Genomic DNA, 57,671 nt, shown 5'->3' on the forward strand with positions numbered 1-57,671 from the left:
AATCGAAGACGCTCATCCATGACCGAAGTCTCTCTCCACGGCATCTACACCTCCCGATAAAGTCGGAAAGTGTAACCCATGTCTCCGGTACGATTTGTCACCTATCTCTCAGGTCGCACACAAACCATCCAAGTCCAATAACCCCCATCAGGGGTTAAAGCCGTTGGTACTGCGCGAATCAAGGCGTGCAGCAGCTGCAGCGGCCGCTCGAGCGGTCGCCGCTCGCCACGGAAACGATGCTCCTCATCCGACCATCACGAAGCCGCGCCCATCGCCGCCGAGCAACCCTCTCGATCACGAACAGCACCGCAAATGAGGGACGCAATGGCGGGATCAACAGGATTGTAGACGATCAGGCTGAGATCCGGTCGACCATCAATCAAGAAGCTCGAATATTCAAGGTCGATCTCTCCAAAGATCGGATGGGTAATTCGCTTCGTGCCGTCGCCTGAGGTCGCAATATCATTTTCTTCCCACAGAGCTTTAAACTCTGCGCTTTTCGCGCACATTTCCTGCACAAGATCCGCGATTTCGAAGGTTGCGCCAGCCCGCGCGGCGTCCGCGCGAAAGGCACCTACGACAAAGCGTGCCATGACCTCCCAATTGTGCTGGGCATGGCGTATGCCGGACTGTCCGAACAAGAGCCGGAGCACATTTCTTTGCTTGGGCTCCAATGCGCCATAATCCGTCATCACAATCGTCGCCGCGCGGTTCCATGCCACAATATCCCACGTGGCTGTCCGGATGAGGGCAGGGCTGGTTTCCAAGGTCTCTATGAAACGCTGCAGCCGGGGGCTGACACCTTCTGAACCTCTGTAGCGGACCTCAGGCGGCCGACCGAGCGCCAGCATGAAGAGGTGCTCTCTCTCGGGTTCGGTGAGCATGAGGCCTTTTGCGATCCGGTCGAGGACGTCTGCGGAGGGAGCGCCGCCGCGACCCTGCTCAAGCCATGTATACCATGTTGCGCTGATATTGGCACGCTGAGCGACTTCTTCCCGGCGTAAGCCGGGGGTGCGGCGCCGTCCCGAAAAGCCAAAAGTTAAGGGATCAAGCCGGCTGCGTCTGTCCCTCAGAAATTTCCCGAGATGATTTGTGCTTACGGTCATCCTGTTAAGCCTTATAATAGGATAAGATCACTACTTTAATAGCATAGTGGTAGCGTGATTATGCTCTCCAAATCAACAGGAGACAGATCATGCGTATCTTCCTTACCGGCGCCACGGGCTTCATTGGTTCAGCAATCATTCCAGAGCTTTTAAAAGCCGGCCATGAGGTTGTTGGGACAGCGCGCTCCTCAGAGGGAATGCAACGCCTTTCCGAGGGCGGGATCACTGCATACCGCGCGGATCTCGATGAGCCTGGAACGTTCCGTGCTGGCGCCGAGCATGCCGATGCCATTATTCATACGGCGTTCGACCATAACTTTACACGGTTCGTGGACAACTGTGAAAAAGACCGACGTGTGATCACAGTCCTTGGTGAGGCGCTTCTCGGCTCGAACCGGCCTTTGCTGATTACATCTGGAACCGGAATGGGAAACGCCCATTTTGGTGAACTCGCCCGAGAAGATGTCTTCAATCGAGACCACCCCAATCCCAGAATCGCCTCGGAACTCGCTGGGCAGGCTCTCCTGGAGCAGGGTGTGAATGTTTCAGTGGTTCGCCTGCCTCAGGTTCATAATCCCTTCAAGCAAGGCTTGATTAGCCCATTCATCGAGATAGCCCGCGATAAAGGGATGGTTGGTTATGTGGGCGAAGGCAAAAACCGATTTTCGGCAGCGCATCTGTCAGATGTTGCCCTTCTTTATCGTCTTGCCATCGAGCGAGGTGAGAAAGGAGCGCGATACCACGCCGTGGACGAGGAGGGCGTCGCTATGCGGCAGATTGCAGAGGTGCTCGGTGAGGTGCTCGATCTTCCTGTTGTTTCCGTTCCGGCCGAAGATGCCGGGGATCATTTCGGTTGGATGGCAATTTTCATGGGGATGGACTTTCCGGCATCGAGCGCCAAGACGCGTGAGGTCCTTGGATGGAATCCCGTTGGACCGAGCCTCGTTGAGGATCTTCGTGCGATGAAGGCACATATGCCGGCATAATCTGGATTGAGTGCGTGGCATTTTCTCAAGAGAAGCGGATATAGCTGCAAGATACTGAATGTGCCCGCACTTCATTCGCTGAGCGCGGGCGCATCCATGACTCAGAAAAGTCTTTGCAGGGACACTTGCTGTTTATCTTGCATAGGCTGAGGCGATGGCGAGGCTGACATGCCTTGCCTGGACCCGGATATCCGGGACAGCGGTGATTTCCCAGAACTGGCCGGCGGTCAATGCGCCGACGGCATAGATATTCTTCTGAACAATGCCATCAGATGCAAGGATGCGAGAATCGCGATCGACCGCGATACCAAGCCCGAGCGGGTCTGCTTCTATCATACCGAGGTTCCGCATTTCCTTCAAAAGAGGGGAATGATCGATGCCGGCCCGCTCCATACCTGTGCAATTAACGACGATATCGGTACTGAAGCTCTCCACGATTTGCGTGCGCCGCTTGCGATACGAGATTTCGAGGCGGTCGTCGTGTTGATCGACCCTCGTCAGGTAGCCGGCATGCATTTTAAGGACAGCCTGATCGCGCAGAGCCTGAAAGCGATCGAACACATCGGGGGCGACACGATGGCGGTGGATATTCCACCAAGGCAGCGCATGCCGCAGGAAGCGCGATTTTTCGACCGGGTCGAGTTGCTGCCATATCTTCTGCGTGATCGGCCTCAGCCCGTCCATCACACTGCGCCAATCCTCGCTGGCGCTCGCCTTGTCGCGCAGATGTCGGAGCAGCTTGCTGATCGTCCAAGGCAGGGGAGGCAGTCGAGGGTCAGTGGCAGGGCTGTGGTTGCGGTGATGACCGAGGGGGGCAAGGCCGCGCCGCGAAAGAACGTTGATGTTCCCCTTATGACCGCGCGCACGCAGCGCCAGAACCTGATCAATCATCGTCAGGCCCGATCCGAGGATCGTCACATCATCATGGGGAGCGACACGCCGAAGCCACGAAAGACGCCATGGGTTCTTGACGATCTTGCTCCTCATGGAGGTGGTCAGGCCGTCAAAGGCAAGCGGAAGGGGTGCATTGCCGAGACCAAGACAGAGGACGACGTAGCGGCCTGCGATCTGATCTCCATTATCCAGCGAAAATGCGGTGGAGGCTGCATAACGTTCTATGCATCCTGTCGCCTTGGCCTTGATGAAGTCAACGCGACATCGTGAAGCGCGAGGACGCAGAATTCCTGCCAGACTATCGCGAACATAGAGGCCGTAGTCAGCGCGTGATGCAAAGTCGCCTGCTTTCACGTGCCGCCCATGCCGCTCTAACCAAGCCACGAAATCATCCGGGCGATCCGGGAAAAGGCTCATACGCGCGGCAGGGACATTCAGCCTATGGAGGTAAAGCTCGGTTCGATAGGCCGTGCCGCGCCCAAAGCCGGGATCATCACCAACAATGCCGATGGCAGCATCGGGCGGTAGGGACTCGATGAGGTTGCAGGCGACAGCGATCGCCGAAAAACCGGAACCTACGACAAGCACATCGTAGAGCATTGGACCTCCTGCTGCTTTGCACATGGCCGGCGCAGTTGCGGTGCGCCACGTTCCATGCAAAGTCCTTTGCCTTGACGTCTGGCGTTGGGCTCCATCGCCTTCACGCCGCCCCTTGCTTTCATGTTACGGCATTGTAGTCGACAGAGCCCTATTCCCGATTTACTCAGGCGGACGGCTGCTTGGTCTTTCGAAGATAGGGCAGGACCGTTTCGTAACTACCGAATTTTTTCACAGCATCTTCATTTGAAACGGCTGCGGTGATGATGACGTCGTCCCCATGCTGCCAGTTGGCAGGCGTCGCGACCTGATGCTTGGAGGTAAGCTGGATCGAGTCGATAGCGCGCAGGATTTCAGCAAAGTTGCGGCCGGTGGTCATGGGGTAGGTGAGGATCAGCTTGATCTTCTTGTCGGGGCCGATCACGAACACCGAGCGTACGGTCGCATTGTCAGCCGGTGTGCGGCCTTCGGAGCTTTCGCCCGCGCCGGCAGGCAGCATGTCGTAAAGCTTTGCGACTTTCAGATCCTTGTCGCCAATCAAGGGATAGTCGACATCAAAGCCGGTCGCGACCTTGATGTCGCTTTTCCATTTGCCATGGCTTTCAACAGGGTCGACGGAAATACCGATAATCTTAACCCCCCGCTTGCGGAACTCACCTTCCAACCCCGCCATTGCCCCGAGTTCGGTGGTGCAGACAGGCGTAAAATTCTTTGGATGCGAAAAGAGAACCGCCCAACCATCACCGATCCAGTCATGAAAGCGGATAAGACCTTGGGTGGTTTCGGCTTCAAAATCCGGCCCGATATCATTGATGCGAAGGCTCATATGGCTCTTCCTTCCAGCTGTTGAATGTTCCAAGTCGGGTGCTCGTCCGCAGCGCTCCCGTAAGCCTCTTGATATGGAGAAGATAAACAGCGCTGACAACCACCTGACGTCGATCGATGAGCGCCGCAGCTTTGCGCTGCATGGTTCATCCTACAAGCGTGGGGGATTAGCGCCCCACAAGCGTGGCATGTCTGCACGATATGCCTCACAAAAAGACGGCTGGCGATGCAGCAAGGCGAGGCCTTGGGCGAGGGCGACATTTGAGCTTTTCCAAGAAAGAATAGCCGCTCGGCCACCGTCCAAAGCCGCTTGCCTTGTTGATATGGCCGGCAAGCCCGATGTTGCGCAGTTCCCCACCCCACAGGCGCGCGAAAAACGTCAAACGTTCCAGTGACATGTAGTGGTCGTTAAGGCTGCCGATGACCATGGTCGGGAAAGGCAGGCGCGCCGTCGGCATCGTGGAAAATCCGATATGACCCGGATGAAGCTTTTCGGTTGCCGGCAAATCACAGGGGGCCACCAGCAACGCGCCGCGTACCCGTCTGGCCGCCGGCCTCTCGGCAAGATGTGCGGTAATAAGGCACCCGAGACTATGGGCGACAATATAGGCGCTCCCAGCGCTTTCCAAAGCTTCTTCCAGCCGGAAGAGCCAGGGCTGCAGGCGCGGATGATTCCAATCCTCCTGCTCGACGATAAGGCTTTCCGGCCGTTCGGCAAGCCAATAGCGTTGCCAGTGACCATCATCCGAGCCGAACAGGCCTGGCAGGAGAAGCGTTGTCATATCGACGGTCCTTGTCTTCTCACAAGCGATCAATAACACGTTTCGGCCCTGCTATCTGCAGCGCGTTCGCGACTTTAATCCAAGGCTCCACTCGCCAAGATCGGAAGCCTCCAATCTCTGCCGCACGTTCGTCTGATTGATGGCACTACGACCATAGACCTGGAATACCGCCCCAATAAAAAGGCTCGCGCTCCCGTTTATCGGCGAGGCTGGCGTTGCTCTTGTAGGTTTGTTGGTTTTGCGTGAGCGGCAACGGCTCGGGTAGTCTCAGTCTGCTGATCGCACGTCCTATTGTAAGCAAGAAAGACGACATCTTTTTCCTCTGTTTCTTGTAGCCCGCCGGAGTGCTATTCAGCTGCGACCAACACTTCGTTCTGCTTCGGGAAAAAGGCTGATAGTTCGCCAACCGCGTCGTCGATGCGCTGTGAGAGCGCTTCAGATGAGATGCGGTAGTCTGTGAAATCACGATCCGACGCATAGATGGCGGTCGGCAAGGTCCGCGCGGTAAAGAAGCCAAAAAGCGGACGCAGTTGATGCTCGACTATCAATGCATGACGTTCACCGCCGCCCGTGGCCGTGATGATAATCGGTTTTCCCCTGAGCTCCAGCGGATCGATGAGGTCGATGAGATGCTTGAACAGCCCTGGATAGGAGCCTTTATAGGTCGGAGAGCCGATGATCAGCGCGTCCGCCGCAACAATATCGGCAAGGACACTCTGCGCCTGCACATCAAGCTGCCCGCGCCAAAGTGACGTGCCAAGCGAAGGGCCGACATCGGCAAGGTCATAGACCACCTGCGTGAAGCCATAGGCATTCGATGCAAGCTTGGCTGTATGGCTTACGAGCGAATATGTTTTCGAGGGCCGGTTGAAGCTTCCGGCGATACCAACCAATTTTAGGGCCATTGTGGGTTCCTCTGTTTGACGGACCCAATATTGTCTATAAAAATAGTCGATAAAAGAAAAACTGGTCTAATCTTTCCGCTTTGCGCGCAATGGCTGTTCTGACATGTGCCGATTGGCCGCGTGTCGAGCCCTAACGCTTTGCTGCAAGGAACCTTTGCCTTGCCCGAAAGTTGAAAGGCAGAAAATGTTTCGCGTTGGGAGAAGCCTTATATGGCGGCCAGAGCAAGCTGGAAGGGGCAGCTGAAATTCGACGATATCGCCTGCGCCATTGGTCTTTATACAGGTGTCTCGTCCTCCGATCATGTTTCTTTCAACATCGTCAACCGGCGCACCGGTCATCGCGTCGAACGGCAATATGTTGACAGCGACACCGGCAAGCCAGTGCCGCGCGAAGACCAGATTCGCGGCTATCAACTCGACAACGGCGATTACTTGCGTGTTGAGGCGGAAGAGATCGCCTCGATCGTGCCGAACAGCGACAAGGTATTGCATCTCGAGCGGTTTATCCCTCATGCGAAGATGGATACGCTTTATCTCGAAAAACCCTATTATATTGTCCCGACCGATGAGGAGAGCGCAGAGGATCTTGCGCTAATGGCGCGTGCTTTGAAAGACGCAAAGGTGGCGGGCCTTGCCGAAGCCGTCCTGTTCCGGCGCAACCGCAAGCTCCTTGTTTATCCGCAGGGAGAGGCGCTGATCGGCGTGATGCTGAAATTCGATTACGAAGTGCGCCAGCCGGCGCCGGTCTTCCGGAATATTCCGGACATCCATTTCGACAAGGAAATGCTGCAGCTTGCAGGCCATATCATCGAAACGAAGAAGGGAAGCTTCGATCCGGCTTCCTATGAGGATCGGTATGAGACGGCCTTGATCGAGCTTGTGAAGGCCAAGCTAGAGGGCAAAGCCGCGCCAAAGAAAAAGCGCAAGAGCCAGGAGAAGGTCGTCGATCTTATGGAGGCCCTCCGCGAAAGCGCGAAGATGGCTGGCAAGAGCAATGCATCCGGAAAGCGCAAGACAAAGGCTTCTGCCGGGCGCACCGGTTCTTCGACTAACCGGAAAGCGAGCTGACCATGGCGCTCGAGACCTACAACAGCAAACGCAATTTCGACCTCACGCCAGAGCCACGCGGCGGACGCCAAAAATCTGCCGGCAACAGCTTCGTCATTCAAAAGCATGATGCGCGACGGCTTCACTATGATTTCCGTTTGGAAATGGACGGCGTGCTGAAGAGCTGGGCAGTCACAAAAGGTCCGAGCCTTGATCCCAACGAGAAGCGGCTTGCCGTTCATGTCGAGGATCATCCCCTCTCCTATGGAGATTTCGAAGGGATCATTCCGAAGGGGCAATATGGCGGTGGTACTGTAATCGTCTGGGACCGCGGCACATGGAAGCCAGTCGGCGATGCCAAAAAAGGCTATTCAAAAGGACATCTCGAATTCGAACTCGACGGGGACAAGCTGCGCGGACGCTGGCATTTGGTGCGCATGCATCCGAGGCCCGGCGAAAAGCGTGAAAACTGGCTTTTGATCAAGGCGGATGATGAAGAGGCGCGTCCTGACAGCGCTGCCGAAATATTAGAAGAGCGTCCCGAGTCCGCCAAGACAGGCAGGACAGTCGAGGAGGTGGCGGAACATCCCAATGATGTCTGGAACTCCAAGGAGACGTCGAAGACGAAAAAGCCGGGCTCAAGAGCCGGTTTCAAGGCCGCGTCCGTAAAGTCAAGTCCATCCGACCTGCCAAAAGGCGCCAAGCAGTCGCCCCTTCCTAATTTTATCGAACCGGTCCTAGCAAAGCTGAAGCCTAAGCCGCCGACTGGCGATCGCTGGCTCCATGAGATCAAGTTCGATGGTTACAGGCTCCAGGTGCGGATTGAGCAGGGCAAGGTCACGATGCTGACCCGAAGCGGTCTTGATTGGACCGACCGGTTTGGCCCAGAGATGGCGTCGGCGTTCAACGCTCTTGATGTCAAGACCGCCCTCATCGATGGGGAATTGGTGGTAGAGCGCAGCAATGGCGCCTCAGATTTTTCAGCCCTTCAGCATGATCTTAGCGAGGGCCGCACTGACCGATTCGTGTTTTATGCGTTCGATCTGCTCTATCTTGATGGCTTCGATCTGACCAGCTGCCCACTGATCGAGCGGAAGCATCGCCTTCAGGCCGTCATTTCTGACGGCGGCAGGCTCCGCTATAGCGCTCATTTCAACGAGACCGGAGGTATGGTTCTTGATCATGCCTGTCGCCTCAGCCTGGAAGGCGTCATCTCCAAGCAGCGGGACAGCAAGTATGTCTCGGGAAGGGGCGGTGACTGGATTAAATCGAAATGTGCGGAACGCCAGGAATTTGTGATCGGCGGCTACGTGATCTCAAGCAGTGCGACGGGAGCGATCGGTTCTCTGGCGTTAGGCGTTCAGGAGAAAAACGGCCTGCGCCATGTTGGGCGCGTTGGAACCGGCTTTAGCGCGGAAGTCGCTCGTTCGCTTTTTGCGCGATTGTCGAAGCTGGAAGAAAAGAAAAGCCCATTTGCTGACAAACTTACGGCAGATGAGAGGCGTGGGCTTGTTTATGTGAAGCCAGAACTCGTTGCCGAAATCGAGTTTCGTGCTTGGTCTGCCGATGGTAATTTGCGGCATGCCTCGTTCCGTGGCTTGCGTGAGGATAAGGCGGCCAAAGACGTGGTTCAGGAAGCAAAGCCAACAAACTCCAGGCCCGCGCCGACTTCGTCTGTCCGTCTCACGCATCCCGACCGTCTCTACTGGCCGGATGACGGCGTGACGAAACAAGGGTTGGTCGACTATTATGCTCAGGTCTGGCGGTTCATGGCTCCCTATGTCGTTAACAGGCCTCTATCGCTCCTCAGGCTCCCCGACGGCATAACCGGGAAACAGCGCTTTTTCCAAAAGCACGGTTGGAAAGGCATGAATAAAAGCATCCAAGAGATCACCGATCCGAAGGATAGATCCGGCCCGAAACTTTTGCGTATCACCGATTTTGATGGACTTGTCGCGCTTGTTCAATCGGGTGTTTTGGAGGTTCATCCTTGGGGCGGCACGACCAGCCATTGGGAAAAACCCGATATGATCACCATGGACCTTGATCCTGGCGATGACGTTTCGTGGGCTGAAATCATTTCCGCCGCCGAAGAGATCAAGGCGCGTCTTGAGGAGGCAGGTTTGGCGGCCTTCGTCAAAACCTCGGGTGGCAAGGGTCTGCATGTCGTTACACCCCTGGCTCCAAAGGCAAGCTGGACGGACGTGAAGGCTTTTGCGAAGCAGTTGGCAGATGAGATGGCCTCAGACGATCCTGCGCATTTCATCGCCAAGGCAACGAAGGCCGGCCGAAAAGGAAAGATTTTTGTCGACTATCTGCGCAACGGCCGCGGTAGCACCGCGGTTGCGCCTTATTCGACGCGGGCACGTCCTGGTGCGCCGGTCTCCATGCCTTTAGCATGGGCTGAACTCAGCGATGACGTGGGACCGGCTTATTTCACCGTCGCAAATTCGCCAGCCCGGGTGAACGGCCTTGCCCACGACGCTTGGGAAGATTTTTTTGCTGCTGCGCGTCCTTTGGAAAAGAAGTCGAGAAAGTAAAAGAGCCGGTCTTAACGGCGGTTGGTTCCGCTCTTTTCGGACTGCAGACTTTTCTTCAACGCATCCATGATATTGATGACGTTGCCGGTTGATTTCACCGGCGCGCGTTTCGATTTCGCTGCGCGCTTTGGCAGTTCTTTTTCCTTTGCGCGAAGCAGACTTTTCAGCCTGCGTTGAACTGGATCCTGCGCAAGCTTAGGAGACCATTCTTCCGTCTTGTCTTTGATCTGCGCCTTCAGCGCTGCCAAAACCTTCCGGTCCGCCTTTGCTGTAGCGTCGATTTCGACTGGAGCATCCCTTACTTCGGCGCTGTAGCGCAGGGTCCACAAAATGATCCCCTTGCCCTGCGGCTGCAGAAGCACGGCATGTTCTCTCCTGTAAAGAACGAGGCGAGCGATGCCGACGACGCCACTAACGCGCATTGCCTCGCGGATCACGCAAAAAGCCTCTGTTCCGACTTTATCGGTAGGAGCAAGAAAATGCGGCCGGTCGTACCAGCGCCAGTCGATCGATCCCGCCGGCACGAAGTTGTCGATATCGATGGTCCGCGTGCTTTCGATGCCGGCCGCTTCAATCTCGTCGTCCTCAATCAGGACATAGTCATTTTCGCCGCGCGGATAGCCTTTGACCTCGTCTCGATCCGAAACCGGTTTGCCGGTCACGCTATCGACGTATCGGCTTTCGACACGGTGCCCTGTCTTGCGGTTGAGGACATGAAACCGGACTTTGCTGCTCTCTGTGGTCGCCGGCGTCAAAGAAACGGCCGCTGTCACCAGCGACAACTTCAGATAGCCTTTCCAGAAGATCTGTCCCGCCATGATTAGCCCCCACTCTTCTTTTCTTGCGTCGGGTCGAGTTCGGGGTAATGCCGAAATATACCCTCCTCGTTAAAGGCAAGGCGTCTTGGGGAGGCGAGATAGGCTGCTACCCGCGGCCGACTTGCTATTTTTTCCCACAGTTGTCTGAGATTGGGAATGATCGCGGCATGCCTCGCCATCGCGTTGGGAAACGCGTAGTCAAGCCCCTCGATCAATTGGAACAGCGACAAGTCGACGTAGGAAACCTCTTCGCCAAAAACGTAAGGAGCTGAGTGGCCGGGCTTTCCGAGAATGCTGTCGAAGTAACTCAGGAACTTTGGCAAGCGTTCATTACAGAACACAGAGCTCCGTTTCTTCGCCGCCTCTTTCTGATCCTCATAATAAAGTGAGGAAGCAATGGGATGATGCGTGTCGTGAATTTCAGTTACGAAATCCGCGACTGTCAACTGCAAGCCGTGAGCAAGGTGCTGGTTACCTTCGTCCGATGGCGCAAGATGGTGCCGCTTGCCAAGGTAAAGCAAGATGTTGGCGACGTGCGAGATCGTCAGTGGGCCATGCTTTAAAAACGGCGGTGCGAAAGGAGTGATGCCTGGCTGATCGTTTGCCATCTTTTCCATCATGGGATCGTGGCCACGCTCTCGCGTCACATCCACATACTCAGCGCCGGCGTCCTCCAAAGCGAGCCTTACAAACTCGCCGCGCCCCTGAATGCCGTCCCAATAATAGAGCTCATAGCTCATCGTAGACCTCGAAAAAGAAAATTGGCCTGTCGCTTGGCTGTCCAATGATTCGAAAAGCCTTCGCTGCCCTTATTAATGGGCGGCGTGGTGTTCGTTCTTTTTGCGGGTCGCGGCCGCCTTCTTGGCTGAGGCAGAGCGCGCTGCTGCTGGTCTTGCGGCAGAAGCCTCGCCACCCTTTTCGCCGCCCTTCTTTGAGGAGGCGTGATTGTCCGCCTGGCCGCGTCCCGAACCGGACTTGTTACCGCCGCCACTTTCCTTGTTGACCGTTGCCCAAGCTCGTTTCTCTGCTTCTTTTTCGGACACACCGCGGCTCTCATAGCTATCTTCGATATGTTGAGCTTTGCGCTTTTGCTTTTCGGTGTACGACGATTTGTCTCCCTGCGGCATGGCAAGCCTCCTCGTTGAGTGACAGTATGTGTCAGAAAAACAGGAGCGAGACGCAAAAGTTCCGTCAGTGGATATGACGTGCTAAATGCTGATCGTTAACGACTTCCACCGGCAATTAGCAAGCTTTTAACTAAAATTGTTAGTATTACTGGCGGCGCAGGAGCCCCCTTGATAGGGTGCCCGCGATTGGCCGCTAACAGCGAGGCGACTATTGCATTGATGGCGCAGCGGAAACTTTTTTGCTGCCCATCATGGAGAAGTGTCTTGTTGTAGCGCGCTGGCTGTGCTTTTCAGGCACCAGAAGTTTTTGGGGCAGCGGCTATCTGAGCTGTTGCCGTTCGACAGACAGGGAAATGCCGCTTGGTTCGTCGTATAGGTGTCGTAGCGCTTTGCCTCACGGTTGCTGGCTGTCAGGCAGTTCCTGGCCAGGGTCCTGTGGCAGGAAGAATCAATGAAGACGCCGGTCGTTCCGCTCAGGAGCTTGGTCGCCGGAACGCTGCCGTTTTCGATATCGTCGACGTCGATCGACGCTCTGCCGATCTCGTCTCCAGCTATGTTGCAACGGCGCTGAACCGCAAATTCGGCATTGGCGGCGGCGTCGGCCGCGTTACGATCGGTGTGGGCGACCACCTCAAGGTGTCGATCTTCGAAGCCGGTTCAGACGGGCTGTTCTCGACGTCCGAATCGAAGCAAACCGGTCTTGATGTTGTCGTTCAGCCAGATGGCAAGGTTGCGATTCCTTATGCTGGATCTGTTACCTTTGCAGGAAGGACGCTTGAGGAAGCCCGAAAGGCTGTTCTCGCTTCGCTTGCCAATAAAGCCGTCGAACCGGATGTTATCGTCACAAGCGTAGAGACCGCCTCGCGTAATGTCACTGTGTCGGGCGCAGTCCAGAAATCGGCGGTCGTACCGCTCAGTCTCGTCGGCGAAAAGATTACGGAAGTCATTGCCAAGGCTGGCGGTCCGGCCGCACAGCCTTACGAAACCTACGTGACGCTCGTACGCGGCAAGCGGACGGGAACAGCGCTTCTGAAATCAATTATCGAAAACCCGAGCGAGAATATCTACGTTCAGCCGGGCGACCAGATTTTCGTCCAGCAGACGCCTCGGACATTCACTCTGCTTGGCACGGCGCGCAACAATACCCGCAAAGAGTTCGGGTCTAACGACCTCAATCTTCTGGAGGCCGTTGCACTCGGTGGTGGCGGTGAGGATACGACGACGGATGCCAAGGGCTATTTCTTGTTCAGATATGAAGAGCCCGATGTAGTCATGAGCCTCCTCGGCACACAGCGTTTCCATCAAATGCTTGCCAAAGGCATGGCTGCCGACCGCGACGGACGTTACCCAATCGTCTATCGATTTGATATGACGCATCCGGACAGCCTTCTCGTTGGGCAGACATTCCCAGTCAAGAATCGTGACGTCATCTACGTCTCGCGTCATCCAGCGGTCGATCTGACGAAGTTCCTGGGAATCGTTGGCGCTCCACTTGGAATCGCAGCAGGCGGCGCAACGGTTGCGGCGACGGTAAAATAGAGAACAGGTCTCAACGTAGATCCTGGACTTCTGCTCGGATTTTGAGCAGCTTTACTTTTTGATATTAAGTAGTTGCATAGGTCGAGCGGCCGGAAAGGGCCGCTGAAAACGTGTTTGCGGCGCTGCAGTACGTCCCAGAGTTGACGCTTCCGTTGCACGACGAAACAACTTTTTCGATGACAACATGCCGCAACTGTGATGTTAAGCAGGATGGCCTTGTTGCAACGGCCTGCTTGACGTGAAGAACCGTAATGACATCGGGTGATCATGACGATTGAGATTATTGGCCGAGCAAGTGTGGCTCCAGGTGCAGCAAATGTCGAAGAGCTGAAGCAGGTTCTCGAAGACGGCCGCTGCACGGTGACCAGCATTCCATCCGAGCGGTGGGATCTGGCGCGATTCTGGCATCCGGTGCAGGGCACTCTTGGCAAGACCTATACCTATGCCGCCGGCGTCATCGATACGATTTATCATTTCGACCCTGCTGTTTTCGGATTGTCGCAGCGCGAGGCCATGCATATGGACCCGCAGCAGCGCATCCTGCTTGGTCTCGTCTGGCGGGCTCTGGAAGACGCCAACCTTCCGCCGTCCTCTCTCTCCGACGAACGCGTCGGTGTCTATGTCGGCGCGTCAAGCCTCGACAACGGCAATCTTTCGGTCGAAGACCCGTCCTCTGGCAGCCCCTATTTCATGACAGGCAACACGCTGTCGATCGTGTCCAACCGCATTTCCCACGTCTTTGGGTTGCGCGGACCGAGCATGACGATCGATACGGCCTGCTCTTCTTCTCTCGTCGCGCTCGACCAGGCAGCGCGCGCGCTTGAGCGCGGCGATATCGATACGGCGATTGTCGGCGGCGTCAATCTGCTTGCGCACCCGCTTTCCTTCGTTGGTTTCGCGCAGGCGCGCATGTTGTCGCCCGAGGGGCTCTGCCGCGCCTACGATACCAACGGGCATGGCTATGTCCGCGCCGAAGGCGGTGTGGCGATCGTTATGCGCCGGACAGACCGAGTCTTGCGCGAGCGTGATCGCAGCTATGCCCGTCTGCATGCCACCGGCGTCAACTCGGCTGGACGGACCAACGGCATTTCGCTTCCGTCTCGGGAATCGCAGGCTGCTCTGCTGAAGTCGATCTACGAGGGCCGCGATATCGATGTGAACCGCATCGCATTTATCGAAGGGCACGGCACTGGCACGCGTGTCGGCGATCCCGCCGAGGTATGGGCCATCGGCAATGTGATCGGGACGGCACGGCGCGCACCGGTGCCGATCGGCTCGATCAAGTCGAATATCGGCCATACCGAGCCGGCGTCCGGTCTCTTCGGGCTGCTGAAGGCGATGATCGCGCTGGAAAACAATTTCCTGCCGGCAACGCTTCATATTGAGCAGACGAATGAGGACATCGATTTCGAAACGCTCAATGTCCGCGTGAATACGTCTGCGATCGAACTCCTCCCGGCTCGCGCTGCTCGCTTTGCGGGCGTCAATTCCTTTGGGTTCGGCGGCACCAACGCGCACGTCGTGATCAGCGATCCAGATCCCATCGCGCCACCGGAGCCACAGATCAAGGGCGATATGCCGATCTTCATGGTCAGCGCCCATAGCGCGTCCGCCCTGGAAAATCTGCTGCAAGCCTACAAGGACAAGTTGGCGACGGCATCTGCGAAGGAAGCGCGTCAGATGGTTTCATCCGCCGCTGCCAATCGCGATGGCATGCGATATCGTTTTGCGGTGAAGGCGCGGGACGCCGATAGCGTTGCGTCGGCTATATCTGCTCATTTGGCCGGCGAGACCTCTGCCGGCGAGCGTGGAGAGACGACAGGTCATGCCACACGCATTGCCTTTGTTTTTTCCGGAAACGGTTCTCAGTGGGCAGGCATGGGCGCGGACGCCTATCGCGAAAACACGCATTTCCGGCAGTGCTTCCAGTCGTTCAGCGCGCTTTTTGAGTATTACCTCGGTGAGAAGCTGACAGACCTCATTTTTGCGGAGGATTTGGCAGTTAGACTGGCGGATACCAAGGTTGCCCAGCCGATGCTGTTTGCCGTCCAGGCAGCGCTTTCCGATAGCCTGGTGGCTCAAGGTGTGCGCCCAGAAGCGGTCTTTGGCCACTCGGTCGGTGAAATCGCAGCTGCCTATGCAGCCAAAGCCCTGACCGCAGCCGAGGCTGTCGCCATTGTTGCCAAGCGCTCGCAGCACCAGGATATGCTGGCTGGGACGGGCAAAATGGCTGCCGTCGTTCTCAACGAAGAGGCGGCTCTCGCCTTCGCGCGCACCAATGGTTTCGACAATATTGTCGTTGCCGCCATCAACGCGCCGAACTCGGTTACCATTTCCGGTCCGGCCGATGAGGTTCAGGCCTATCGTGATGCGGCCCGAAAAGCCAATATCGTCGCCCATGTTCTTGATATCAATTACCCGTTCCACCATCCGATAATCGATCGGGCAAAGGATGCGTTTCTCGGCGATCTGCCGGACATAGATCCTGAAAGCGGCAACGGCACCTTCATATCCACCGTGACCGGTGCTGCCTTGGACGGACGTCGCTTGGATGCCGGCTATTGGTGGCAGAATGTGCGCGAACCTGTCCTCTTCCGCCAGGCGGCAGAAGCGGCGATGGACATGGGATGCAATCTCTTTATCGAGATTTCGCCGCGTCCCATTCTGTCGAATTACGTCAGTGAAATCGCAAAGCATACTCAGCACCAGGCGAGCGTGATCCCGACGTTACTGCGCGAGCCTGCAAACGGCAGTGATCCGGTCGCCCGTTCGTTCGCGCGCGCCGTCGCGCACGGCGTTTCGCCCGCCAAGGCGCGCGGTGTTGCGCAGCGCAATGCTTACCTAGATCTGCCGCAATTGCCGTTCGAGAAGGTCGAGCTTCGCCCGCAGCACACGAGCGATGAAATCGATATCTTCGGTCGAGATGGGCGCAGCCTTTATACGCTTCTCGGTTGGCGGACCGACCCGAATGGCTCGAATTGGAAAAACCATATCGATGCGCATCTTTTCGCCGACCTTGCCGAGCACGTGGTCGATTCCAAGGCAATCATGCCCGGTGCTGGCTTCATCGAAATCGCGGTGACGGCCGCCCAGCAATTTTATCAGACAGAGCATGTCGAGATCACCAATCTCGAGATCGTTCGTCCGCTGGAATTGCGCAAAGATCGCATGTTCGAACTGTCGACGGTTCTTTCTCCCGAGACGGGCGATCTTGAGATCCGTTCGCGCGAGCGCCTCAGCCATGACGACTGGACGGTTCATGCGTTTGGGCGCGTTCGCAAGTTCATTGGCGATACCAAGCCTGTCTATGCCGAGCCCGTTGTGGGTGAAGTCAAGTCGGTCCTTCCCGCAGAAACGACTTACAACACCGCCGAGCGCTTCGGCCTGCACTACGGTCCGCATTTCCAGCTTCTGTCGAAGGCCGTTTCTTTTGCACATGGCGTTGTCGAGGTCGATTTGAAGTCGGCGCAACCGCCATCTCATCCCTACCTTGCTTACAATCTCAATCCCATGTCGGTTGACTCGGCCTTCCATGGACTTGTTGCTTTGTTTGGCGAGTTCTCGGGCGATCGTGCCGGTGCCCCGTATATTCCGGTACGTTTCGGTGCGATCCGTGTCGGGTCGCGGGCCATGCCGATTGCCAAAGCGCGTATTGAAGTCGAACGCTTCAGCCAGAATTCGCTGAAAGCGCGGTTCCGCTTGTTTGATGCGGCAGGTCAAGAGATTGCTGTTCTGGACGATTGCCGTTTCCGTAGAACCTATCTTCGTCGTCATCACTCCCTCGAAAGTGTCTCCTTCCATTATGAGACCATTCCGTCGGCGCTGACGGCAACCAAGCCCGTGTCGGTCGAGGCGATCGCGAAGACCGCGCCTGAGGCGCTGGCGCTTAGCAACGCGAGCCTTCTTCTTGATGCTGCGGTCTATCGGGCCTGTCATGAGATTGCGCTGCGGCTGGCTGACAGACGTGGACGCGTTGAGACGCAGGCAATTCCGGGCAACGCCGCGTTCCGCGCCTTCTTGACAAGCTGTCTCTTCAGCCTCGAAGACGCCGGCATTGCGGTGGCTCAGGGAGACGGCTGGACGGTGCCGTCCGATTACACTCTGCCGCCCGTTGCTGAAATTCTTCAGGAGCTCTACCACGAGGATGCGAGCCGCGTTGCCGAGGCTGTGTTAATCACGAACGCCTATCGGAGCGCGCTCGAGCGGCTGTCTCAAGACCTCCAAGTCGGTGAGGTGGACGATACACAACATGCCCGCGTGACGAGCGAAGCAACGATGGAACATGTCCTCGTTCACTCGCCGCTCAGCCTGCGACGCCTCGCTTTGGCAGTCGAAGAGGCTGAGGCAATCCTCAATGGAACTGCAAGCGAGATCCGCCATGTGCTGGAAGCCGGAGCGATTTCCACTGCCTTCAGCCGCCGGCTTGCGGTGCTCGCCGCTGAGAAAGGCGCAATGCTGATCATTGCAGAGCCGCGCGACAATTTGCGACGCTCTCTGGAGATCGCCTTCGAGCAGGAGGTTCACGTCACCGTGCTGCATCCTGATAAGCTCATGGATCATCCGGTTGCCGGTCTTATCGTTGCCGCCGGCGACGAAAGCCAAAGCTTGCTGGCAAACAACGAAGCGATCCGTGCCACCGCACAGCGTTCGGCTTATGCTGGTGGCGCGCTCATCCTGGCCGATCGGGCGCCCTCTGCATTTAACGATTTCGTCTTCGGATTGTCCGACGACTGGTTCGCGGCAAGTCAGTCAAGCGCTTTTCCAGTGGGCAAGCTGGCGACAGCGGGACAGATTGAAGAGCTGGCAGCCGACCTCGGCTTTACCGGTTCTGTTCACGACATGTCGACGTCATCGGGAACGCTGCTGTCGTTGGTCGCATCTGCCAAACCGGCTGCGCAGGAGATGGCGAAAACGGAACGAGACATCGAACCGATCGTCGTTCTTGCAGAGGCAGGCAAGCCCAGCCTTACCAGCTTCAAAACGATCTCGCTCGCGGCCCGCTCCGACCGAAAGGCTTTTATCTCGGCTTTAGAGAAAATGGCTGGCAGCCGCATCAAACTTCTTTACCTGGCTGAACGTGCAGACAAGGATCCGTCGCAATCCCTGCAGGCCCGTCTGCAGGCCTTCACGGACCTTGCAGAGACGCTCGCTGGCGACAGCGCAGCGGTTGCATCACGTCCGCAGTTGTTGATCGTGGCGCCCGGTGGTTCTCCTGTTTCTGCTCTGGTTGATGAAGCCAATGCAGGGCTGTGGACTTTTGGCCGCGTTCTGCAGAACGAGTATGAATTCCTTGATGTGCATCTGATCGATGCATCGCCGGCCGACAGTGCCTTGGACGGTCTTATCGATCGCCTTTTGGCTTCCCAGAGTGCCAATCGCGAATGGATGGTTGATTCGCAGACGGGCGAATTGCGTGAAGTGCGTGCGGCCGGAGGGCCGTTCCCGCTCGGTAAGCGTATCGGCAGCCACTTCGCTGCAGCCACGATCCGTCAGCTCTCCTCCGGACGTCTCGACAGCATCGTCTGGGAAGCCAGCACGCCGCCCGTTGCCGCTGCTGGTGAGGTGGTCGTCACGGTTGAGGCGACTGGCCTCAATTTCCGTGACGTCATGTGGGCCATGGGCCTTCTTCCGGAAGAGGCGCTGGAAGACGGTTTTGCCGGTGCGACGATCGGCATGGAGTTCGCTGGCCGTATTTCGGGTCTAGGCGACGGCGTCACCGACCTTCAGATCGGCGACAAGGTGATGGGTATTGGACCTGCTGCCTTTTCGACGCATGTTCGCGTTCGCCGCGACGGCGTCACGAAGGTACCTGAGCGCATCGATACCGTTGCCGCCGCGACTGTGCCGGTTGTCTTCCTCACGGCCTATTATGCAATGGTCGAGCTTGGTCGCATCCGTGCTGGTGAGACGATCCTGATCCACGGTGCTGCCGGCGGTGTCGGTCTTGCTGCCTTGCAAATTGCCAAGATGAAGGGTGCGCAGGTTATCGCCACGGCGGGAACGATTGAAAAGCGCAACTTCCTCCAGCTTCTCGGGGCAGACCACGTCTTCGATTCCCGCACGCTTGATTTTGTGAGCGATGTGCGTCGCGTCACGGGCGGCGAGGGGGTCGATCTTGTGCTTAACTCGCTCTTCGATGAGGCGATGGAAAGAAGTCTTGAACTGGTCAAGCCGTTCGGTCGGTTCCTCGAACTTGGCAAGCGTGACTATTACGCTGACCGGAAGATCGGTTTGCGGCCGTTCCGTCGTAACATCAGTTATTTTGGGATCGATGCGGACCAACTCCTCGTCAATGTGCCGGATCTGACGCGGCGTATCTTCACCGAAATGTCGGATCTGTTCGCCGAAGGGCGCCTTACGCCGATCCCGTACCGGGCCTTCGCCCACGACGAAATTGCGACCGCTTTCCGGTTGATGCAAAATGCCGGTCACATTGGAAAGATCGTCGTGCGTCCGCCTGTGGCTGGACGCGACACCGTCCTCCTGCAGCAGGGCAAGCCGCTCTCCTTCGATGACAAGGGTATCTACCTCATTGCCGGTGGCATTGGTGGCTTTGGTCTTGAGGCAGCAGAGTGGCTGGTGGCGAAGGGCGCGCGCAATATCGCGCTTTGCAGCCGCCGCGGCGCGGCCGATGGCGAAACGAAAAAGGCGATGGCTGCCTGGCAGAAAACTGGCGTCAAGGCGCATGTTTACGCCTGTGACATCACTGATGAAACCGCTGCGGCTGCCATGCTCACGGATATGCGCAACAAGGCGCCGATCAAGGGCATCATTCACGCCGCCATGGTGCTTGATGACGCCTTGATGTCCAATCTCACGAGCGAACGTAACAAGCCAGTCGTTGATGTGAAAGTCAAAGGCGCGGACGTTCTGCATCGTCTGACGATCAGCGACAGTCTTGATCTTTTCCTGATGTTCTCGTCGGCAACGACGATGCTTGGCAATCCAGGTCAGTCGAACTATGTGGCTGCGAACGGCTATCTGGAGGGTCTTGCCCGCAAGCGTCGCGCTGCAGGCTTGCCCGGTCTTGCCGTCGGATTCGGCGCCATTGCTGACAAGGGATATCTGGCGCGGAACGCCGAGGTGAACGAGCTGTTGTCGAAGCGTATCGGCAAGACGGCGCTGCGTGCCCAGGATGCGCTCGATCAGGTCGAGCGTTACATGGTTGCAGATAACGGATCTATCGATGCTGCTACTGTGATGATCGCCGAAATCGATTGGAATTCGGTGCGGATGTTGCCGATTGCGACGAAGGCCTTGTTCGAAACCATCATGCAGCAGGCCGGCGCCAATCAGTCTACTGGCGATAGCGACACCATCGATCTCGAAGAGATGATCCATGGAAAGTCCGAGGAAGAGGCGCAAGCGCTTCTGCACAAGCTGGTCGCCGCCGAAATCGCTTCCATCCTGCGCATCACCGAAGAGGGTATTACCCCGGATAAGGTGCTAAAGGATATCGGGCTCGATAGCTTGATGGCCATGGAACTCGGAATGAACTTCCAGCAGAAGACCGGCTTCGATATTCCGCTGAGCGGGATTGGCGAGGGAACGACGGTGGGCGACGTGGTGTCGCGCTTGCGCGAGCGGGTTGCCAATCGTAGTGGCAGCGAGCAGGGCGAAGCCGAGGATGTTGTGCGCCAATTGGTGCAGAGCCACTCGGGAAGCGAGAAGGTAGCGGCAGAACAATGAGCGGCGAAGACAAGGCCAAAGAGGGGAATGGACGCAAGTCGCTCCTCGATCAGATGCGGCACGCGAGCGAGTCGTCCGGGCGTAATCGCACGGCACGCTTGAATCGTGTACCTGCGGCTGCTCCTTTGCGCCGTGCCCCGTCCTTCGAGGATCTACCGGAATACAAGCGCGTAATGGCGCAAAAGCTTGGCGCGCAAATGGCCGGCATTGCCAATCCTTTTTACCGCTCCCATGAGCGCGCGGCGGGGGCAACTACCGTCATCGGCAATCGCGAATATGCGAATTTCGCCTCATACGACTATCTTGCCACCAATTCCGATCCTCTGATCGCCACGCGCGCGAAAGAGGCTATCGACCGCTACGGCGTTTCTGCTTCGGCAAGCCGGCTGGTCGCAGGCGAGCGCCCTGTCCACATCGCTCTTGAGAAGGCTTTTGCCGACAATTATGGCGTCGATGCTGCCATCTGCTTTGTTAGCGGCTACCTGACCAATGTCGCTTCGATTAGTTGCATCATGGGACCGCAGGATCTCGTCATCCATGACGAGTTCATCCACAACAGTGCTCTTGCTGGAATCAAGCAATCAGGCGCAACGCGCCGCTTGTTCAAGCATAATGACATTGCCAATCTCGAAAGCGTGCTGCGGGGCCTTTCTTCGGAGTTCCGGCGCGTCCTCGTGATTGTCGAGGGTGTCTATTCCATGGACGGCGATATCGCCGACCTGCCGGCCTTGATCGAACTCAAACAGCGCTATGGCTTTTGGCTGATGTTGGACGAGGCGCATGCGCTTGGCGTGCTCGGGGATCATGGTCGCGGTACTTTCGAGCATTTCGGCATCGATCCGCGCGAAGTCGACATTTGGATGGGCACCCTGTCCAAGACCACGTCGAGCTGCGGTGGTTATATTGCCGGCAGCCAAGCGTTGATCGACATTTTGAAGGCCGAAGCCGGCGGTTTTGTTTATAGCGTCGGGCTTTCACCGCCGCTTGCGGCGGCTGCGCTCGCCGGTCTTGAAATTCTTCGCGATGAACCGCAGCGTGTCCGCGATCTTCATCGTAACGGCGCGCTCTTTCTGAAACTGGCCCGAGAAGCCGACCTCGACACTGGGCTCAGCCTCGGTTTCTCGGTCGTTCCGGTTCTTGTAGGCGACTCCTTGAGGGCAGTGCAGCTTTCCAACGATCTCTTGGAGGAAGGCGTCAATGCTCTGCCGATTATCCATCCTGCCGTTCCCGAGGGTCTGGCGCGTTTGCGCTTTTTCATCACCAGCAACCACACGCAGGAGCAGATTGCTCACGCCGTTTCTGTGACCGCGCGTCGCCTGAAAGAGCTTCAGGATCGCAACTTCGGCCTTGCCTCGCTCGATATGGACAAGATCATGCAGCTTATGCCGGCGCTCCAGTCGTCAGACAAAGCCTAAACGGCCATGCCATGCATGTAATCGTGACCGGCGGCTCCAGCGGTATCGGTTTTTCCGTCGCGAGCCTTTATGCCGGGCGGGGCGTGCAGGTTTCATTGATTGCGCGTGACGCTGCGCGTCTTGAGGCGGCCGCGCAGAGGTTGAGGGCACAGTTTCCGGCTTCTAAGATTGCTACTGCCTCGGCCGACACCGCAGTGGGCGAGGAAGTTGCAGCTGCAATTGAGGTCTGCGAGGGTGAAAACGGCCCGTGCGATATCCTTATTGCGTCGGCTGGAATGGTCGAACCGGCGCCTTTCCATGAACAATCCGCCATCCTGTTTGACCGACAGATCACGGTCAACCTTTTGGGCACGGTCAACACGGTGCGCACCGTCTATGATGGGATGCGCGCGCGTCGTCGAGGCACCATCGTCATCATCTCGTCCGGCGCGGCTCTGATCGGTATTTATGGTTATGCAGCCTATTGCGCATCAAAGTCGGCCCTGACGGGCTTTGTCGAAGCCCTGACAGCCGAAGCAGTTTCTTTCGGCGTCAATCTTTGTCTTGCCTTCCCACCCGACACGCAAACGCCGCAATATGAGCGCGAGTTACCGATGCGTCCCCCGGAGGCGGCTATTCTTATGGGGAAAGTTAAACCCTGGCCTGTGGAAGCTGTGGCCAGACGTATCGTCAAAGCGGTAGACAAGCGAAGATCGCGCGTCTATTTCGATCTGACGCTCTGGGGGCTTTATACATTTGGTGCTTTCGCCAAGCCGGTATTGATGTGGTCATTCTTGCGCCATCTTGCACGGACAAGAGACGGACAAGGATCCAGCCGATAGATCCTCGGATAGAAGCAGACGCCGTAAAAGGCAGGGTACGCAGACGCATAAGATAAGGTTCGGAAGTGCATGAACAGCGAACAACTTCATGATTTTCCGATGCTGCTAACCTTCATCTGTTTCGCGCTGTCCTGTCTTGTCGTGTATCTGACGGATCGCTTTGCTATGCCGGCGTCCGTGCGGCGTGACAATCAGGTCGAGCGGAGCCTGTTTCAACGCCTGGTTGATGATCTGGCGCGTCTTCCGGTGATTGCGCTGGTCTATGCAGGCTTTTTTGCCTGTTGCTGGCGTCCGATCTATTCGATGCAAGGCACGATCAGCTTCTTCGTGATCTTCACCGGAATATCCCGAGCGAAGTTCCAGTTCATTCGCGAGCCACTGATCTTTTCCGATATCGCTCTTGTGGTCGATGTCTTCAAATACAAAGAGATCTTCTACGCGACATCGCTCAATCTCGTTTTCTGGCTGGTCGCCGGGCTTTATGTCTTCGGTCTGACCGGCCTTTACTGGTATCTGGAGCCGCCGATCTGGCCCGAGCATTTTCGGCTTTTCTGGGTTCTGGTGCTCCTGGTGATTGCCTTTGGTCCTTGGCTGGCGCTTTTCACGGCTGCCGTGAACGGACCTGTCTCGCACCTTGTCCAGCGTTTGGTCGGTCCAATCGACATCAAGAAGAATACGGTTCGCTTCGGGACGTTCTCGTCGGTCGTCTTTCACTTCGTCATCTGGCTAGGTCGCAGACGCGAGAAGATCGTCCGCGAAATTTCCGAATTCCTTCGCTCTACGCTGCACGACGTATGGGAGCACGACGAGGACGAGCCGCCGCTCATCGTGGTGTGGCAGTCGGAGTCCTTTATTGATATGCGGCATTTCGGCGTCGAGGACGTCAACCTGCCCAATCTCGACAGGTTGCGTCAGCAAGCAGCGCAATGGGGCCGCATGACCAGCGTTTTCGAAGGCGGTTATACGCTGAGAACGGAATTTGCTGTTCTGTCAGGGCTGCTTCCCGAAAATGTTCATATCGATGCCAGCTACCCCTATCTGCGCGCAAGCCATTATGCCGATGTGGTCTGGCCAAATCGCTTGAAGAAAGCCGGGTGGAAAACGCAGTTCATCCATCCTTATGACCGGACGTTTTTCCTGCGGCACAAAGCGATGCCGCAGCTTGGTTTCGATCATATGATGATGCTCGACGAGTTTGATCACAAGCCTGAGCGCGATGGGCCCTATGTGAGTGATCTGACGCTGGCCAAGGCCGTCATGCGAGAGATCGATAAGGATCCTGACAAGAAGAACTTCCTGTTTGTCGCTTCCATGGCAAATCATGGTCCATGGGAGCCGGGAAGGGTGGAAGGTCTGACCGATCCAGTCGAAACCTATTGCGAGTTGCTGCGGCGTGCGGATCATGCGCTTGGCAACCTTGCTCATTATCTCGACACGCTCGATCGTCCGGTCTGGTTGCTTTTCTACGGGGATCATGCGCCTCTGCTGAAGTCCTTTGCCGATCCGTTTCCTGATCCTCGCACGGATTATGTAATCGTTCCCTTTGGGACAGCGCGCACTCATTCGCGTGGGCCTGCGCCCGAAGAGGAAGAAGCGCCCTGGAACCTGCTTGGTCGCCTGCTTTATTTCGCAGGTCTTAATCAGCAGGTGCCGGAGGCATGAGCGAACAGACGGGCTCCGACCGCGTCTTTCTTTTCCTTCAGGGGCCGTCCTCTATTTTGTTTTCAAGGATCGGAGATCAATTGGCGGCAGCCGGCGCCAAGGTCTTGAGAATTAATTTGAACGCCGGGGATCAGGTCTTTTGGCGTCGGCCCGGCGCTATTGCATATCGAGGCACTTCATCCGCCTGGCCGGACTTCGTTATGCGGCTGATGCGCGACGAGGGCGTGACGGATCTCGTTCTCCTGGGTGAGGAGCGGCCATATCACAAGGCTGCAGTCAACGCAGCTCGCGGCCTCGGGATAGGCGTTTACGTTATAGAGATGGGACATTTGCGCCCGGATTGGATCACGGTTGAACGCGACGGGCTTTCATCGAATTCCCGCTTTCCAGATGATCCTGGTGCGATTTTATCGGCTGCGGCTAATCTTCCCGAACCTGACTTCACGCGCCACTTCAGCCATAGCTTCTTTCAAGAGGCTAAAGCCGATCTCCTTTACTATTTGCCGACCGTCTTCCTTTCCTTCCTCTATCCGCATTACCGCGTGCATGGGCTCTATAATCCGCTGCGCGAATATGCTGGCTGGATCCCGCAGCTTGTTTTCGCAGGACGCCGACGGCAGCGCGCGGAGGCAATTGCAGCTTCTATTCTAAGTGCTCAGTCCCCGTTCTTTCTCTATCCCTTGCAGTTGCAGACGGATTTTCAGCTGCGTGCTCATTCTCCGTTTCATTGCCAGGAAGACGCTATTCGCTTCGTTCTTGCATCCTTTTCCCGATATGCGGCGCGCGAGGCGCGTCTGGTTATCAAGCTTCATCCGCTAGACGCTGGCATTGTCGATTGGCGAGCCTATATTAGCGGCCTTGCATCTGGGAATAATCTTGCCGGGCGCGTTGATGTTTTGGACGGCGGCGATTTGAATGCGTTGGTGGCTCGTAGCCAGGGGATGGTCACGGTGAATTCTACAGCTGCACTCAATGCTTTGCAGGCTGGAAAGCCTGTAAAGGTGCTGGGGGAAAGTATTTACCGCATCAAGGGTCTGACTGATGAGAAGTCTCTTGATGAATTTTGGTCTAATCCGGCTAATCCTTCGATGGAGCTATTGTCCGCGTTTATTCGGTTGATTGCCGCAGCAGTCCAAGTGCGCGGCGATTTTTACGCGCGTGACGGTGCTGAAGCTGCTGCAACGGCGATCTCTGCCAGGCTTCTGGCCCGGAATGTCAATCAGCCCGGCGCTTACGTCACGCCGCCACCGCGGCGTCATCCCGACAAGATCGTCGTACCTTAACCGTTTCCACCGCCCTGCCGACGACGATCGGCATGGTTAAGCCTTCTTCGTTCGGCTCGTTTTCTTTCAAGGGCGGCATCTTCCTTCATGACCACAACAAATCGCAGTTTCATTCACTCAACGATGATCATGCTGGCCATGGGCGGTCTTCTGCTGATTGGTATTGTCGCGGCCTCTTTGTTTCTCACGCAGCAAAATAGTTCGGCCTCCGACTCGATTGCGCAATTGAGACGGTTGCGTAGCTCCGCAAGCGATTTTCTCCTTGCCCTCCAGGAAGCCGAGACCGGTCAGCGCGGCTACCTTTTGACGCTGGATCCCATTTACAGAACGCCCTATGACAAGTCCGTGGCGCGTTTGAGCGAACAACAAAAGCGCTTCAACGAGGCGCTCGCTCCTTATCCGGAATATGTCGAAAGTCTCGGCAATCTTGATGGTGTGATCAAGGCCAAGCTCGATGAGATGGCAAGAACTGTGTCTTTGGCAGAGAAAGGCAGTTCGACAGAGGCACTCTCCATTGTGCGTAACGACACAGGCAACGCATTGATGGATGAAACGCGCGGGCGTATCAGCAAGATGATTGCCGCGATCGACGACCGGCTGCGCCTGAAAATTGCTGCACAGTTACAAACGGCGCAAAGCCTGCAATGGGTGTCGATTGGTGGTGCTGTAGCAATTGTCGCCGTCATGGGCGGGGCGATCTTGATCATCTTCCACCATGTGCGCGATCTTTCTGCTGCTCAACGGGAGGTGGAAGCCCTCAACCAGGACCTTGAGCAGCGCGTCAACGAGAGGACCGAGGACCTGATGCGTGCAAATCAGGAGGTCCAGCGCTTCGCCTACATTGTTACACATGATCTGCGTGCGCCGCTCGTGAATATTATGGGTTTCCTCAGCGAGTTGGAGACCGGCGTGAAGAGCGTCACCACCTTTGTGCACGCGCAGCCAGGCGGCCTTTCGGACAGTGAAGTAAAGGATGCGCAGCTTGCGGTTGAGGAAGATTTACCTGAAGCGATCAGCTTCATTCGCTCTTCGACCAAAAAGATGGATGCGCTGATCAATGCTATTTTGAAGATTTCCCGTGACGGACGCCGAAAGCTCGTGCCCGAGCGGATCGACCTGAAGGCGCTCGTTGAAAGTACGGTCGCCAATGTGCATCATCAAATCGTAGAGGCCGAAGGCCATGTGGCCATCGACATAAAAGTCTCAAGGCTCTACAGTGACCGCTTCTCGCTTGACCAGATCTTGAGCAACCTGATTGATAACGCCGTCAAATATCGTGCGGCAGATCGACCATTGTCGATTTCTATCGCTGCAAAACCGATCGGGATGGGACGTGTGCGTGTCGATGTTACGGATAACGGGCGAGGAATTGCGGCATCTGATATGGAGCGCGTGTTCGAACTGTTCCGTCGCGCAGGTACCCAGGACAAAGCGGGCGAGGGGATCGGTCTTGCCTATGTCCGCTCGTTAACACGAAATTTGGGTGGGGAAGTTACGGTGTCCTCCACAGAGGGAAAAGGCAGCACTTTCACGCTGGAGTTGCCTGCCGACCTCGGAGCCATCTTGAAGGATAGAAGCGAATGAAAGCCACCGGCAAAGAAGTCACCATCGTCATGGTCGAAGACGATGAAGGGCATGCGCGGCTAATCGAAAAGAACGTTCGCCGTGCTGGCGTTAACAATGAGATCGTGCCATTTGCGACAGGCAACGAAGCCCTGGACTTCGTCCTTGGTCCCGATCGCAGCGGCCTGGTCAGCGCTGACCGCTATCTTTTGATCCTGCTCGACCTTAATCTCCCGGACATGTCGGGGATCGATATTCTCGAAAGGATCAAGAGCAACGAATACACAAAGCGTCTGCCGGTCGTTATTCTGACGACAACCGACGACGAACGGGAAATTCAACGCTGTTACGACCTCGGTGCTAATGTGTACATCACAAAGCCCGTTGATTACGATAACTTCGCTAATGCCATCCGTCAGCTTGGTCTGTTCTTTTCCGTAATTCAAATTCCCCAATAGCGGCGCTTGAGGCCAAACGTCGCTCTATCGCATCTGCCGCACTTGATTGATTGGTTCAAGCGCGGCAGACAAGATGATCGTATCGAAGTTGTCGGTCTTCCATGTCGTCAATGCCGACGATTGCAGCAGAGATCCGCTGGCTCATCAAAGCTAGACTTTAGGATTTTAGAGGCCAATCCCTAGGGTAAGCCGATGTTGCTGAAGCGAAATACCTTCGGCCGATTTTAATGCGCCGCCTTCAAACTCATCGGGCGGTTCTACGCTTCAAATTTATGCTTACAAAATCCACGCAATGCAAATTGTCATCAATGCCAGGCTCGTCCACATGGAAACGCGCATGAAACGTATCCGGCGTACGCGTTCGCCAGTCCAGTCATAGGCCATGATACTACCTCCGTCAGGAACGAGCTGATCATGGCAGAGCGCGCTTGCGTAAGGCTTGCCTAAAATAGCCGTCTGTCCTGGTGAATTTTACCTGTCGACACCGCGATCTAGGTTCCGGTCGATGGATGTCAATAGGATCCGAACCGGAAGTCGACGTGTCCCGGCACTTGCGTTCCGGCGTTCTACAAAGAACCCGCCGTTTCTTCACATCGAAGCGCCGGCGCGTGCGAAATACGGGGAGGCTGACCGGCATCGGCTGTCGATGCCGGCGTAAGGTCATGAGTAGCGCTCTTCGCTCCAGGGATCGCCGCGCATGTGGTAGCCATTCTTTTCCCAGAAGCCGGCCTTGTCGCGTTCAAGGAACTCGATCCGGTTCAGCCATTTTGCACTTTTCCAGAAGTAGAGGTGTGGAACGACCAGTCGCATTGGACCACCATGCTCGCGTGTCAACGATGTTCCTTCCCATGCGGTTGCCAGGATGGCGTCTTCGGCGGCAAAATCGGCAAGCGGAAGATTGGTAGTGTAACCGTCGAAACTCGTCAGCATGACGTAGTGGGCGTTGTCTTTCGGCATGACCAGGTCAAGCAGGTCCTGCGTCGTCACGCCGTCCCAGCGGTTGTCGTAGCGCGACCAAGTCGTTACGCAGTGGATATCCGTGGTCAGGCTAGATTGCGTGAGGGCTTTAAACGCTTCCCAGTTCAAGCTTATGGGGTTGTCGACCAGTCCTACGATGTCGAGACGCCAGCTGCTCAGATTGATTTGCGGCTGCGATCCAAGATCGAGAACCGGCCAATTTTTGACCAGATGCTGGCCCGGCGGAAGCCTTTCAGCTTCTTGCCTTGCGGCACGTCCGGTCAAAAACTTGCCTTCCTCGGCCCAACGTCGTTTCGAACGCGTCAGCTTGCTGTCCTGCGCGGGGTCATCGCTCATGGAAATTCCTCTTGGTGAAGGCTGCATTGGACTGCGATGTCCGGCCAGTGTCAAGAACGGGCAGCGCGTAAGTCATGCTTATCATCGTCACCTGATTTTGGTTGGGGAGCCTCTGTGACGGTCACACCGTCGAAGTAGCAGCAACCGCTGCAAGAGTTTTGCTTGCCACTGCGCATGGCTGCTATTACTCACGAGCCAATGCGGATCTCGTTCCGCCTCATATTTGGAAATCGCCATGAGCAAAACAGAAAGCCGCTGCCGTCTCGTCCTTATTGTTCCCGATATCGAGGATCTCGATGCGCGCGCCACATTGCTTGCCAATGCTCTGCAGGGCGGCGACGTTGCCTCAGTCATCCTGCCGCAGTACCAGCAGGATGACGCAAGTTTCCAAAAGCACGCCGAAAAACTCGTGCCTATCATTCAGGAAGCGGGTGCTGCAGCCTTGCTCTGCGGAGACAGCCGCGTGGTCGGCCGCAGTAAGGCTGACGGTATTCATATTGCTGGTTCTGCTGCCGATATTGCAGAAGCCATTGACAGCTACGCCGATAAGCTCATCGTTGGCGGCGGTAACGCCGCCGACCGCCACCACGCACTGGAAGTTGGAGAAGAGCGTCCCGACTATATCTTTTTCGGTAAGTTGGACGGCGATATCAAACCGGAAGCGCATCCGAAAAATCTCGCTTTGGGCGAGTGGTGGGCATCGATGATCGAGATCCCTTGCATCGTGATGGGTGGAACCGATCCTTCTTCAGCGCTCGCGGTTGCGCAGACGGGCGCAGAATTTGTCGCGCTACGGCTTGCCGTTTTCGCCGAGCCCGACCGAGCTGCGGCGGTCATCGCTGAGGTTAATGCACTTTTGGACGAAAAAGCGCCACGGTTTGAGGTTTGATAATTTTTTCATGCCGTTTGTTCGCCCAGTTCTTTTGACAGCGCCTTTGGTTCTAGGTCTTTTCGTCGCAACAAGCGGAGCTGTTGTTGCGCAAACGATCGACAACGTCGTGACCAGGCCGGCTGGCGGCGAGGCTCAGCCTTTGAAGACCGGCCGAGCGACGGCGGAGGGGGCAGGGCCGTCCAGCGGTGTGGGCGTTTTCGAGCGCATGGGCGCCGATTTGCCGCCGCTTCCGCCGGAAAAGCCTTTTACCGGCAAAATTGACGAAGCTTACGGCGCCTATCAGCGCGGCTACTATCTGACGGCGATGGAAAAGGCGCTGCCGCGAGCGCAATTGGGAGATGCGGCTGCCCAGACACTCGTTGCCGAACTTCTCGCCAATGGGTTGGGCGTGCGCCGCGATACCAAGGCTGCAGCATTCTGGTATGGGAAAGCTGCCGACAAGGGCGATCCGGCCGCTATGTTCAAATATTCGCTGATCTTGATGGAAGGTCGTCTCGTGCCTCGTGATAAAGCGAAGGCTGACACTTTCATGAAAAAGGCTGCCGACAACGGCGACTCTTCGGCGCAATTCAACTGGGCGCAGACATTGACGGCCGATCATCCGGGCCGCGAAGGGCTGGAACTAGCGCTGCCTTACTACGAAAAATCCGCCGAGCAGGGCATTGCCGATGCGCAATATGCGGTTGCCGAGCTCTACTCCGTGCTACCGGATCTGCCCGCCGAGAAGAAGCGGCTGGCAAGGCAATGGATGGCGCGCGCGGCGCGTGCCGGTTTCGACACGGCACAGCTTGACCTTGGTGTCTGGTTCGTCAATGGCACCAACGGGCCGCGCGACTTTGTAAAGGGCTTCGAGTGGATCCAGCTTGCAGCCAATCGCGGCAATGTGGTTGCGCAAAACAAGCTTGCGCATCTTTACATCAATGCACTGGGGACCGCGCCCAATCCGGTCGAGGCGGCAAAATGGTATGTTCTGTCGCGTCGAGCTGGTTTGCCGGACCCGTCGCTTGAAGATTTTTACCTTGGCATTGAAGACGACCAGCAGAAAGCGGGCATCGAAGCAGCGGATCAATTCCGCAAGCTCCCCTGAGCCTGCATTGGCCGGATTTTGTCCTACACTTTGTGAGGGAGCGATGCTTACCGCCTAGAAGAGCGCGGCCAATACGTCGTCGTCATCGTCCTGGCCTGCGGTGGACGCAGAGGCAGCGACCGGCGCCTCGGCCTCAGCTGCGCCTTCCACAGCGGGCAGGATAGAGCGGTGGATGTCTCTTTCCTGAACCATGGTGTACACGCGAAAGATCTCGCGATCCAATGCGGCAATGGCCTCGGGGAGGTCACTGATGTCAGGCATCGTATCTCCGGCCTTTTCCGCTAGGTGATCCGCGCTGCGGCTCAGAATTTCGCCAAGGTCGTGCTGGAAGTCGAGGCTTGCGATCATCTGATTGATCTTGACCGCCACTTCCTGGCCATGCTCCGCAAAGCGCTCCAATTCGCCTTCCATCACATTCGCAGCATCGTAAATGCTGGAAACAGCTTGGTTGAGGTTCACGCCAAGGGTGCTGGATGAGCCTTCTGCCGTGGGAGCAATTCGGTTCGCGTTGCTTTTCAGATCGGGCAAAGCCTGATCGATGCCATTGGCTGACTCTTCCAGCTTGGCCGCAAAGATACGCAGTTCTGCCGTTACGACGTTGATGGAACGACCTTCTTCACCCAATCTGCTGCAGCGCAGGTTTGTATTGAGTGCCATGTAGCTGATGTCTGTTTTAATGGCACGGATCGAATCGATCGACTGAAGCAGCATGTCTGTCGTTGCAATGGTCGAGCGGCTGACGCGGTCCGCCTGCAGACCGGCATTTTCCACCTGAACGACAATAGCTTGAGCGGCTGCGACGCTTTCGCCGAGTTCGCGAACAAAGCTGTCGCCGCCCTTGGCCGTCATTTCTTCATGCAATTGCAGCAGTTCATCGACATCGCTGCGAAAGCTGATCATTGTTTCGACGACACTGCGCGACTTCGCGTTGAAGTCGGCGTGCATGTCCTGCATTTGCGCCGCCATCAGGTGGTCGATAGCGCATTCCAGCCGCCGTCTCTGATCCTCATTGAGCTGTTCGCGCCCCGTTTCGCTGAGATAGTGTGCAAGACGATCCGCCGCGTTCTGAACATGCTCGATACGCTGGCGCGTGATATCACCGATCTGCAAGGCCGATAGGGTCGCAGCAACTTTCGACTGTACGCTGCGTGCAATGACGCCGATCCGGCTGGCAATGTCTGCCATGCGCCGACGGTAGGCAATGATCTTTTCTGCATCTTCCTGCAGAGCAGCAGCCACTGACGGGACGTTTTCTGCATGGCTTTTGGCCACTTGTGCGCTGGACTCAAGCGCCAGTCGCACATCCTTATCCAGCGCCGACATGTTGCTGGCAAAGTCATTGACTTCTTTTGCACCGGAGGCGATGCGTTCGAGAATTTCCTGCGCAAAACCAGCAAAATCAGGAAGTCCGGCGCCCGTAATCTTCGCCGTTACGGCAAAGGTGCGCAGATAGCGCATTGTTTCCTGCATCTCGGCGACATATTTGCGCAGCGACGCTCCTGTTTCGCACAGCGATGCCAGCGCCTGTTCGCGCGCCAACTCGCCGCCCGGCAAGGCCCGAAGATGCCCGACGGTCTCGCTCAGTTCCTTGCCCGCGTCCTTGGAGCCGCCTCCATCGAGGGCGCCCGCAATCGTATCCAGAGACGAGACAAGCCGGTTAAGCACATCCATAACAGACAAGAGAACTGTGCCCGCTTCCAAGAAGCGCTTTTCAACCTGGCTTCGTGCGTCCTCTAGAACGCCAGCAATGCCGGAAGGCGAGTCATGCAGCACTCTGGAATGGTTTGCGGCTGTAGTTGGCACAGCTGTTCCTCTGTCGGTTACAAGTCTTGTTTGTGTATCTTTTAGAGGCATTGTTACAACGAGCGGTAAACGACGCGAGACTCGTCCTCGTTGTGTTTAATGAACGGTTATAAACCGCTGCCGTTTTTGAGCGATTTTTCAATTATGTCGTAAATTATTGAAACTGCTGGAAATTTGTAACTGGCTCATGCTGACTGTTATTTATACCAGATGAGAAATTGGGAGTCCTCGCAGCATCTCTTTCTGCAACTGATACAACCTCAGTTTACCCCTCGTTAAGTCTGCCGTGAGAGTCCTGTTTTATCGCATAATATTTTGCAAGATGGGGACGGGTTTGACTCTAGAGCAGACGCCTTTGCAGCGTATAACGTTGCCAAATAACCTGACTATCAGGAATATCTCCGAGATATACTCTACGGTCGGCGAGGCTTTTACTTCGTCATTCTCTCTCTGCTTGGATATTCCTGCCGGCGCCCAAATCGATCTGAGCTTTGTGCAAATGATCGAGGCGCTGCGACGTCAGGCACGGGATGACCACAAAGATCTTACTTTGGCGGGGCCGGTTCAAGACAACCTGGCCACGATCCTACGGCAGGCCGGCCTTTGGGACGGCCTTGAGGCCGACGATAAAAAATTCTGGTTGCATGAAGGGGTTGCGCAATGAGCGGACATATTCTCACGGTTGACGATTCTGCGAGCATTCGCATGACGACGAAAATCGCCTTGTCAGGCGCCGGCTATACGATCACCGAGGCTGTGGATGGTGCCGATGGCCTAGCGAAGGTGCGTAGCGGTACCTTCGATCTCATTGTGACCGATCTTAACATGCCCAACATGGACGGGTTGACGATGATCGAGAACATTCGCAAGCTTCCCAACCAGGCCGGTGTTCCGATCATCTTTCTGACGACGGAATCGGACGGCGATATCAAAGCCCGCGCCAAAGCGGCCGGAGCTACCGGCTGGCTGACCAAGCCTTTTGATCCCGAAATGCTGGTCAAAATCGTCAAGAAGGTTCTGGGTCGATGAACACACTCGACCCGGTTCAGGTCTTCAGGGCAGAGGCAGCCGAATGCCTTGAGCAGATCGAAGAAGGACTGCTCGATCTTACCCATGATCTGGAAAATCGCGCTCTCGTCGACGCGGTCTTTCGCGGCCTTCATACGCTCAAGGGCTCTGGAGCGATGTTCGGCTTCAATGCGCTTGCAGCCTTTACGCATCACTGCGAGACGGCATTCGACCGGGTTCGCAAAGGCGAGGTGCCGGCAACAGCTGAACTTGTTGCCGCCGTTCTGTCGGCGCAGGACCATATGCGCAGCCTGATCGACAATCCCGATGCCGATGACGGTGTGACGGGTGCTCGGCTTCTCGACCAGTTGCGTGCTGCCGTGGGGGGCGAAGCGCCCGCTGCTGCATCTGTTGCTGCGGCTTCTGCTCCGGAGCCTGAACCGCAAACTCAGTCATCGGCGCAGACCGCACCGAGAAATCGTTGGCGCATTCGTTTCCGCTTGCCGGATACGTCGATGGCGAATGGTACGAACCCACTCGGCCTTCTCGACGAACTGCGCGACCTTGGCGAGTGCACCGTGCGGGCCAATCTCTCGGCGTTGCCGTCCTGGGCCGACTACGATCCCAAGCTTCTTTATATGTCCTGGGAGGTCGATCTTGTCACCGAGCATGATCGTTCGGCTGTCGACGACGTCTTCATATTCGTGATGGACGACATGGAGCTCACGGTCGAGGACTTGGAAGATGCGACGGCGGCCGCCGTCACAGAACCAGCCGTTTCAGTGCAGGACGTCACTGTTGTCGCCGCCCAACCGCCGGTGCCGCCCATCCAGCCGAGCCTTCCGGTTGCCTCCGCTCCGGCGGTGCGTCCGGTCGAGGCGGTTCCCGTCAAGAAAGATGCCGCACCTGCCGCGGCCAATCACGGTAAGCCTGCCGAAAGCGTGCGTGTTCCGGCCGAGCGCCTTGACGAGTTGATGGATCGCGTTGGCGAGCTTGTCATTGCACAATCGCGCCTCAGTCAGTTGGCAAGTTCAAGCGCAGATATGGGGCTTCGATCCGTCTCAGAAGAAATCGAGCGCCTTTCCGGTGAGCTTCGCGACACGATGATGGTGCTACGCATGGTGCCCGTCGGCACCTTGTTCTCCCGCTTCCGTCGCCTCGTTCATGACCTGGCCCGTGAAACAGGCAAGGTAATCGAGCTCGTCTGCGAAGGAGAGTCGACCGAAGTCGACAAGACCGTCATCGAACGACTTGCCGATCCTCTGGTCCATCTCGTCCGCAACTCGATCGACCATGGCCTGGAGCCGCCAGAGGAACGCAAAGCCGCAGGTAAAGCGGACGCTGGCACGGTTATCCTTTCGGCACGCCAGTCAGGCGGCGAAGTGATCATCTCGATCAGCGACGACGGTCGCGGCATCAACCGTGAGCGCGTTCGGGCGAAGGCGGAAAGCTCTGGCCTTATCGCACCCGGACAGCCCCTGTCCGACCAGGAACTTCTGCAGCTTATCTTTGCGCCGGGCTTTTCGACAGCGGCACAAATCACCAACCTTTCAGGCCGCGGTGTCGGCATGGATGTGGTGAAGAAAACCGTCGAAGCGTTGCGTGGCACCATCGAAATCGAGAGCGCCAACGGCAAAGGCTCCGTCGTGTCGCTGCGCATTCCGCTGACGCTTGCCATCATCGATGGATTGCTGGTGAGGGTCGGCAACGGCCGTTACGTTATCCCGCTCTCGGCCGTCGAAGAATGCCTTGAACTTTCGCTGGAGGAAGATCTTCGCTCGCGCGGACGCAGCTTCCTTTCGCTGCGGGAAAGCCTCGTTCCGTTCCTCAGGCTTCGCGATCTTTTCCGGACCAGCACGAAGCCCGATCCTTATCAAAAAATCGTCGTGGTTTCGACGGGATCGGAACGCGTCGGTCTCGTGGTGGATCAGATCATCGGCGATCACCAAACGGTCATCAAGTCGATGTCCAAGCTGCATCAGGATGTGCCGACCTTCTCCGGCGCAACTATCCTTGGCGACGGTAGCGTCGCCCTCATTCTCGATGTCGGTCATCTTGTGGCCGCAGGTCAACAGCAGGAGGCGCATATGCGTGCTGCAGTATGAGTGCTCTTCTCGCAGAACAACACGAAGGTCATTGGTGGACGGACAAGGATGAGGTCGAAGTTCTGACCTTCAACCTCGGCGGTGAGACATTCGCGCTCGAAGCCGTTACGGTGCAGGAAATACTCGATCTTCTGCCGGAGACGGCTGTGCCTGGCGCCTCGGCCTTCGTCGCAAGTGTCATTAATTTTCGCGGCAAGGTCATTCCTCTCGCGGATCTTCGTCTTGCCTTCGCAATGGAGAGGACGGAGGCGACGATCGACAGCCGGATCATCGTGATCCAGATCGATCTGCAGGGGGAAGAGACCCTGATCGGATTGATGACCGACAAGGTGAATGAAGTGACCACGCTTGCAAAATCCGCAAGCGAATTGCCGCCGAGCGTCGGCATGCGCTGGCGCGCCGACTTCATCCGTTGCCTCGTCAAGAGGGCAGGGCAGTTCATCATCATACCGGATCTGAACACAATATTCTCGTCGCGCCACGAAGCGGGACGCGGGACAACCGATTTGTCGGCGAAGGGGTAGAGCATGCGAATGACAATCAAGACAAAGCTGGCAATAGCATTTACCTGCATCATCTTGATGCTGATGGGCACGGCTGCTTACGGTCTTCGCAGCCTCAGCGCCTTCAACGATATGATCGGCGATATCATCGCAGGGCCTGTGACGCGGCTGGAACTGGCACAGCGTCTCAACATCGCTGATCTGCAAATCATCCGGCAGCAGAAGAACGTGCTGACGGCCCGTAGCCCGGAAGACGTTGAGAAGGCAATCGAACGCGGCGATGAAGCGCGCCGCGACTTCGAAGACGCGATGAAGGCCGTGATGGTTCTCGCCACGGAAGAGGGCAAGCCGCGCTGGAATGAAATCAGCAAGTCCTATGCGGATCTGGTGTCTTCCGACGACCGTATCCGCCAGTTCGTCAAGGCGGGCAAGGCGGACGAAGCCAATCAGGTCTCCGTTACCGATGCGCGTGCCGTTGCCAATAAAATGGATGGCGAGCTCAACGAAATCCTCAAGCTGGAAAAGCAGCGCCTCAAGGATGCTGACGACAACGGCGATGTCGAATATGCCAAAACGCGGATGACCATGGCGATCGTGGCCGGCATCTCGCTTCTGTTTGGTGTGATCACCGCCGTCTGGATCGCCATGTCGATCAGCCGAGGGCTGAAGCGAGCCAATGTGGTTGTGCGCAATGTCGCCGAGGGCGATCTGACGCAGACCGCCGAAATCACCAATCGCGATGAGATCGGCGAACTCCTCAGCAACGTCAATGTCATGATCGAGCGCTTGCGAGGTGTGGTCGCCGACTCCTTGTCCGCTTCCGAAAATGTTTCGGCCGGCAGCCAACAGCTGTCGTCTGCCTCTGAGCAGGTCTCGCAGGGTGCCACCGAGCAGGCTGCGGCTGCCGAAGAAGCTTCAGCTTCGATGGAGCAGATGGCCGCGAACATCAAGCAGAATGCCGACAATGCCGCGCAGACCGAAAAGATCGCGCGCCAGTCCGCCAAGGATGCAGAAGCTTCTGGTGACGCTGTTCGTAGCGCCGTGCAAGCCATGCAGACAATTGCCGAGAAGATCTCGATCGTGCAGGAAATTGCTCGTCAGACCGATCTTCTGGCACTCAATGCTGCCGTCGAGGCAGCGCGTGCTGGCGAACATGGCAAGGGCTTTGCGGTCGTTGCCTCCGAAGTGCGCAAGCTGGCCGAACGCTCGCAGTCCGCAGCAACCGAGATCAGCGCCATGTCCGGCGATACTGTGAAGGCAGCACGCGAAGCGGGTGAAATGCTGGGACGTCTTGTCCCGGATATTCGCAAGACCGCCGAACTTGTCTCCGAGATTTCCGCTGCCTGCCGTGAGCAGGACATCGGAGCCTCGCAGATCAATGAGGCCATCCAGCAGCTCGATCAGGTGACGCAGCAAAATGCCGGCGCCTCCGAAGAGATGTCTGCGACCTCGGAAGAACTTGCGGCCCAGGCCGAAGAACTTCAGACGTCCATCGCCTTCTTCAAGGTTGATCTCGGCAATACGCGTGTCGCTGCTGCCAAGCCAGCCGCTTCCCGCCAGCCGGCGAAGGTTGCACCCAAAGCAAAAGCACCCGTCAGTGCCCCTCGCAAGGCAGTGGGATCGTCCAGCAATTCGGTTGCCAACCAGCAGGCGCGTGTGAAGGGCTTTGCTCTCGACATGTCGCATGGCGGACCTGACGAGATGGACCTGGACTTCAAGGAAAGTGCGTAAGCAAGACGGCCAATTGAAACGCTAATCGCCAGAAGTTGTATGGGACTAATCAGTAGTCCAGCTTGGTATCATGAAGACACCGACCCAGATCGCTCCTCCCTTTGCCGACAGCGTTAAAGGCAGAGCTTCTGGAAACAAATTTTCAAAACCAATGTCACGGAACACTCCCATGCGATTTACAATAAAAGCCAAATTAGCGCTTAGCTTCTTTCTGATGATAGCAATGGCCTGCGGGATGGCAGCCATTGCTATTGTAAACCTGTCGTCCCTGAACTCTGCAATCACCGATATTGTCAGTGGGCCTGCGACCAATCTCAGAAACTCGAGTGATCTCTCTGATGCAGTTCTAATGTCTATTAGAGCCGAGAAGAATGCCGTCATTAATACAAACCCTGATGAGATTCAGGGTTATCTTGATGAGGTTGCAGCAAAGCGGACCGTGATCAGCACCAAGATCAGTGCGCTTGAGAATGAGACCGAGCCGAAGATCCACGCACAGGTCGCAAATTTCAAGGATGCGCTGCCTTCCTGGATGAAAATCCAAGATCAAATTCTTGATCTTGCGAAGCGTAACACTCAAGAATCCAATGAGGCGGCCGGTAAGCTGTCGATGGGCGACGGCGCCAAGGTAACCGGAGCTCTTTTAGAGACGCTTGGAAAGCTGAACGACGCTGTTGCTGTCGATCTCAAAAATACCGACGACAAAACAGACGATGACTACGCGGAAGCGCGCTCCATCGTTCTGAGCTCCGTCGGTGCTTTAGTCGTCTTTTCATTGCTTGTTGCCGTCTGGATGTCGCTGACCATTTCGAGAGGGCTGAAACGCGCAGGCTCGATGGCTGATGCTGTTTCTATTGGTGATCTAACGACCGATGTTGATCATAAGGCGAATGACGAGATCAAAGACCTGATCACCTCCATGCGAAAGATGGTAGCGAATCTAAACACGACTGCGGATCTTGCCGATAAGGTAGCTGGTGGCGACCTGACGGTCACACCAAAGCCTCTGTCCGAAAAAGACAAGCTCGGAATGGCTCTCCTAACGATGGTCGAACGACTTCGCGGTGTCGTGGCCGATGCGCTTTCGGCCTCTGACAACGTCTCGTCTGGTAGCCAGCAGCTGTCGTCCGCGTCCGAGCAGGTCTCGCAGGGTGCCACCGAGCAGGCTGCCGCTGCCGAAGAAGCTTCGGCTTCGATGGAGCAGATGGCCGCGAACATCAAGCAGAACGCCGACAATGCCGCGCAGACCGAAAAGATCGCGCGTCAGTCTGCCAAGGATGCAGAAGCTTCTGGTGACGCTGTTCGCAGTGCCGTGCAAGCCATGCAGACCATTGCCGAGAAGATCTCGATCGTGCAGGAAATTGCCCGGCAGACCGATCTTCTGGCACTCAATGCGGCCGTCGAGGCAGCGCGTGCTGGCGAACATGGCAAGGGCTTTGCGGTCGTTGCCTCCGAAGTGCGCAAGCTGGCGGAACGCTCGCAGTCCGCGGCAACCGAGATCAGCGCCATGTCGGGCGAAACGGTAAAAAGCGCCAGAGAAGCTGGTGAAATGCTGGGACGTCTCGTCCCGGATATTCGCAAGACGGCCGAGCTTGTCTCCGAGATTTCCGCTGCCTGCCGTGAGCAGGATATCGGGGCGTCTCAGATCAACGAAGCCATTCAGCAGCTGGACAAGGTCACGCAGCAAAATGCCGGCGCGTCTGAAGAGATGTCTGCAACTTCGGAAGAACTTGCGGCACAGGCCGAGGAACTGCAAAGCTCGATTGCCTTCTTCAAGGTTGATCTCGGCAATACGCGCGTTGCTGCTGCCAAACCTGCGTCTCGCCAGCCGGCGAAGGCCGCTGCAAAAGCGGTTGCGACCCACACACCCGCGCGCAAACCTGCATCTGCATCCGGCAATTCGGTTGCCAATCAGCAGGCGCGTGTGAAGGGCTTTGCCCTCGACATGTCCCATGGCGGACCTGACGATCTCGACATGGATTTCAAGGAGAGCGCTTGAGGACTAACGAGCTGACGACCGCATCCTTGCGCGTCGTCAGCTGCTTCAAAGCGGATGGTCGCTTTGCTGGCGGTTCATGAGGAGCCCAAAGAACAAGCTGCCAATGATGCCTTCGGACGCGCTCCGTCCAAGGCCTCGCCGGCAGCATCGGGAAAAAAGGGAACCTTTGATGCGCTTTACGATAAAAACGAAGCTGGCTTTGGCCTTCGGCTTGCTGATACTTCTCTCAAGCGGCATGGTGACGATGGCGATCTTGAATCTTTCGTCCCTCAATCTCGCTATTACGGCGATTGTCAAAGGACCATCGGCAAACCTGCGAAATTCAGGCGATCTTTCGACGGCATTGCTTAATGCCATCCGATTTGAGAAGAACGTCATTCTGAGCACGGATCCGCAGACGATCAAATCCTTCGTGGATATGGTCAGGGACAACAAGTCGAAAATCCCGACGATTGCCACGACGATCGATCAGCTGACGGACAATCAAATTGTCACAGAAAAACTGAATAATTTCAATTCACTGTTCAAAAAGTGGAGCGATCTCGACGAGCAGGTGCTGAAGCTCGGCACTGAAAATACCGAGGAATCCAACAAGCAAGCAGCGCAGATTTCCATGACTGACGCTCGCCAGGTCTCTGCAGACATGTTGGCCGCACTCGATGCCGTTAACAATGCGATTGTTGACGATTTGCATCAAACCGATGAGACAACCAACAGCGAATATTCCGAGTCGCGGCTGATCATGTTGACCGGTCTCGGCATTCTGATTGTCTTCTCGATTGCTGTTGCGCTGTGGATGTCCTTGACGATTTCTCGCGGGCTGAAGCGCGCGGTCACACTGGCGGATGCGGTTTCCATCGGCGATCTCAACCAGACCATCGAGCACAAGGCGAATGATGAAATCCGCGATCTCGTCACTGCGATGACGAAGATGACCGATAATCTTCGCAAGACAGCAGCCAATGCCGATACGATTGCTGCGGGCGATCTCTCCGTCAAGATCGAGGAGCTATCCGCCAAGGATACGCTCGGCCTTTCCATGAAGGCGATGGTTGCCAATCTTCGTGCGACCGCCGATATCGCAGAAAAGATTGCAGGTGGTGATCTGACCGTGACGCCGAAGCCTTTGTCTGACAAGGATATGCTCGGCACGGCTCTTCTGACGATGATCGAACGTCTTCGCGGTGTGGTGGCCGATGCCATCTCCGCATCCGAAAATGTTTCGTCCGGTAGTCAGCAGCTGTCGTCTGCTTCCGAGCAGGTCTCGCAAGGCGCCACCGAGCAGGCCGCATCGGCCGAGGAAGCTTCGGCTTCGATGGAACAGATGGCCGCCAACATCAAGCAGAACGCCGACAATGCCGCGCAGACCGAAAAGATTGCGCGTCAGTCCGCCAAGGATGCAGAAGCTTCGGGTGATGCGGTTCGCAGCGCCGTGCAGGCCATGCAGACCATTGCCGAGAAGATCTCGATCGTGCAGGAAATTGCTCGTCAAACCGATCTTCTGGCACTCAATGCTGCCGTCGAGGCAGCGCGCGCCGGCGAACATGGCAAGGGCTTTGCGGTCGTTGCTTCCGAAGTGCGCAAGCTCGCAGAACGCTCGCAATCTGCCGCCATGGAAATCAGCACCATGTCCGGCGATACGGTGAAAGCCGCTCGCGAAGCAGGCGAAATGCTCGGACGTCTCGTCCCGGATATTCGCAAGACAGCCGAGCTTGTCTCTGAGATTTCTTCCGCTTGTCGCGAGCAGGATATCGGAGCGTCTCAGATCAACGAGGCCATCCAGCAGCTCGACAAGGTCACGCAGCAAAATGCCGGTGCGTCGGAAGAGATGTCTGCGACTTCGGAAGAACTTGCGGCACAAGCCGAAGAACTTCAGACGTCCATCGCCTTCTTCAAGGTGGATCTGGGCAATAGCCGCGTGATGGCGGCAAAGTCCGCCGGCCGTGGAGCAAGCAAGGCGCCTTACTCGCATGCGGCTTCGCGCAAACCTGCTGCATCGACGAGCCACACCGTTGCTGCCCAGCAGGCGCGTGCCAAGGGCTTTGCGCTTGATATGTCGCAGGGCGGGCCAGACGATCTCGATATGGACTTCAAGGAGAGTGCTTGACCATGGCAGCCACATCCTCGGATGCGCAATATGTTACCTTCAGTCTCGGCGAAGAAATCTTCGCCTTGCCTGTCTCGGTCGTGCAGGAAATTCTGGACTATGCAGAAGCCTTCAAGGTTCCTAACGGTCCAGACTATCTTCTCGGGCTTCGCGACGTGCGAGGCCAGGGTGTCCCGACTCTCGATCTTCGCTTGAAGCTCGGAATGTCGAAAACGGTGCCGACCGCCCATACGCGGGTTCTTGTTCTGAATGTACCGCTGGATGGGCGCGTGCTGACGCTTGGCCTCGTCGCCGACCGCGTTTTTGAAGTCACGCCTTTCAAGTCGTCCGATATCGAGCCTGCGCCCGATATCGGGATCCGCTGGCGTTCCGATTATATCGCCGGTGTTGTCCGCCGCGAAACAGGTTTTGTGGTACTGATGGACATTGCGAAGCTTCTGTCGCGGGACGATATGACGACGCTACAGCCTGCAGCCTGACGGTCGTTCCAACAGGTTGCAAGGTGCGGACGAAAAGAGCCGCCAACAAAGCAAAAGCGTTTGGCTGTCGCGGCCAAACATGGCAGTGGGGAGAGGATAATGCCGCAGAAAATACGAGTCCTGATCGTCGATGATTCAGCCAGTGTGCGCCAGACTTTGGCGCACATCCTGGAAAGCGACCCTGATATCGAGGTCATGGGTGTTGCGAGCGATCCTTTTGTGGCTGCACGCAGGATCCAGGAAGAAATCCCTGACGTCATTACGCTCGACGTGGAAATGCCGCGCATGGATGGCATTACCTTTCTGCGCAAGCTGATGGCCCAGCGACCCATCCCAGTCGTCATGTGCTCTTCCCTGACGGAGGCAGGCTCGGAAACGCTGATGCAGGCGATGGAAGCCGGTGCCGTCGACATCATCCTGAAGTCAAAGATCGGGGCGGCCGACAGCCTGGCAGACGATGCCATGCGTGTGCGCGAGGTCGTCAAGGCGGCCTCCAAGGCGCGTCTTGGCAATCTGCGCAGTATCCGTTCCGTCAGCGCGCCCGCGCCGATTTCACCAACGGCGAAATTGACGGCCGATGCCATGCTGCCGCCTCCGACCGGCCGCGCCATGGCCAAGACAACGGAAATGGTGGTGTGTGTCGGTGCTTCGACAGGCGGCACGGAAGCGCTTCGCGAGTTCCTGGAGGCTTTGCCAGCCAATGCCCCAGGCACCGTCATCGTTCAGCACATGCCTGAAAAGTTCACGGCCGCCTTTGCGAAGCGCTTGAACACGCTGTGCGAAGTCGAGGTCAAGGAAGCCGAAGATGGTGATCCCGTCTTGCGGGGACACGTCCTTATTGCACCCGGCGATAAGCACATGCTGCTGGAGCGGCAAGGGGCGCGCTATCAGGTTTCACTTCGCGATGGGCCACTCGTGTCGCGTCATCGTCCCTCTGTTGATGTCCTCTTTCGGTCTGCAGCGCGTTCGGCCGGTTCGAACGCCATGGGGATCATCATGACGGGCATGGGGGACGATGGTGCCCGTGGAATGCTGGAAATGCATCAGGCAGGTGCCTATACCGTTGCACAGGACGAAGCGAGCTGCGTCGTGTTCGGCATGCCGAAGGAGGCGATCGCACGCGGCGGCGTCGACAGGATCCTGCCGCTCGACGTCATCGCCAGGGAAGTTCTGATCACTCAATCTAGATTTTAGGATCGCAAGCTAAGACGACTTCGCATGTCCGGGACCCGGGTTGCTGCCACAAGAAGCGCGGCAATGCTGCTGATCTTGCGATTTCATGAGTTTCCTCTCGATTTCCGACTGCAGCGCGGAGCGAGCGATGCGTCCTCGTATGGCCTGCCTTGCGATGTGGTACTTGAAATTCGCCCGGTTTTGTGGTCTTGAGGCCGCCTGTCTTCAAGGAGCGTCGTCTTTTTGGACCCCGGCATATATCCGCCCGGCGGCTCTTCGTTTCGATTTCAAGGAAATTTTCTGCATGGCCCGCTCAGCTCTTCTCAATGTCATGGTTCAGGCCGCGATGAAGGCCGGAAAGTCTTTGTCCCGCGATTTCGGCGAGGTGCAGAACCTGCAGGTTTCCATGAAGGGACCGGGCGACTTTGTGTCTGCGGCAGACCGCAAGGCTGAGAAGATCGTGCGCGAGGAACTGATGAAGGCTAGGCCGACATACGGCTTTGCCGGCGAGGAGAGCGAAGAAATTAAGGGTACCGATGGCGCGCATCGCTGGCTTGTCGATCCGCTCGACGGCACCACGAACTTCCTGCATGGCATCCCGATGTTTGCTGTTTCCATCGCATTGGAACGCAACGGAGAAATCGTCGCCGGCGTCATCTTCAATCCTGCAACAGACGAACTTTATGCGACCGAACGTGGCGGCGGGGCATTCATGAACGACCGGCGCTTGCGCGTTGCTGCTCGTCGCGTGCTTTCCGACTGCGTGATTGCCTGTGGGATACCCCATCTTGGCATGAACAATCACGGCAAGTTCCTGGTCGAGCTGCGCCACGTGATGGGCGAAACGGCTGGCGTTCGGCGCACCGGTTCGGCTGCGCTCGATCTTGCTTACGTCGCGGCAGGGCGCTTCGATGGCTACTGGGAACGCGGTATGGAGGCTTGGGATATTGCCGCTGGCGCGCTGATGGTCCGCGAAGCCGGTGGCTTTGCAACGGATTGGGAAGGTGGCACGACCTTGCTGGAATCTGGCGAAGTCGTTGCGGGCAACGAATATATTCACAAGGCGCTTCGCGAAGTCATCAAGCGGCCCGTACCGACCAATTAAGTTTTCGTCCTAGCCCTGTCCGAAGTAGCCGAGCCGGCCTCTTTCGCCGTGATGCGGTATAGAAGCAACGCGCCTTGAAAAGACGCGTCTTTCTGCTAGGCCTATACTTCAATTCAACATAATGTTGAATTACTGTCCGCCCGGATGGATCTGGAGGCTGCGGGATTTTGATGGATGATGTGAATGTGGCGGGCCTTGGCCTGACCGAGCGGAAAGCGGATGGTTATGATTACAAGCTATCCAGCCCGATGCCGTTTCTGTGGACGATGGTGCTTTTCCTTGTCATCGTGGCCTTCATCGCTTCCATTCTGTTTCGTCAGGCGCAAGCCGCCTTCATGCACAATCCGGGGCTTAATGGCCTGATCTTGGGCGTTCTTGGTGTCGGGATCATTCTGGTCTTCACGCATGTCATGTCGCTGCGACCGGAAGTACGGTGGTTCAACTCGTTCCGCGCCGCCGGAAGCGCAGATAAAGTCAATCGCGATCCCAAGCTGCTGGCGCCGATGCGGGCTCTGATCGGCAGCCGCCCGGCCGGCACGCCGCTTTCGACGACGGCATTGCGCTCGATCCTCGATTCCATTGCAAACCGCCTTGACGAGTCGCGCGATGTCTCGCGCTACTTGATCGGGCTGCTTGTCTTTCTCGGTCTTCTCGGGACCTTCTGGGGCCTGATCGGCACCATCGGCTCGATCAGCAGCGTCATCCAATCGCTCGATGCAGGCGGTGGCGGTACTTCCGACGTGTTGGGCGCGTTGAAAGAGGGGCTTTCAACACCGCTTTCGGGCATGGGCCAGGCGTTTTCCTCCTCGCTGCTCGGTCTTTCCGGCTCGCTCATTCTAGGCTTCCTCGATTTGCAGGCAGGCCGCGCCCAGAACCGGTTCTACACCGAACTGGAAAACTGGCTGTCTTCTGTGACCGACCTTGGGGCTGATGCAGGCGGAATTCCTGCCGTCAATGCAAGCGGCGCAACGCCGCAGGATCTTAAGGCCATGACCGATTACCTGAAGCGATTGTCCGATGAAGGTGGTCCCGGCAACCAGCGGACGGTTGCAGCGATGGCCAGCCTGGCAGAAGGCATTCAGGGCCTTGTAAAAAACATGCGCAACGAACAGCAGATGTTGCGCGACTGGATCGAAGCACAGCAGGACGAGGCAAAGGCGATGCGCCGCACGCTGGATCGTCTGGCAGAGCGTCTTGGTGCGCAGGAGCGGCAGGCCGCAATCGGCAAAAGTCGCCCATCAAAAGACGACAAGTCTGAGGATCAATAGCCGATGGCGCTGTCACGCAACCGCCGTCGTGAGCGAGGCATCGACTACTGGCCGGGCTTTGTCGATGCGCTGTCGACCTTGCTGATTGCCGTGATGTTCCTGTTGACGGTTTTCGTCGTGGGACAGTTTGTTCTCAACAGGGAGATCAACGGCCGGGACGAGGTGCTCAATCGCCTTAACAGCCAGATCAACGAGTTGACCCAGATGCTGGCGATGGAAAAGAGCAACCGTCAGGATGCGGAAGATACGGTTGCTAACCTGCAGGCTTCGCTGTCCGGTGCCGAGGCGGAACGTTCGCGTCTGCAGGCCCTGTTGTCCGCCGGTTCGGGCGGACAGACGCAGGCGCAACAGCGGATTACCAGCCTGACACACGAGCTCGACGATCAAAAGCAGATCAGCGGGCGCGCCCTGACCCAGGTGGAATTGCTGAACCAGCAGATTGCGGCGCTGCGCACCCAGATCGCGGCGATCGAGGCCGCACTTCAGGCCTCCGAAGATCGCGACAAGCAGTCCCAGGCAAAAATTGCCGACCTCGGAAGCCGCCTCAATGTCGCGCTTGCCCAGCGCGTCCAGGAACTCAACCGGTATCGATCCGACTTCTTTGGGCGGCTGCGTGAAATCCTGTCGGATCGCGAAAATATCCGCATCGTCGGCGATCGTTTCGTCTTTCAGTCTGAAGTTCTTTTTCCTTCCGGCAGCGCTGACCTCAATCCGCAGGGCACCACAGAGATGGCCAAGCTGGCTGCTGCCCTGATTGATCTTGCCAAGGAAATACCGCCTGAAATCAACTGGGTGCTGCGTGTCGACGGACACACGGACAATGTGCCCCTCGCGGGCACCGGGCGTTATCGCGACAATTGGGAGCTTTCCTCGGCGCGCGCGATTTCCGTCGTGAAGTTTCTGATCTCGAAGGGCGTGCCAGCCGATCGGCTCGTTGCTGCGGGCTTTGGCGAATACCAGCCGATCGCGCCGGGCGATACGCCCGAGGCAAAGGCCACAAACCGCCGCATCGAGTTGAAGCTGACGGAGAAGTAGTCGAGGGCGGGACTGCGCCGAACGTGTTGCGTTGCGGGCGGCATTTCTTATGACGGGGCCGGAGTAGGCCGCCCGTCCTCTTTCCAGCGATATCGTCACTAAGTTGTGGACGGTCGAGCCGTTGTCGTTCTTGGTCATCAGGAAGACGGCACTTGCATCGACAGTGTGGCAAAGAAGAAGCCGGATCTATCGATCGAGTTCTTTTTCCGCAAGCGGGACGACAAAAAGGCAGGCTGAGGCTGATGTGCATCGCCCATGCCATGACATTTGGTGAAGGATACAGGAATGCAGGTTCAGCCGCACGAGCAGGTACAATACATCGTCGAAGGCGGCCATCGCCTGACCGGCGTCATCGAGCCGAGCGGCAATAAGAATGCAGCTCTTCCCATTATCGCGGCCTCGCTTTTGACAGGTGGCCAAGTATCGCTGACCAATGTGCCGCGGATCCGCGACGTCGAGGCCCTTGTCCAGCTCATTCAATCAGTCGGCGCGAAAGCGCGTTGGACCGGTCGCAACGCGCTTGAGATCGAGGCGCAGGATGTGCGCTCTGCCGATCTCGATCCCGAGCTTTGTGCACGCATTCGCGCTTCGATCCTGCTGGCGGGTCCGATGCTGGCTCGGTGCGGCAAGCTGACATTGCCGCCGCCCGGCGGTGACGTCATCGGCCGTCGCAGAGTGGACACGCATTTTCTGGTGCTGGAGCAACTGGGCGCGACGATCACCGTCAACGGCACCTTTCATTTCACGGCGGACAAACTTCGCGGCGCGGATGTGTTTTTCGACGAGCCTTCGGTGACGGCAACGGAAAACGCGCTGTGCGCCGCGGTTGCTGCCGAAGGCGTGACCATCCTGCGCAATTGCGCGTCGGAACCGCATGTGCAGGACCTTGCGAAATTTCTGATCTCTATGGGCGCAAAGATCGAAGGTATCGGCACCAACTGCATGACGATCCATGGTGGGCGGCCCTTGAGCGGCACGCATTACCGGATCGGCGCGGATCACAATGAAGTCGGATCGCTGATCGGCCTTGCTGCCGTCACAGGCTCTGAAATCACGATCCGAAATGCAGGCGTCGAACATCTCCGCTCAACGCTCATGACATTCGAGCGGCTCGGAATCCACTGCCGCATTGAAGGCGATGATCTTATCGTGCCGGCCGAGCAGGAGATGAAGATCAAGCCCGATTTCGGCGGCCATATTCCGAAGATCGAGGATCAGCCCTGGCCGGCTTTCCCGGCCGATACGATGTCGATTGCTATCGTCACCGCAACGCAATGCGACGGTGTCGTCCTGATGTTCGAGAAGATGTTCGAAAGCCGGATGTTCTTTGTCGACAAACTGATCGCCATGGGTGCACGGATCGTCTTGTGCGATCCGCACCGGGCGATTGTCGCAGGTCCTTCGAAGCTTCGTGCGGCAAGCGTGGAGAGCCCTGATATTCGCGCCGGCATGGCGATGCTGATTGCGGCTATGTGTGCCGAAGGGACCACCGTCATCAACAACGCCCAACAGATCGAGCGCGGCTATGAGCGGATCGAAGAGCGGCTGAATGCACTCGGCGCGCGTATCACACGAAACCCGCCGCGACAGGCGTGACTGTCGAGTTCAGGGCAGCCTTGTCTTGGTCGGCGGCTTCTTCTGCGAGCCATGTCGCAAAGGCGGCCATGGCCGACGTTATCGCGCGCGAATGCAGCCTGGTCAGCCAATAGCTGCCCATGGATATCGTGATCTGAAATGGCTGGGCGATGAACCCTGCTGCCAGATCGCGCTCGAACATCATAGGCGGCGCAAGGCCGACACCAATGCCTTGCTTGATCGCCTCCATCATTGCGAGCGATGTGTCGAAGACGATACTGGTCGGCATTTGTCCGCCCGGCGTAACGCCCGCAGCCTCAAACCAGGTTTTCCATTCATCGGCGCGGTAGGATCGCAGCAGGGTCTTATCCAGTAGATCTCCGGGTTCCCTCAGTTGCTCGGCAAGATTGCTGTTGCAGAGCGCTGACAAGGGCGCTTCACAAAGCCGCGTTGCCTCCGTTGCATGCCAGGCGCCGCTGCCGAAGCGAATGGCGAAATCGAGCCCCTCGGCCGCGAGATCGACCCTGTTGTTGTTGGTCGAAAGCCTCAGGTCTATGAAGGGATAGCGGCTTCGAAAGGCCGAAAGACGCGGCAGAAGCCAACCAACGGCGAAGGTGCCGACAGCACCCACGGTCAGCACTTCGCGGATATGGCCCCCGCGCAATTGCTCCAGCACGTCGGCCATCCGGTCAAAGCTGTCCCTTAGCACCGGCAGCAAGGTTTCCGCCTCGGTGGTGATCATCAATCCACGCGGCAACCGGCGAAACAGCTTCAGCCCCAATTGCTCTTCGAGACTGTTGACCTGATGGCTGACCGCCGCCTGGGTGACATTGAGTTCAATGGCCGCCTTGGTGAAGCTGAGATGTCGTGCCGACGCCTCGAAAGCTCGGAAGGCATTGAGCGGAAGATAAGGGCGAACCATAAGGCACCGGCGTAATCTTGTGAAGAACTGACAATTACGGCTACTGGGCTGCCGCCTGGAAAGCCAATAGTTTTTCTAATGGCTTCCTCTATAAAACGTCTTTTGCGGACAGGTCAAAGCCTTGCTACCGATGGCGCCGGGTTGGGTGTGGAAGGAATAGATCATGAAATTCAGTGGTTTTGTTATCGGAGCTTTATCGCTCATGGCTTTTGGTGAGCGGGCAGAGGCGAAGATAATTTGTACCTACGTCATGGATGCGAAGACTGAAAACAGCCTCGTGGAAGAGGGGGACTGTAAGACACGCGTGACGCCGGCGTCGACCTTCAAGGTGGCGCTCAGCGTTATCGGCTATGATGCGGGCTTCCTCAAGGACGAGCATCATCCGCAACTCGATTTTCAAAAAGGCGATCCCGATTGGGGCGGCGATGCCTGGAAGCAGAAGACCGATCCAGTTCGCTGGCTAAAATATTCTGTCGTCTGGTACTCGCAGCGCATCACGCACGCGCTGGGCGAACAAAAGCTGCATGATTACGCTGCCAAGCTCGATTACGGGAACGCGGATTTTTCTGGCGATCCCGGCGAGGACAATGGTCTTCAACGTGCATGGATCATGTCTTCGCTGAAGATTTCCCCCACTGAGCAGGTTGCATTCCTGAGAAAGCTAACCGATCGGTCTTTGCCTGTCAGTCCCCAGGCGATGGATCTTACCATGAAAGTGGTTGAGCAGTTTGATGCTGCGGACGGCTGGGTGGTCCACGGAAAAACGGGAACGGCCTTCCCGAGAAAGCCCGATGGCAGCTTCGACGAAAGCCACGGCTACGGCTGGTTTGTCGGTTGGTCGGAAAAGAATGGACGTCGGCTTATCTTTGCCCGCCTCATACAAGATGACGAAAAGCAAGCTGACAGCCCTGGTGTTCAGGCGCGCGCGTTCATGCTCGCAGATCTTCCGAAGATTGCCGGTCAGCGTTAAAGCAAGGCGTCAGATTTTCTGTCGGGTGTTAAACCCAACACGAAATGTGAAAAGCCCCGGCAGTCTATATTGGCCGGGGCTTCTCTCAGGTCTTGGTGCCAGCCTCGGCGCCTTGCTCAGATCAGACCGTTGCGGTCGTCGTATCCGATGTCGTTGCGCCGGGCGCATTCTTCTTGATGGACTCGATTGCGGCCATTGCGGACGCTTTGGCCTTATAGCCCTCCGAGACAAACATGGTTTCGCCGTTCGACGCTTTGAAGCGGAAGCGAAATTCCTCTTTCTTGTCTTTATACACTTCGAACTTATACATCCTAAGCCTCCAGTGATGCGGGTTCATTAGCGCACTGTAAGATAGCGCACATAACGCCTTCAGGCCACCGGATGCTGCAGTTTATTCGCCGATCGCCCTGATGTTTGCTTCTGATCCGGCTTCGAACTGCAATTTTGCGAGCCGGGAATAAAGGCCGTGATGGCGCAGTAGGCTTTGATGGGTTCCTTCTTCGACAATCCGCCCCTCGCTCATCACGAGAATTCTGTCAGCCTTCAGAATGGTCGCAAGGCGATGTGCGATAACGAGCGTCGTGCGTCCTTGCATCAATCCGTCGAGTGCTTTTTGCACCAGGATCTCGTTTTCCGCGTCGAGCGCCGAGGTCGCTTCATCCAGCAACAGGATCGGCGCATCGCGCAGGATGGCACGCGCAATGGCCACACGCTGGCGCTGGCCGCCGGACAGGGTCACGCCGCGCTCGCCGACTTCGGTATCATATCCTTTGTCGAGACGCTGGATAAACTCATCTGCCTGCGCAGCAATGGCGGCGGCGCGAACTTGATCGCGACTCGCATCGGGGCGGCCGAAGGCAATGTTGTCATGGATCGTTGCGTCGAAGATCGTAACGTCCTGCGGCACAAGGGCGATACGATTGCGCAGGTCTTCCGGCGTGACGGTCCTGATATCCGTCCCATCAATGCGGATGGTGCCTTTTTCCGGATCGTAAAATCTAAGGAGCAGCGAGAAGACACTGCTTTTGCCCGCGCCCGAAGGTCCGACCAATGCGACGGTCTCGCCAGGGTGAATGTGAAAGCTCAATTCCTTCAGGGCCGCAGCGCCGGGTCTTGAGGGATAGGCAAAACTGATGCCGGAAAGTGCGATATCGCCCTTGGCCGGGACGGGCAGGGCGACGGGTTTGGATGGTGCGGCAATGGCGGGCACCTCATCCAGGAGCTCCGTCAAGCGGTCGGTTGCGCCGGCGGCCTGCGAAAGTTCGCCCCAAACTTCGGAAAGCGCGCCAAGTGATCCGGCGGCGATGACGGCATAGAGGAGAAACTGACCGAGCGTGCCCGCCGACATCGAACCGGCAAGAACATTATGAGCGCCGAACCAAAGGACACCGACGACACTGCCGAAAACCAGCGTAATGGCAAAGCCCGTGAGGAAGGAGCGTGCCCGAATGGCGGCTCGTGCTGCCTCAAACGCAGCCTCGACCGATGAGGAATATCGGTCTGCAGCCTGCTGCTCACCATTGAAGGCCTGCACTGTTCGTGTGGCCGAGATCGTTTCGCCCGCATAAGCGGAGGCAGAAGCAAGCGTATCCTGCGCCGTGCGCGACAGGCGGCGCACCGAGCGCCCGAAGGCAACCAGCGGAAAGACGATGACGGGAATGGCGCCGAGGGCAAGGGCGGCGAGCGAGGGTGCGGTGACGACCATCATGGCCGTCGCACCAAGACAGAGAATGAGGTTGCGGAGCGCGACGGATGCGGTCGAGCCCACAGCGGACTTGATCTGTGTCGTGTCGGCAGTCAGGCGCGAGACGATCTCGCCGGATTGGTTCACATCGAAGAATGCCGGTGAAAGGCGCGTAACATGCGCGAAGACATCACGGCGTAGGTCCGAGACAACCCGCTCCCCGAGGGTGATGACGAAATAATAGCGAAGTGCGCTCGACATCGCCAACAGGACGGCCATCACCATCAGCATGGTGAAGTAGCTATTGATGAACGTACCGTCCGCCTGCGAGAAGCCATGATCGATCATGCGACGGACGGCAAGGGGGATTGCAAGCGAGGTAATGGCTGCGACCGTCAGTGCAAATATCGCGCCGATCATCATCTTGCGGTATCGAAGGACATAGGGCGCAAGCCGGCCAAGCGACTTGATGGGTTGTTGCGCGCGGCTGTCTTTCGTCTTCTTCTCGCTCAATTCACCACCATCGCCGAAGCCCGTTAAAAGCAGGCCTGCCCTTGTCATCTGGGCCCTTGTTATTAGGGCCACCTTCCTGTATAGGCACCGCATCCTCATGGGAAGCCGTAGCCATTGCGTCTGCGGCTTCATTTATTCAATCGGGCCTCCTGTCGCAACGGATTGCGACATTTGGACCCTGGCATAGCAGGAAGATTGTTATGAAGGCAGATATTCATCCAGAATACCACATGATCAAGGTGGTCATGACCGACGGTACCGAATACGAAACCCGCTCGACCTGGGGTTCGGAAGGCGCTGTTATGAACCTTGAAATCGACTCCAAGTCCCATCCGGCTTGGACGGGCGGCAATCAGCAGCTCATGGACCGCGGTGGCCGCGTTTCCAAGTTCAACAAGCGTTTCGGCGGCCTCGGCCTCTAAGCCTTGCTTGGATGACTTTCAAAAGAACCCTGCTTCGGCAGGGTTTTTTTATGGTTGGCATTCGACCCCGCGTCGTCCCTTGCGAAGCCAAATGTAGCTTCGTTGATTGGTGCCTTGTAAAGGCAAGCCCAATACTCGCACTGCACGGATTATCCAGCAAACCGCGAAAGGCTGCCGCGCAGTACCATCTCACTGTGAAGACGCATAAAAAAACCGGCTGAAAACAGCCGGCTCCTTTATAGTCGCCAATGCCCCGGATGCGTGCGGCGGGGCGGACGGCTTAGCTATTGCTGAAAGCGGTCTGTAGCAGGTTCAGCTGTGCTTGGACGCTGTTCTGGTTGTCGGGAACGATTGTTGCATCGGCCGGGCGGTAAATTTCCCGATCCAGAAGCGCGATGCGATTTTGGAGGCGCAGGGAACGTTCGACGAGATCTTTAAATGCCTCAGGCAGATCGCCCCAACCGGGTGCTGCTCTGTCAACGTTGAAGCCCTCGAGCCGAACTTTGTTCTTCTCAGCCAAGACCTGTTCGCGAGACATCTCGCCATTGTTGACGGCGCGCTGTAGAAGCAGCCATGAAGCCATCTGCATCAGGCGCGTTGTCAGCCGCATGGACTCTGCCGCATAGAGAACGGAAGCCATGCGTGGCAACACCTTCGAAGCTGCGCGACCGTTGCCGTCGAGGTAAGATGCGGTTTCTTCGACCAGCGCCATACCTTCGGCGTAAAGCGTCTTGAACTGCGAGGATGCGGCGGCGCGACCCGCGAAGCTAACCGTATTCAATCCAAGTTCCGACATGATTAATATTTCCCGTTGCACGCATCTACTTGCTAGGCGATGTAACGAAGGAATTTTTAAAAAAGTTCCCGTGCCGCCTTTGTGTCTAGAAGATGGTAGCAATAGCCGAAACGCGCAAGCCGTTTCTTAAGAAAGGGTTAACTTCCACAATTTCTTTTCGGGAAAAAAGAAGAGCCGCAAAGGCGGCTCTCAAGGTAAAACAGGGAGAAAATCAGACCAATTGACCGCTAGGAAAACTGTCTGCGATCCAGAAAACTGGATGCCCACAGTATTAAAGGATAATGCTTAATAAAGAGTTAAAGGTTCTTTATTTCTTCTTCTTGAGTTGGGGCAGCGGAGCACCAGCATTCCGGCCTGCAGCGGATTTCAACCATGCTAACTCATTGGTTGCAAAGCAGGAATTTCCTCTTCCCGGAAGCATTGCACTCAACTTCCTTGCGCGTTAACGGATCATGGCTCGTGACCCGCGGAAAGACAGTTCTCCACAGCCCATTGATATTCTCAACCTTTCAGTTCCTAAAGTCAGATGTGTCTGGTTTCTACGCGAGAAGGGGTGACAAGTGAGATTCTGCACCGCTTTGGTGCCTCGCGATACTATCGTGCGATGTACGTTTGCGGACATAGAAAAACGTCTGTCAAATCAGCTTCGGGCCAGGTTTAACGTGTTGTTAAGCGCGAATCACCCTGCATTTTTATGAGAAAGCAAGGGCTGTATGCCCGCACCATGACTTGTATTCTCACGCAAACGTGATTGCTGAAGCAGCGCTTGAGCACTCCGATCCGGTCAACAAGCTTCTTCTCGCGGTTTTGAGGCGCATTGATCTACCATCGGTGGCGGGCAGCCATGCTATCGGAAGAGTTTCTCGGCGGCCGAGCGGCCAGAAGCTTTCTTCTCCAGTTCGGCCTCGATGCGCTTGATCTCCTCGATGAGCAAACCAATGCGTGTTTTCAGTTCATCGACGGATAACATCGACAAGTCCGCGCCCAACTCGTCGGATGAGGGTTTGCGAGGGCGATCTTCATCGACAAAGGCCATTGTTTCCTCCTCACGTCTTCTGCTGTTGTTCCTCTAAAGGTTTCCTTACCCGTAAAGCGAAGGATAACCTATAGCACATCACAGCCGGGAAAGCTCCAGATGTGCTTTGCATGCGTCTTCATACGAACGTCGCGCAGGAAAGGATCTATCACCCGAACTTAACGGCAGCGTCACCATCATCGGCTGGTTGGGATTTCCCAGCGCTGCGGTCTGCTAGAGACATTCCGCCTGGCGTGAGCATTGGCGTTGTCGCGGTTGGAATGGTGGCTCTGGCATCGCGTTCACTTGCGGGGACGGAAGGACGAATCCTGCTGCGTATGATCGCGTAGCCGGCGATCAGAATATGTGCCGTCATCGTCACGAGGAAGAGAGCGTGCGGCCCAACGCCAGACATGACCGGGCCGCCAATGGTGGGTCCAATAATCGTGCCGATGCCGTAGAGCAAAAGTAGACCGCCGGATACTTTCACGAAATCTTCCGAGGAGGCAAAGTCGTTCGCGTGGGCGACGGCGATGGGATAAAGCGTGTTGGCGACCGCGCCGTAAAAGATCACGAGTCCGATGACGAAGGCCGGCGTTTTTGGCATGAGGACGAGAATGAGAAAACCGGCGAGGGCGCCAAGTGCCGAAAGGCCCGCCAGCACATAACGCCGGTCGATGCGGTCCGAGAGGCGTCCGGCGGGAAACTGCATAAGGGCGCCGGCAAAAATCGTGGAACTCATCATCACGGCAATGCCGGTGTCGGAAAGACCAGTACCTGCACCGAAGACGGCGCCCAGCGTGCCATAGGCGCCATTGGCGATGCCAATCAGAAGAATACCGATGCAAGAGACCGGCGAGTTGCGGTAGAGCGCCGGCAAATCCAGCCGTACAGCCTTCAGCGGTTGCGGGGAGGCGGCTTTTGACAGGCTGGTCGGCAGCATTGCGACGCAATAGAGAATGCCGCAAAACATAAAGAGAATAGGCGTATGCGGGTTTTCGAGCGGAATCATCATCTGGCCGCCGACGACCCCGAAAAGGGTGATTGCAATATAGAGCGAGAAGATCGCACCGCGCGTCTCATTGGTCGCGCGTTCGTTCAGCCAGCTTTCGATGATCATCGATGTTCCGGCGGTCGAAAACCCTGTGACGGCACGCAGCAGCACCCACCAATAGGGATTGACCGCAATGCCGCTGACAAGGGCAATGATCGCGACGATGGAGATGAAGCTGGAAAAGGCGCGGACATGGCCGACGCGTCGCACCAGTTTGGGCGCGATCAGGCACCCGATGACGAAGCCGGCCGCCCATGATGTGCCGAGCAACCCGAGCACGGTGGTGGGATAGCCCTCAATCGTACCGCGAATGGGAAGAAGAATGCCCTGCAGGCCATTGCCCATAAAGAGGAAAAGCGTACCGACCAAAAGCGCGGCGACGGACAGCAGATTTCTTTTCATCAGCGAACTCGACCTCAGCAGATACGAAACAGCAGCGTGACGCGGCGCGCCCATCCATGTTGCTTCGTATTGATCCCCCTCGACTCATCCCAAGTCCCGCCGCGAACCGTCTCGCAGAAACGGCAGGATCAGCGATGATAGCCTCACCGCCTCTTTCCTTATCCGCGTTTGCCTTTAAGGAATTATGGAGCGGGCTGCATCGATCGCTGTTTTGCGCGGAAAAATGTCTGCTATGTGACGCAGCCTCAAGATATGGAGAAAAAACTATGACCAAATGGATCGCATTGCCGCTGATCCTGGCCATGGTCGTTCAAGTCATCAAACCGTTTGGGATCATGGGCCTCAGACGCCGCAGCGACTTTTGGAAGGTTGCGCTGATTGCCTTTGCGATCTGGACCGTCGATCTGCTCGTTCGCGACTTGTTGCTGTAGCTGCATGATTGGAGCCCGATGCCGCATAGGCCCCCTCGGCGGTCAACCATCAAACGCTTTGACCCCTCACCGTGCAGGTGAGAGGTCAACCATATGGCGATCCGGGTGCTTTGGGTGGATGAGCACGCGCAGCTTTTGTCCCACGACCAAATCCAGAGGTTCTTCCCAGAGGTTCTCGCTCTTGAAGAATTGCGTTTTGCCCGTGAACGGGTTTTTACCTT

48 protein-coding genes (1 of these 48 running past the window's edge) are annotated in these 57,671 nt (G+C 56.9%); 29 read left to right on the plus strand and 19 right to left on the minus strand.

Annotation, left to right across the window (positions count from 1 at the left end; genetic code table 11):
• Nucleotides 1-254: 254 nt before the first annotated feature.
• Nucleotides 255-1,106 carry a helix-turn-helix transcriptional regulator gene (locus tag VQ830_RS21755; RefSeq protein ID WP_337270251.1) on the minus strand — a complete coding sequence of 284 codons (852 nt, stop codon included), beginning with the start codon at nt 1,104-1,106 and terminating at the stop codon, nt 255-257.
• 89 nt (nt 1,107-1,195) lie between these two features.
• On the opposite strand from VQ830_RS21755, the gene VQ830_RS21760 reads away from it, so the two are divergent.
• Nucleotides 1,196-2,092 carry an SDR family oxidoreductase gene (locus VQ830_RS21760; RefSeq protein ID WP_337270252.1) on the plus strand — a complete coding sequence of 299 codons (897 nt, stop codon included), beginning with the start codon at nt 1,196-1,198 and terminating at the stop codon, nt 2,090-2,092.
• Between the two features lie 132 nt (nt 2,093-2,224).
• Here VQ830_RS21760 and VQ830_RS21765 read toward each other — a convergent pair whose 3' ends face one another.
• From VQ830_RS21765 to msuE, 5 genes are all read right to left on the minus strand, one after another.
• The gene (locus tag VQ830_RS21765; RefSeq protein WP_337270253.1) at nt 2,225-3,586 is read right to left on the minus strand and encodes an FAD/NAD(P)-binding protein; all 1,362 of its coding nucleotides are present in this window, start codon (nt 3,584-3,586) and stop codon (nt 2,225-2,227) included.
• Nucleotides 3,587-3,749: 163 nt separating this feature from the next.
• Nucleotides 3,750-4,409 (minus strand): peroxiredoxin, encoded by a 660-nt coding sequence (locus VQ830_RS21770; protein WP_337270254.1) that lies wholly within the window; start codon nt 4,407-4,409, stop codon nt 3,750-3,752.
• Nucleotides 4,390-4,551: a hypothetical protein gene (locus VQ830_RS21775; RefSeq protein ID WP_337270255.1), complete on the minus strand. Its 162-nt coding sequence runs from the start codon at nt 4,549-4,551 to the stop codon at nt 4,390-4,392. Before VQ830_RS21775 ends, VQ830_RS21770 begins: the two co-directional genes overlap by 20 nt.
• 63 nt (nt 4,552-4,614) lie before the next feature.
• Entirely contained in the window at nt 4,615-5,190 is a 576-nt protein-coding gene (locus VQ830_RS21780; RefSeq protein ID WP_337270256.1) for an RBBP9/YdeN family alpha/beta hydrolase, read from the minus strand.
• A 347-nt stretch (nt 5,191-5,537) separates the two neighbouring features.
• A complete protein-coding gene (gene msuE / locus VQ830_RS21785; RefSeq protein WP_337270257.1) occupies nt 5,538-6,095 on the minus strand; it encodes an FMN reductase in 558 nt (185 codons plus the stop codon).
• Nucleotides 6,096-6,305: 210 nt separating this feature from the next.
• Between msuE and ku (VQ830_RS21790) the strand changes: the two genes are divergently transcribed.
• Both ku (VQ830_RS21790) and ligD read left to right on the plus strand, forming a co-directional pair.
• Nucleotides 6,306-7,163 carry a non-homologous end joining protein Ku gene (gene ku, locus VQ830_RS21790; RefSeq protein WP_337270258.1) on the plus strand — a complete coding sequence of 286 codons (858 nt, stop codon included), beginning with the start codon at nt 6,306-6,308 and terminating at the stop codon, nt 7,161-7,163.
• Nucleotides 7,164-7,165: 2 nt separating this feature from the next.
• Nucleotides 7,166-9,682, plus strand: a complete 2,517-nt coding sequence (gene ligD, locus VQ830_RS21795; RefSeq protein ID WP_337270259.1) for a DNA ligase D — start codon at nt 7,166-7,168, stop codon at nt 9,680-9,682.
• 11 nt (nt 9,683-9,693) lie between these two features.
• Here the strand turns inward: ligD and ku (VQ830_RS21800) are convergent, their stop codons facing one another.
• The 3 genes from ku (VQ830_RS21800) to VQ830_RS21810 form a co-directional block, all read right to left on the minus strand.
• Complete coding sequence (gene ku, locus VQ830_RS21800) at nt 9,694-10,500, minus strand: non-homologous end joining protein Ku (protein WP_337270260.1); 807 nt, start codon at nt 10,498-10,500, stop codon at nt 9,694-9,696.
• A 2-nt stretch (nt 10,501-10,502) separates the two neighbouring features.
• Nucleotides 10,503-11,240 carry a glutathione S-transferase gene (locus VQ830_RS21805; protein ID WP_337270261.1) on the minus strand — a complete coding sequence of 246 codons (738 nt, stop codon included), beginning with the start codon at nt 11,238-11,240 and terminating at the stop codon, nt 10,503-10,505.
• A 72-nt stretch (nt 11,241-11,312) separates the two neighbouring features.
• Nucleotides 11,313-11,627, minus strand: coding sequence for a plasmid stabilization protein (locus VQ830_RS21810; protein WP_337270262.1), 315 nt, complete (start codon nt 11,625-11,627; stop codon nt 11,313-11,315).
• Nucleotides 11,628-11,987: 360 nt separating this feature from the next.
• On the opposite strand from VQ830_RS21810, the gene VQ830_RS21815 reads away from it, so the two are divergent.
• The 8 genes from VQ830_RS21815 (at nt 11,988) to VQ830_RS21850 (ending at nt 28,057) form a co-directional block, all read left to right on the plus strand.
• Nucleotides 11,988-13,166, plus strand: a complete 1,179-nt coding sequence (locus VQ830_RS21815) for a polysaccharide biosynthesis/export family protein (RefSeq protein WP_337270263.1) — start codon at nt 11,988-11,990, stop codon at nt 13,164-13,166.
• Nucleotides 13,167-13,433: 267 nt separating this feature from the next.
• Nucleotides 13,434-20,855: an SDR family NAD(P)-dependent oxidoreductase gene (locus VQ830_RS21820; protein WP_337270264.1), complete on the plus strand. Its 7,422-nt coding sequence runs from the start codon at nt 13,434-13,436 to the stop codon at nt 20,853-20,855.
• Complete coding sequence (locus VQ830_RS21825) at nt 20,852-22,270, plus strand: aminotransferase class I/II-fold pyridoxal phosphate-dependent enzyme (RefSeq protein ID WP_337270265.1); 1,419 nt, start codon at nt 20,852-20,854, stop codon at nt 22,268-22,270. Before VQ830_RS21820 ends, VQ830_RS21825 begins: the two co-directional genes overlap by 4 nt.
• A gap of 11 nt (nt 22,271-22,281) precedes the next feature.
• Nucleotides 22,282-23,091 (plus strand): SDR family oxidoreductase, encoded by an 810-nt coding sequence (locus VQ830_RS21830; RefSeq protein WP_337270266.1) that lies wholly within the window; start codon nt 22,282-22,284, stop codon nt 23,089-23,091.
• A gap of 69 nt (nt 23,092-23,160) precedes the next feature.
• Nucleotides 23,161-24,753, plus strand: a complete 1,593-nt coding sequence (locus tag VQ830_RS21835) for an LTA synthase family protein (protein WP_337270267.1) — start codon at nt 23,161-23,163, stop codon at nt 24,751-24,753.
• The gene (locus VQ830_RS21840; protein WP_337270268.1) at nt 24,750-26,036 is read left to right on the plus strand and encodes a capsule polysaccharide biogenesis protein; all 1,287 of its coding nucleotides are present in this window, start codon (nt 24,750-24,752) and stop codon (nt 26,034-26,036) included. Before VQ830_RS21835 ends, VQ830_RS21840 begins: the two co-directional genes overlap by 4 nt.
• Before the next feature lie 87 nt (nt 26,037-26,123).
• Nucleotides 26,124-27,620, plus strand: a complete 1,497-nt coding sequence (locus tag VQ830_RS21845) for a sensor histidine kinase (RefSeq protein WP_337270269.1) — start codon at nt 26,124-26,126, stop codon at nt 27,618-27,620.
• Nucleotides 27,617-28,057: a response regulator gene (locus tag VQ830_RS21850; RefSeq protein WP_337270270.1), complete on the plus strand. Its 441-nt coding sequence runs from the start codon at nt 27,617-27,619 to the stop codon at nt 28,055-28,057. Before VQ830_RS21845 ends, VQ830_RS21850 begins: the two co-directional genes overlap by 4 nt.
• A gap of 660 nt (nt 28,058-28,717) precedes the next feature.
• Here the strand turns inward: VQ830_RS21850 and VQ830_RS21855 are convergent.
• Nucleotides 28,718-29,371 (minus strand): sulfite oxidase-like oxidoreductase, encoded by a 654-nt coding sequence (locus VQ830_RS21855; RefSeq protein WP_337270271.1) that lies wholly within the window; start codon nt 29,369-29,371, stop codon nt 28,718-28,720.
• Between the two features lie 235 nt (nt 29,372-29,606).
• On the opposite strand from VQ830_RS21855, the gene VQ830_RS21860 reads away from it, so the two are divergent.
• Both VQ830_RS21860 and VQ830_RS21865 read left to right on the plus strand, forming a co-directional pair.
• On the plus strand, nt 29,607-30,260 hold the full coding sequence (locus VQ830_RS21860; protein WP_337270272.1) for a thiamine phosphate synthase: 654 nt from the start codon (nt 29,607-29,609) through the stop codon (nt 30,258-30,260).
• Nucleotides 30,261-30,270: 10 nt separating this feature from the next.
• Entirely contained in the window at nt 30,271-31,350 is a 1,080-nt protein-coding gene (locus tag VQ830_RS21865) for a tetratricopeptide repeat protein (RefSeq protein ID WP_337270273.1), read from the plus strand.
• Nucleotides 31,351-31,404: 54 nt separating this feature from the next.
• Here VQ830_RS21865 and VQ830_RS21870 read toward each other — a convergent pair whose 3' ends face one another.
• A complete protein-coding gene (locus VQ830_RS21870; RefSeq protein WP_337270274.1) occupies nt 31,405-33,153 on the minus strand; it encodes a coiled-coil domain-containing protein in 1,749 nt (582 codons plus the stop codon).
• Between the two features lie 322 nt (nt 33,154-33,475).
• On the opposite strand from VQ830_RS21870, the gene VQ830_RS21875 reads away from it, so the two are divergent.
• Genes VQ830_RS21875 through VQ830_RS21895 form a run of 5 tightly spaced genes read left to right on the plus strand, consistent with a single transcriptional unit; the run spans nt 33,476 to nt 38,500 of the window.
• The gene (locus VQ830_RS21875; protein WP_337270275.1) at nt 33,476-33,817 is read left to right on the plus strand and encodes an STAS domain-containing protein; all 342 of its coding nucleotides are present in this window, start codon (nt 33,476-33,478) and stop codon (nt 33,815-33,817) included.
• Entirely contained in the window at nt 33,814-34,182 is a 369-nt protein-coding gene (locus VQ830_RS21880; protein ID WP_337270276.1) for a response regulator, read from the plus strand. Before VQ830_RS21875 ends, VQ830_RS21880 begins: the two co-directional genes overlap by 4 nt.
• Nucleotides 34,179-36,266 (plus strand): chemotaxis protein CheA, encoded by a 2,088-nt coding sequence (locus tag VQ830_RS21885; RefSeq protein WP_337270277.1) that lies wholly within the window; start codon nt 34,179-34,181, stop codon nt 36,264-36,266. Before VQ830_RS21880 ends, VQ830_RS21885 begins: the two co-directional genes overlap by 4 nt.
• Nucleotides 36,263-36,790, plus strand: coding sequence for a chemotaxis protein CheW (locus VQ830_RS21890; RefSeq protein ID WP_337270278.1), 528 nt, complete (start codon nt 36,263-36,265; stop codon nt 36,788-36,790). Before VQ830_RS21885 ends, VQ830_RS21890 begins: the two co-directional genes overlap by 4 nt.
• 3 nt (nt 36,791-36,793) lie before the next feature.
• On the plus strand, nt 36,794-38,500 hold the full coding sequence (locus tag VQ830_RS21895; RefSeq protein WP_337270279.1) for a methyl-accepting chemotaxis protein: 1,707 nt from the start codon (nt 36,794-36,796) through the stop codon (nt 38,498-38,500).
• Between the two features lie 45 nt (nt 38,501-38,545).
• Here VQ830_RS21895 and VQ830_RS21900 read toward each other — a convergent pair whose 3' ends face one another.
• Nucleotides 38,546-38,746, minus strand: coding sequence for a hypothetical protein (locus tag VQ830_RS21900; protein ID WP_337270371.1), 201 nt, complete (start codon nt 38,744-38,746; stop codon nt 38,546-38,548).
• Between VQ830_RS21900 and VQ830_RS21905 the strand changes: the two genes are divergently transcribed.
• The 8 genes from VQ830_RS21905 to murA all read left to right on the plus strand — a co-directional run bounded on the left by VQ830_RS21905 (nt 38,670) and on the right by murA (nt 49,262).
• A complete protein-coding gene (locus tag VQ830_RS21905) occupies nt 38,670-40,499 on the plus strand; it encodes a methyl-accepting chemotaxis protein (protein WP_337270280.1) in 1,830 nt (609 codons plus the stop codon). The genes VQ830_RS21900 and VQ830_RS21905 overlap by 77 nt on opposite strands.
• A 169-nt stretch (nt 40,500-40,668) precedes the next feature.
• A complete protein-coding gene (locus VQ830_RS21910) occupies nt 40,669-42,606 on the plus strand; it encodes a methyl-accepting chemotaxis protein (protein ID WP_337270281.1) in 1,938 nt (645 codons plus the stop codon).
• A gap of 2 nt (nt 42,607-42,608) precedes the next feature.
• A complete protein-coding gene (locus tag VQ830_RS21915; protein WP_337270282.1) occupies nt 42,609-43,085 on the plus strand; it encodes a chemotaxis protein CheW in 477 nt (158 codons plus the stop codon).
• Nucleotides 43,086-43,184: 99 nt separating this feature from the next.
• The gene (locus VQ830_RS21920) at nt 43,185-44,279 is read left to right on the plus strand and encodes a protein-glutamate methylesterase/protein-glutamine glutaminase (protein ID WP_337270283.1); all 1,095 of its coding nucleotides are present in this window, start codon (nt 43,185-43,187) and stop codon (nt 44,277-44,279) included.
• Nucleotides 44,280-44,562: 283 nt separating this feature from the next.
• A complete protein-coding gene (locus VQ830_RS21925) occupies nt 44,563-45,363 on the plus strand; it encodes an inositol monophosphatase family protein (RefSeq protein ID WP_337270284.1) in 801 nt (266 codons plus the stop codon).
• A 170-nt stretch (nt 45,364-45,533) separates the two neighbouring features.
• The gene (locus tag VQ830_RS21930; RefSeq protein ID WP_337270285.1) at nt 45,534-46,631 is read left to right on the plus strand and encodes a flagellar motor protein MotA; all 1,098 of its coding nucleotides are present in this window, start codon (nt 45,534-45,536) and stop codon (nt 46,629-46,631) included.
• 3 nt (nt 46,632-46,634) lie between these two features.
• Nucleotides 46,635-47,666 (plus strand): peptidoglycan -binding protein, encoded by a 1,032-nt coding sequence (locus tag VQ830_RS21935; protein WP_337270286.1) that lies wholly within the window; start codon nt 46,635-46,637, stop codon nt 47,664-47,666.
• Nucleotides 47,667-47,951: 285 nt separating this feature from the next.
• Nucleotides 47,952-49,262 (plus strand): UDP-N-acetylglucosamine 1-carboxyvinyltransferase, encoded by a 1,311-nt coding sequence (gene murA, locus VQ830_RS21940; protein WP_337270287.1) that lies wholly within the window; start codon nt 47,952-47,954, stop codon nt 49,260-49,262.
• Here murA and VQ830_RS21945 read toward each other — a convergent pair.
• The gene (locus VQ830_RS21945) at nt 49,234-50,163 is read right to left on the minus strand and encodes a LysR family transcriptional regulator (protein ID WP_337270288.1); all 930 of its coding nucleotides are present in this window, start codon (nt 50,161-50,163) and stop codon (nt 49,234-49,236) included. The genes murA and VQ830_RS21945 overlap by 29 nt on opposite strands.
• Before the next feature lie 163 nt (nt 50,164-50,326).
• Between VQ830_RS21945 and blaOXA the strand changes: the two genes are divergently transcribed.
• A complete protein-coding gene (gene blaOXA / locus VQ830_RS21950; protein ID WP_337270289.1) occupies nt 50,327-51,133 on the plus strand; it encodes a class D beta-lactamase in 807 nt (268 codons plus the stop codon).
• A 121-nt stretch (nt 51,134-51,254) separates the two neighbouring features.
• On the opposite strand, the gene VQ830_RS21955 is transcribed toward blaOXA, so the two are convergent.
• Entirely contained in the window at nt 51,255-51,443 is a 189-nt protein-coding gene (locus tag VQ830_RS21955; RefSeq protein WP_337270290.1) for a YegP family protein, read from the minus strand.
• Between the two features lie 81 nt (nt 51,444-51,524).
• On the minus strand, nt 51,525-53,378 hold the full coding sequence (locus VQ830_RS21960) for an ABC transporter transmembrane domain-containing protein (RefSeq protein WP_337270291.1): 1,854 nt from the start codon (nt 53,376-53,378) through the stop codon (nt 51,525-51,527).
• A gap of 152 nt (nt 53,379-53,530) precedes the next feature.
• On the opposite strand from VQ830_RS21960, the gene rpmE reads away from it, so the two are divergent.
• Complete coding sequence (rpmE, locus tag VQ830_RS21965; RefSeq protein ID WP_337270292.1) at nt 53,531-53,752, plus strand: 50S ribosomal protein L31; 222 nt, start codon at nt 53,531-53,533, stop codon at nt 53,750-53,752.
• A 280-nt stretch (nt 53,753-54,032) separates the two neighbouring features.
• On the opposite strand, the gene rcdA is transcribed toward rpmE, so the two are convergent.
• From rcdA to VQ830_RS21980, 3 genes are all read right to left on the minus strand, one after another.
• Nucleotides 54,033-54,548 carry a protease adaptor protein RcdA gene (gene rcdA, locus VQ830_RS21970; RefSeq protein WP_337270293.1) on the minus strand — a complete coding sequence of 172 codons (516 nt, stop codon included), beginning with the start codon at nt 54,546-54,548 and terminating at the stop codon, nt 54,033-54,035.
• Between the two features lie 847 nt (nt 54,549-55,395).
• Nucleotides 55,396-55,584: a DUF1192 domain-containing protein gene (locus VQ830_RS21975; protein ID WP_337270294.1), complete on the minus strand. Its 189-nt coding sequence runs from the start codon at nt 55,582-55,584 to the stop codon at nt 55,396-55,398.
• 148 nt (nt 55,585-55,732) lie between these two features.
• Entirely contained in the window at nt 55,733-57,019 is a 1,287-nt protein-coding gene (locus tag VQ830_RS21980) for an MFS transporter (RefSeq protein ID WP_337270295.1), read from the minus strand.
• 266 nt (nt 57,020-57,285) lie between these two features.
• Here VQ830_RS21980 and VQ830_RS21985 point away from each other — a divergent pair, with 266 nt between their 5' ends.
• A complete protein-coding gene (locus tag VQ830_RS21985) occupies nt 57,286-57,450 on the plus strand; it encodes a hypothetical protein (protein WP_337270296.1) in 165 nt (54 codons plus the stop codon).
• Nucleotides 57,451-57,516: 66 nt separating this feature from the next.
• Here the strand turns inward: VQ830_RS21985 and VQ830_RS21990 are convergent, their stop codons facing one another.
• On the minus strand, nt 57,517-57,671 hold the end of the coding sequence (locus VQ830_RS21990) for a DUF3592 domain-containing protein (RefSeq protein ID WP_337270297.1). 535 nt of this gene lie beyond the right edge of the window; only the last 155 of its 690 coding nucleotides appear in the window; its start codon lies off the right edge, out of view — the gene reads right to left on this strand; its stop codon occupies nt 57,517-57,519.

Source organism: Oryzifoliimicrobium ureilyticum (genome assembly GCF_037199735.1).
GTDB lineage: Bacteria > Pseudomonadota > Alphaproteobacteria > Rhizobiales > Rhizobiaceae > Rhizobium > Rhizobium ureilyticus.

Bases quoted from the DNA above. Each gene is read 5' to 3' on its own strand.
- VQ830_RS21860 (WP_337270272.1), top strand. From the start codon at position 29,607: ATGAGCAAAACAGAAAGCCGCTGCCGTCTCGTCCTTATTGTTCCCGAT.
- VQ830_RS21880 (WP_337270276.1), top strand. From the start codon at position 33,814: ATGAGCGGACATATTCTCACGGTTGACGATTCTGCGAGCATTCGCATG.
- ku (WP_337270260.1), bottom strand. From the start codon at position 10,500: ATGGCGGGACAGATCTTCTGGAAAGGCTATCTGAAGTTGTCGCTGGTG.
- rcdA (WP_337270293.1), bottom strand. From the start codon at position 54,548: ATGTCGGAACTTGGATTGAATACGGTTAGCTTCGCGGGTCGCGCCGCC.
- VQ830_RS21850 (WP_337270270.1), top strand. From the start codon at position 27,617: ATGAAAGCCACCGGCAAAGAAGTCACCATCGTCATGGTCGAAGACGAT.
- murA (WP_337270287.1), top strand. From the start codon at position 47,952: ATGCAGGTTCAGCCGCACGAGCAGGTACAATACATCGTCGAAGGCGGC.
- VQ830_RS21915 (WP_337270282.1), top strand. From the start codon at position 42,609: ATGGCAGCCACATCCTCGGATGCGCAATATGTTACCTTCAGTCTCGGC.
- VQ830_RS21805 (WP_337270261.1), bottom strand. From the start codon at position 11,240: ATGAGCTATGAGCTCTATTATTGGGACGGCATTCAGGGGCGCGGCGAG.
- VQ830_RS21865 (WP_337270273.1), top strand. From the start codon at position 30,271: ATGCCGTTTGTTCGCCCAGTTCTTTTGACAGCGCCTTTGGTTCTAGGT.
- VQ830_RS21825 (WP_337270265.1), top strand. From the start codon at position 20,852: ATGAGCGGCGAAGACAAGGCCAAAGAGGGGAATGGACGCAAGTCGCTC.
- VQ830_RS21945 (WP_337270288.1), bottom strand. From the start codon at position 50,163: ATGGTTCGCCCTTATCTTCCGCTCAATGCCTTCCGAGCTTTCGAGGCG.
- VQ830_RS21975 (WP_337270294.1), bottom strand. From the start codon at position 55,584: ATGGCCTTTGTCGATGAAGATCGCCCTCGCAAACCCTCATCCGACGAG.
- VQ830_RS21855 (WP_337270271.1), bottom strand. From the start codon at position 29,371: ATGAGCGATGACCCCGCGCAGGACAGCAAGCTGACGCGTTCGAAACGA.
- VQ830_RS21895 (WP_337270279.1), top strand. From the start codon at position 36,794: ATGCGAATGACAATCAAGACAAAGCTGGCAATAGCATTTACCTGCATC.
- ligD (WP_337270259.1), top strand. From the start codon at position 7,166: ATGGCGCTCGAGACCTACAACAGCAAACGCAATTTCGACCTCACGCCA.
- VQ830_RS21905 (WP_337270280.1), top strand. From the start codon at position 38,670: ATGCGATTTACAATAAAAGCCAAATTAGCGCTTAGCTTCTTTCTGATG.
- VQ830_RS21760 (WP_337270252.1), top strand. From the start codon at position 1,196: ATGCGTATCTTCCTTACCGGCGCCACGGGCTTCATTGGTTCAGCAATC.
- VQ830_RS21925 (WP_337270284.1), top strand. From the start codon at position 44,563: ATGGCCCGCTCAGCTCTTCTCAATGTCATGGTTCAGGCCGCGATGAAG.
- rpmE (WP_337270292.1), top strand. From the start codon at position 53,531: ATGAAGGCAGATATTCATCCAGAATACCACATGATCAAGGTGGTCATG.
- ku (WP_337270258.1), top strand. From the start codon at position 6,306: ATGGCGGCCAGAGCAAGCTGGAAGGGGCAGCTGAAATTCGACGATATC.
- VQ830_RS21955 (WP_337270290.1), bottom strand. From the start codon at position 51,443: ATGTATAAGTTCGAAGTGTATAAAGACAAGAAAGAGGAATTTCGCTTC.
- VQ830_RS21910 (WP_337270281.1), top strand. From the start codon at position 40,669: ATGCGCTTTACGATAAAAACGAAGCTGGCTTTGGCCTTCGGCTTGCTG.
- VQ830_RS21875 (WP_337270275.1), top strand. From the start codon at position 33,476: ATGGGGACGGGTTTGACTCTAGAGCAGACGCCTTTGCAGCGTATAACG.
- VQ830_RS21765 (WP_337270253.1), bottom strand. From the start codon at position 3,586: ATGCTCTACGATGTGCTTGTCGTAGGTTCCGGTTTTTCGGCGATCGCT.
- VQ830_RS21770 (WP_337270254.1), bottom strand. From the start codon at position 4,409: ATGAGCCTTCGCATCAATGATATCGGGCCGGATTTTGAAGCCGAAACC.
- VQ830_RS21960 (WP_337270291.1), bottom strand. From the start codon at position 53,378: ATGACAAGGGCAGGCCTGCTTTTAACGGGCTTCGGCGATGGTGGTGAA.
- VQ830_RS21980 (WP_337270295.1), bottom strand. From the start codon at position 57,019: ATGAAAAGAAATCTGCTGTCCGTCGCCGCGCTTTTGGTCGGTACGCTT.
- VQ830_RS21810 (WP_337270262.1), bottom strand. From the start codon at position 11,627: ATGCCGCAGGGAGACAAATCGTCGTACACCGAAAAGCAAAAGCGCAAA.
- VQ830_RS21885 (WP_337270277.1), top strand. From the start codon at position 34,179: ATGAACACACTCGACCCGGTTCAGGTCTTCAGGGCAGAGGCAGCCGAA.
- VQ830_RS21775 (WP_337270255.1), bottom strand. From the start codon at position 4,551: ATGCAGCGCAAAGCTGCGGCGCTCATCGATCGACGTCAGGTGGTTGTC.
- VQ830_RS21820 (WP_337270264.1), top strand. From the start codon at position 13,434: ATGACGATTGAGATTATTGGCCGAGCAAGTGTGGCTCCAGGTGCAGCA.
- msuE (WP_337270257.1), bottom strand. From the start codon at position 6,095: ATGGCCCTAAAATTGGTTGGTATCGCCGGAAGCTTCAACCGGCCCTCG.
- VQ830_RS21780 (WP_337270256.1), bottom strand. From the start codon at position 5,190: ATGACAACGCTTCTCCTGCCAGGCCTGTTCGGCTCGGATGATGGTCAC.
- blaOXA (WP_337270289.1), top strand. From the start codon at position 50,327: ATGAAATTCAGTGGTTTTGTTATCGGAGCTTTATCGCTCATGGCTTTT.
- VQ830_RS21930 (WP_337270285.1), top strand. From the start codon at position 45,534: ATGGATGATGTGAATGTGGCGGGCCTTGGCCTGACCGAGCGGAAAGCG.
- VQ830_RS21755 (WP_337270251.1), bottom strand. From the start codon at position 1,106: ATGACCGTAAGCACAAATCATCTCGGGAAATTTCTGAGGGACAGACGC.
- VQ830_RS21830 (WP_337270266.1), top strand. From the start codon at position 22,282: ATGCATGTAATCGTGACCGGCGGCTCCAGCGGTATCGGTTTTTCCGTC.
- VQ830_RS21845 (WP_337270269.1), top strand. From the start codon at position 26,124: ATGACCACAACAAATCGCAGTTTCATTCACTCAACGATGATCATGCTG.
- VQ830_RS21900 (WP_337270371.1), bottom strand. From the start codon at position 38,746: ATGGCTGCCATCCCGCAGGCCATTGCTATCATCAGAAAGAAGCTAAGC.
- VQ830_RS21890 (WP_337270278.1), top strand. From the start codon at position 36,263: ATGAGTGCTCTTCTCGCAGAACAACACGAAGGTCATTGGTGGACGGAC.
- VQ830_RS21985 (WP_337270296.1), top strand. From the start codon at position 57,286: ATGACCAAATGGATCGCATTGCCGCTGATCCTGGCCATGGTCGTTCAA.
- VQ830_RS21920 (WP_337270283.1), top strand. From the start codon at position 43,185: ATGCCGCAGAAAATACGAGTCCTGATCGTCGATGATTCAGCCAGTGTG.
- VQ830_RS21840 (WP_337270268.1), top strand. From the start codon at position 24,750: ATGAGCGAACAGACGGGCTCCGACCGCGTCTTTCTTTTCCTTCAGGGG.
- VQ830_RS21835 (WP_337270267.1), top strand. From the start codon at position 23,161: ATGAACAGCGAACAACTTCATGATTTTCCGATGCTGCTAACCTTCATC.
- VQ830_RS21935 (WP_337270286.1), top strand. From the start codon at position 46,635: ATGGCGCTGTCACGCAACCGCCGTCGTGAGCGAGGCATCGACTACTGG.